This window comes from Streptomyces sp. NPDC058000 (genome assembly GCF_042886435.1).
GTDB lineage: Bacteria > Actinomycetota > Actinomycetes > Streptomycetales > Streptomycetaceae > Streptomyces.
Map to the genome: position 1 here is coordinate 1 of NZ_JBHVQS010000001.1, position 45174 is coordinate 45174.

Genomic DNA, 45174 nt, shown 5'->3' on the forward strand with positions numbered 1-45174 from the left:
GGGGGGGTGTTGGGTTGGTGGTCCTGTTCTAAAGCCGCAGCAGTCCTGCACACCGACCCCTCCGACCCGACACCGCACCCAACAGCCCCGCGCAGCGGACAACAGCCCGCCGCCAGGCGAAACGGCGCCGCACCCGGCAACGTACGAAGGGCCCGCGCCGCCAGGCGCAACGGCGGGAAAGCCAAAAACGTGGGAAGCCAAGCGCGTCAGCGCCGAGCGTGGCGCCCCCGCCCCTGCGCCCGCGCAGGGGTTTCCGCCGCGTCCACCGCGGCACCGGCCGGCTCCTTCTTCGCCTTGCCCCGTGCCCGCAGGAACTCGATGACGACCGGCACCACGGAGATCAGCACGATCGCCACAAGGATCACCTCGATGTTCTTGTGCACGAACTCGATGTTGCCCAGCGCGGCGCCCAGCAGCGTCACGCCGGCCCCCCACAACGTTCCCCCGATGACGTTGAAGGTGATGAAGGAGCGGTACTGCATCCCACTCACGCCCGCGATGATCGGCGTGAAGGTCCGGACGATCGGTACGAACCGGGCCAGGATCAGCGACTTCGGACCGTGCTTCTCGAAGAAGGCGTGCGCCTTCTCCACGTTCTCCTGCTTGAACAGCCGGGAGTCGGGCCGGCTGAAGAGCGACGGGCCGACCTTGCGGCCGAAGAGATAGCCGGCCTGGTCGCCCAGCACCGCTGCCAGCACCACCAGCGTGCACACCAGCCACAGCGGCTTGTCGATCTTGTTCGTCGTCACCATCAGACCGGTGGTGAACAGCAGCGAGTCCCCGGGCAGGAAGAAGCCGATCAGCAGCCCCGACTCCGCGAAGACAATGAGCAGGACGCCGATCAGGCCGAAAGTCGTGATCAAGTAGTCCGAGTTCAGCCACTGGGGGCCGAGCGCGAGAGTATTCACGGGGTGAAGGCTCCTGGGTCGAGGGCGCCCGGCTCGCGCGGTGCGACGAGCGGAAGCGGGGGTGCAGGCGCAGTGTGCGGCCCAAAGCTATCAACGGAATATGACGCCCAGCGGTTCCAGGCGTAGCCCCGGCCCCCGGCCCCGGGCCGCCCCGGCCACCGGCGTCGAGCGCCCGCCACCAGCCCCGCCACCGCCGCCCCAGCCCCCTCTCCACCCGACCGCCCCCGACCGCTGGCCGCCCCCGCCGGCCCGGGTGATCCTGGCCGGAAGGACAGGAGGTGCGGACCATGGGCATCGAGGAGTACGGCGGCGGACAGCAGGCGCAGGCCGACGTCCTGGTCGTGACGACCAACGACGTACCGGGGTTTCACGTGAAACACGTCATCGGCGAGGTCTTCGGCCTCACCGTGCGCTCCCGGCACCTGGGCAGCCAGATCGGCGCCGGCCTGAAGTCGATGATCGGCGGCGAGCTGCGCGGCCTGACCAAGACCCTCGTCCAGACCCGCAACCAGGCCATGGAACGTCTGGTGGATCAGGCCCGCTCCCGCGGCGCGAACGCGGTCCTGATGTTCCGCTTCGATGTCACCGAGGCCGCCGACGTCGGCACCGAGGTCTGCGCCTACGGCACGGCCGTGGTGGTGGAACCCCAGGGCTGACCGACGACAGCGCCGCCTACGTCGCTTCACCGGCACCCCGGCGCCCCTCACACGTTCCGCACCGCGTTCGCCAGCATCGCGTCCCGCAGGTACTCCGCGAGCCCCGGCCGGATCGCCTCATAGGTGGCGGTGAACCGCTCGTCCGCGACGTACATCTCGCCGAGCCCGGTGTGGATCTCGTAGGTGCAGTCGTAGTACGCCTGGCCGATGAACCGCCGGTGCTCTTCGGCGACGTCCATCGCCGCCTCGGAGTCCGCCGGCACCCCCTGCCCGAGCAGCTCCGCCATCCTGCGGTGGATGGCGTCGAACTCCGCCGTCAGCCGCTTCCAGTCGTCCTTGGTGTACGCGGCCGTCCGGCGCTGCGACTCCTTGTAGGCGTCGGTGCCGCCCCAGCGCTCCGCCGCCTCGTCGGCGTACTGGTCGGGGTCGAAGTCGCCGAAGACCTCGAACTTCTCCTCCGGTGTGAGCCGTACGTTCATCCTGCGTGCCTCCATGGCGTGTTCGACGGCGGCGGCCATCTTCTGGAGCGTCCCGATCCGCGCGGTCAACAGTGCGTGCTGACGCCGCAGGTGCGCCTGCGGGTCCGCGTCCGGGTCGTCCAGGAGGGCCGCCACCTCGTCGAGCGGAAAGCCCAGTTCCCGGTAGAACAGGATCTGCTGGAGCCGGTCCAGGTCGTCGTCGCCGTAGCGCCGGTGCCCCGCGTGACTGCGTTCGCCGGGCACCAGCAGTCCGATCTCGTCGTAGTGGTGCAAGGTGCGCACCGTGACTCCGGCGAAACCGGCGACCTGGCCTACCGAATAGCTCACTTCCGCTCCCTCGTCGGTCATCGGTACGTGCTTCACGCTGGCTCCTCACGCCACGTGAGGTGCAAGTCCGGATTCTGAAAGCCCGATGAGGCCGGGGGTCGGCGGGTGAGATCCTCCGCGCATGCTGGGAATAACGGATCTGTCCACGTATCTGGCGGGCCTCGCCCTGATTGTTCTGCTGCCGGGGCCGAATTCGCTCTACGTCGTCTCGGTGGCCGCCCGACGCGGCCGCCGGGTGGCGTACCGGGCCGCGGCGGGCGTGCTGTGCGGCGACACCGTGCTGATGACGCTGTCGGCGGGCGGGGTGGCCTCGCTGCTGAAGGCCAGCCCGGTGCTGTTCGGCATCGTGAAGTTCGCCGGCGCGGGCTATCTGACGTGGCTGGCGGTCGGGATGCTGCGCGGCGCCTGGTCCCTGTGGCGCGGCGGCCGCGCGTCGCGCCAGGCCGTGCGGGACGGGTCGGCGGAGCAGCCGGCCGGAACGGCCCCCACGGAGCCCGGCGCGGCACCGAAGGCCACCGTCGAGCGGCCGTTCCGCCGGGCGCTGGTGGTCAGCCTGCTCAATCCGAAGGCGATCCTGTTCTTCATCTCCTTCTTCGTGCAGTTCGTGGACCCCTCGTACGCGCACCCGGTGCTGTCGTTCTTGACCCTCGGCGCCTGGGCGCAGCTCTTCAGCTTCAGCTACCTCTCGCTGCTGATCTTCAGCGGCACGTACCTGGCGGCGACCTTCCGCCGCCGCAAGCGGCTGGCCGCCGGACTCTCCGCGGGCGCCGGCGCCGCCTTCCTCGGTTTCGCCGCGAAGCTGTCACTGGCCAGCACGAGCTGACCACTACGGGGCGGTGCCCGCGCGGTGCCGCCCCTCAGCCGGGCCGGGTCCACAGGGGCCCGGCCCGGTCGCGCTTCCACTGGGCGAACCCTGGAGGCCACGCACCCCGTATGCCCCTATTGTCGGGTTCCAGGAGGTGCGTCCATGCCCGTGCACGACGTCAACGTCGCCGTCATCTACTACTCGTCGACCGGCACCATCGCCGAGCTGGCCCGGCTGATCGCCGACGCCGCCGAGCGCGCGGGCGCCGACGTACGGCTGCGCCGGGTCGCCGAACTCGCCCCGCAGTCCGCCATCGACGCCAACCCGGCCTGGGCGGCCAACGTCACCGCCACCGCCGACATCCTGGAGGCGACCCACGACGACATGCTCTGGGCGGACGCGGTGCTCTTCGGCACCCCCACCCGCTTCGGCAACGTGACGTCCCAGCTCAAGCAGTTCATGGACACCCTGGGCGGCCTCTGGCAACAGGGCCGACTGGCCGACAAGGTCTACAGCGGCTTCACCGCCTCCGCCACCAAGCACGGCGGTCAGGAGTCCACCCTCCTGGCGCTGTACAACACCGTCCACCACTTCGGCGGCATCCTCATCGCCCCCGGCTACACCGACCCGGCGAAGTTCACCGACGGCAATCCCTACGGCACCTCGCACGTCGGCGGCCCGGACACCCCGGTCGACGCCGACGCCCGCACCGCCGCCCGCATCCAGGCGGAGCGCGTGGTGCGGTTCACCAAAGCCATCAAAGCCGGTCTGGCCGCCACGAGTTGACGAAAGGCCGCAGTAGATGACCCTCCACAAAGGCGGCTCCGAACGGGTCCGCGAACGCCGGCGGCACCCGGTGAACCCCTTCTACGGCGAGGCCGACCCGGTAGCCGGGATGGAAACCGCTCCCCCGCGATACACCCTCCCCGAAGGCCCGATCTCCCCGCACAACGCCTACCAGTTCGTCCACGACGAGCTGATGCTGGACGGCAATGCCCGGCTCAACCTCGCCACCTTCGTCACGACCTGGATGGAGCCGCAGGCCGACGTCCTGATGTCGGAGTGCCGGGACAAGAACATGATCGACAAGGACGAGTACCCGCGCACCGCCGAACTGGAGCGGCGCTGCGTGGCGATGCTCGCCAACCTCTGGCACGCCCCCGACCCGGCCGCCGCCATGGGCTGTTCCACCACCGGCTCCAGCGAAGCCTGCATGCTCGCCGGCATGGCCCTCAAGCGCCGCTGGGCCAAGCGCAACCAGGACCGCTATCCCGCCGCCGTCCGGCCCAACCTCGTCATGGGCGCCAACGTCCAGGTCTGCTGGGAGAAGTTCTGCAACTTCTGGGAGGTCCAGGCCCGCCAGGTCCCCATGGAGGGCGACCGCTTCCACCTCGACGCGGACTCCGCCGCCGCGCTCTGCGACGAGAACACCATCGGCGTCGTCGCCGTCCTGGGCTCGACCTTCGACGGCTCCTACGAGCCGGTGGCGGAGATCTGCGCGGCGCTCGACGCACTCCAGGAACGCACCGGCCTGGACGTCCCGGTCCACGTGGACGGCGCCTCCGGCGGCATGATCGCGCCGTTCCTCGACCCCGACGTGGTGTGGGACTTCCGCCTCCCCCGGGTCGCCTCCATCAACACCTCCGGCCACAAGTACGGCCTGGTCTACCCCGGCGTCGGCTGGGCGCTCTGGCGCGACCAGGACGCGCTCCCGGAGGAGTTGGTCTTCCGCGTCAACTACCTGGGCGGCGACATGCCGACCTTCGCCCTCAACTTCTCCCGCCCCGGCGCCCAGGTCGCCGCCCAGTACTACACCTTCCTGCGACTGGGCCGGGAGGGCTTCCGCGCCGTCCAACAGGCCACCCGCGACGTGGCCTGCTCGATGGCCGAACAGATCGGCGCGCTGGGCGACTTCCGGCTGCTCACCCAGGGCGACCAACTGCCGGTCTTCGCCTTCACCACCGCCGACCACGTCACGTCCTTCGACGTCTTCGACGTGTCCCGACGCATGAAGGAACGCGGCTGGCTGCTTCCCGCCTACACCTTCCCGCCCAACCGCCAGGACCTCTCCGTCCTGCGCGTGGTCTGCCGCAACGGCTTCTCGCTGGACCTCGCCGACAACTTCGTGGCCGACCTGGAACAGCTGCTCACGGAACTCCGCCGGCAATCCGCCCCGTTGGACCGCCCGCAGAACGTCGCCACCGCCTTCCACCACTGACGGCCGCGGGGCCCGGGCGCCCCGTCGTCAGCCGGCGCCCGACCCCGCCTCGTCGCCGGCCCCGCCCCGCGTCGCGTACGGGTTCGGCTGCCCGTCCGCGAGCACCCCCACGAACGGCTCGCCCTCGCCGGCGAAGACGTACGCCCCGCCCTCGATCCGCTCGATCAGTCCGCGGGTCCACTCCGCGCCACTGTCCGCCGCGTGTACCCACATGTGCATGATCTCGCCGATATGACCGAACTGTTCGGGCCCGCCCTCGGGCATGTAGTACGAGGTGACCGAGGTCCGCCACTCCGTGATCGCCCGCACCCGCTCCTTGAGCAGCGCCACCGCCTCGTCCCGCGGCAGATCGACGATGAAGCCGATACCGGCGCTCAGCACGTCGGTCTTGGGGTCGCGCTCCGCCAGCGCCGCCCGCAGCAGCCGGAAGTACTCCTCCTCGCCCGCCGGGGTCAGCTCGTACTCGGTGCGCGGCGGACCGCCGGCGGTGCTCGGCGCGATGTCATGGGCGTGCAGCAGTCCCTGCTTCGCCATCTGTTTGAGCGCGTGGTAGATCGACCCCGGCTTGGCGTTGGACCACTCGTGCGCGCCCCAGTACTCCAGGTCGTTGCGGACCTGATAGCCGTGCGCCCGGCCGTGCTGCCGCACGGCCCCCAGCACCAGCAGCCGGATCGCCGACATCGCCACCCCAATCCCGGAACGCATCCCGCACGCGCCCTGCCGCCAGCCTAGGGCCTGTCGGCTACCCCTCCCGGGCCGTCCGCTCCTCGTCCACCAGCGTGGAGGCCGTCTTGCCGTCCAGGGATTCCCGGACGATGTCGGCATGGCCCGCATGCTGAGCAGCCTCCTCGATCAGGTGCAGCATCAGCCAGCGCATCGACCGCCGGGCGTCCTTCGGGGCCCACGGAGCCGGGGGCAGCGGGAAGGTGTCGTCGAGGCTCGGCACGGAGCGGATGAAGCTCTCCGTCTCGGCCGCGACCTTGTCCCAGAACTCCAGCATCCCCGCGACGGTCTCGCCGTCCTGCAACTGGAAGCCCAGGTGCCAGGTGCTCTGATCGAGCACAACGGCGTGCTCCCGCTGCTGCGCGATGTCCAGCCAGCGCTGCTCGACCTGCGCGACGTGCTTGACCAGCCCGCCCAGTGACAGCTCACTGGCGCTCGGCCGCCTCTTCGCCTGCTCGTCGGTCAGCCCCAGGACCGCCCGCCGCAGCCCGCCGCGCTGCGCCTCCAGGAAGGCCAGCAGCGCCCCGCGCTCGTCACCGGCGGCCTCGGCCGTAACAAGAATGGGCATGGATTCCGCCTTTCGTCACGCCAGCGGCAGGGCGCCGCGGGCTGGCCGGCACCGACCCTTCCGGCCGTTGCCCGACCTCACCAACACTACGGAGCAGGTAGGACAGTTCATGTCCTAGATCCCCCGCGGACCGACGAACCGGCGGACCGTTCACGTAACGCGCCGGATTCCCGCCCCGCCTCAGAGCGGGAACGGCGACCGCCCGTGCTGGATGGACACCCACTTCTGCGTCGTGAACGCCTCGACCGTGGACTCGCCGTTCAGCCGCCCGATACCGGAGAACTTCTCCCCGCCGAACGCCACCTGCGGCTCGTCGTGCACCGTCCCGTCGTTGACGTGGACCATCCCGGTCTCGATCCGCTGGGCGATCCGTGCCCCGCGCTCCACATTGGCCGTGTGCACCGCACCGCTGAGCCCGTACGGGGTGTCGTTGGCGATCCGCACCGCCTCGTCCTCGCCCTCGAACGGCACCAGCAGCGCCACCGGCCCGAACAGCTCCTGGCCGTGCAGGGCCGAGTCCGCGGGCAGCCCGGCCAGCACGCTCGGCTCGACGAGGTTGCCCTCCGTACGGCCCCGCAGCAGCGCCGTGGCCCCTTCGGCTATCGCCCGGTCGACCAGCGAGGTCAGCGCCTCCGCCTGGAAGGTGTTGATCAGCGGACCGATCTGGGTGCGCGGATCACGCGGGTCACCGGTCCGCAGCGCCGCCACCTTCGCCACGAACTTCTCGGTGAACTCGGCCTCCACCGCGCGGTCCAGCAGCACCCGGTTGGCCGCCATACAGACCTGCCCCTGATAGACGAACCGGCTGAAGACCGCGGCGTCCACCGCGTAGTCCACGTCGGCGTCGTCCATCACGATCAGCGCGCTGTTGCCGCTGAGTTCGAGGACCACCCGCTTGAAGTGCCCGGCGCTGACCGCCGCGACGTGCCGGCCGACCTTGTCCGAGCCGGCGAACGAGATCACCCGAGGCACCGGGTGCTCGATCAGCGCGTCCCCGATCTCCGCGATGTCGGTGATCAGCACGTTGAGCAGGCCGTCCGGCAGCCCGGCTTCCTGGAACAGCTTGGCGATCAGCCCACCGCCGGAGATCGGGGCGTTCTGGTTGGGCTTGACGACCACGGCATTGCCCAGCGCCAGCGCCGGCGCCACGGACTTCATGGAGATCAGGAACGGGAAGTTGAACGGGCTGATCACGCCGATGACCCCGACCGGCCGGGTGTAGACGCGGTTCTCCTTGCCGTCCACCGGCGAGGGCAGTATCCGGCCCTGCGGCCGCAGGGCCAGCTGGATCGCCTCGCGGACGAACTCCTTGGCGAGCCGGACCTCGTACTCGGCCTTGATGCGGGTGCCGCCCAGTTCGAGGACGAGCGCCTCGACGATCTCGTCCTCGCGCTCCTCGATCAGCCGCAGCAGTCGCTCGGTGACCCGCCGCCGTTCGTAGGGGTTCCGCAGTGCCCAGTCCCGCTGCGCCCGCTCGGCGGCGCGGTAGGCCGCATCGACCTGGTCCACGCCGGCGACCGTGATCGACGCCAGCTTTTCCTGGTCGTAGGGGTTGAAATCGATGATGTCCCACGAGCCGCTGCCGGCCCGCCATTCACCGTCGATGAACTGGTAGGCCAGGTCTGCGAAGAAGGACATGGCATCCCTACTCTGTGCGGCACTGCTTCTGCGGGGGGGGGCTGATCCAGCGTCATCCTACTGCCGGGTCAAGCGAGTTGGAGTAGACCACGCAGAAGATCCCTGGTCGCGGAGGGATCCGGGCTGTCCTCCTGCAACCGCTCCATCGCCCGCTCGTACTGCGCGACCTCCTCCGGCTTGTCCACATAGAGGGCGCTGGTGAGCTGCTCCAGATAGACGACGTCGGAGAGATCGGACTCCGGGAAGCGCAGCATGGTGAACGCACCGCTCTCCCCCGCATGCCAGCCGAAGTTGAACGGCACCACCTGGAGCCGCACATTGGGCCGCTCCGAGATGTCGATCAGATGCTTCAACTGCCCCCGCATCACCGCCCGTCCGCCGTACTGGCGGCGCAGCGCCGCCTCGTCCAGGACGCAGTGCAACTGTGGCGCGCGTTCCGAGATGAGCAGCTTCTGCCGCTCCTGGCGCAGCGCGACCCGGCGTTGGACGTCGGCGGCCGACGCACCCGACATACCGCCGGACACCACGGCGTGCGCGTACTCCTCGGTCTGCAACAGCCCGTGGACGAACTGGACTTCGTAGACACGGAGGAGCGATGCGGCTCCTTCCAGGCCCACATACGTCTGGAACCATCCGGGAAGCACATCGCTGTAACTGTGCCACCAGCCCGCGACGTTCGCCTCCTTGGCCAGTGAAAGCAGCGCCTCGCGCTCCTGCTCGTCGCTCACGCCGTAGAGCGTGAGGAGATCTGCGACATCGCGTGCCTTGAAGCTCACCCTGCCCAACTCCATGCGGCTGATCTTCGATTCGGACGCACGGATCGAGTAGCCGGCCGCTTCACGGGTTATCCCGCGCGACTCACGCAGCCGGCGGAGCTGGGATCCGAGCAGGATCCGCCGCACCACCGACCCGCCCGACTCACTTGCGGACACCTCTCTGACCCTCCTGTGACCCCACCCCGTCCAACAGTGGGCCGCAGTCTGCCACGTTCAGGCTTCGTTGAGTGCTCATGTGGTTACTGATATGTGCGGCCCCCGCAAGCCCTCCACAAGAAATCATAGGAAGAATACGGCGCTTATGCGTCCAGCCCTACGCAATCGCGTCAGCTGCACGTGCATCTGCCCTTGCATCTGCCCTACGCATTGGGAACCATGGGCGTCGCACGCATGCACGCTCGTGAAAGATCCGCCAGATCCCCGGCTGACCGGCCTGGGTCATGACGTCCGCGAACGCCAGGAGTGCCTCGCATGGGGACCAAGGTTTCGACCATGCTCGATTTCGAGCCGTTATGGCAGGGCTTCCCTCCCATCGACCCCTTGGCCGTCTCCGGATCCGTGTCCTGCCCGCTCCCGCCCCGTTACGAATCGGTCGGCGGCGCCCGCAAGTTCACCCGCGAAACGCTCATCGGCTGGGACCTGGAAGATCTCTTCGACGGCGTCGCCCTGGTGGTCTCCGAGCTCGTCACCAACGCCCTGCGGCACGCGGTCCTCGCCGCCCCGGAGCACCCCGGATTCGGCGCGGACTTCACCGACACCTGTCTGCCCGCCCGGCTCCATCTGATGCGGTGGTCCTCCCGGCTGGTGTGCGCGGTACGGGACCCCAGCGACGCCTCACCGGAGGCCGGCGAGGCGGACTCCGCCGACGAGTCGGGCCGCGGGCTCTATCTGGTGGACTCCTTCAGCGACAGCTGGGGCTGGCACCGGCTGTCCGGAAGCCGGCACGGCAAGATCGTGTGGGCCCTCTTCCGGCTGCCGTGACGGCCGCCGCACGGCCCGCACCGCCCATCCGACCGCCCTCATGCATCGGGCGCCCGCTCTTTCGCGGGCGCCCGTTTTCCGTGTCCGCGCCGTAGGGACCGGCGCCGGAACCGCCGTGCGCTCAGTCGCGGACCAGGTGGTCGAACTCCCCGTCCTTGACGCCCAGCAGCATCGCCTCGACCTCGGCCGGCGTGTAGACCAGCGCCGGGCCGTCCGGGAAACGGGAATTGCGCACCGCTATGTCACCCCCGGGCAGCTTCGCGAATTCCACGCAGGAGCCCTGGGAGTTGCTGTGTTGGCTCTTCTGCCATGCCACATCGCGGAGATCCGTTGCGGCCATGCCGTTGTATGCGTGGGGCACAGGGCTCTCCCGGTGGTGAACGCGGTGGAAAACGGTGTCAACTGCCCGGGATCATAGCTGCGTTCACATGCAGTTGCATGCGCAGATGCACGTGCACGACAGGGGGTGCCGAGCCGGTCACATTTTGTTGAGCACCTTCCCCGAACCTTCCGTCACAATCGACCGCCGGCCGCCCCCCTGATGCGGTGCGCCTGCACCTGGTACGGGTCATCGGGATCCAAGCCCTCGTGGACGAGGAAGAGACGCGTGCCGCGGCCTTCGGGTTCCAAGGTCCAGGTGAGGGTCCGGTCGGCGCGGTCGCCCTGCCCCTCGTCGGCGTCCCGCCAGCGCCGCCGCAGCGTCCTTCCCCAAGCTCTTAAGGAGCAGGGGAGACCCCACCGACTCGTAGGCGACGCCCTCGGCGACGACCGTGCCGGAGAAGTTGGTGTTCGGTCGGGGCAGCGTCCGCATCTCGATGGGGGTCCCTCCCTGCTCTTTAAGAGCTTGGGGGAGGTGGCCGACCTCCAGCCGAAAATCGCCGGGCAGCATCCACCGTGCGAGCAACTCCGGCTCGGCCAGCGCCCGCCAGACCTTCGGTGGGGCCCCTGCTCCTTAAGAGCTTGGCCGAGGATGTGGCAGGAAGTGGTCGAGGCGGATCGTCGTCGCGCAGCAGGCGGAGCACCCCGGCGCCGGCTGCCGGGGGCGCCGCCCCCGCGGGCCTTGCGTCACCGCGAGGAGTACGGCAACAGCGCCATCTCCCGGGCGTTCTTGATCGCGCGGGACAGCTGTCGCTGCTGCTGGGCGGTGACCCTGGTTACCCGACGGCTCCGAATCTTGCCGCGGTCCGAGAGGAACTTCCGCAGCAGATCGGTGTCCTTGTAATCGATGTACGTGATCCCGGCCGCGTCCAGCGGGTTGGGGCGGGGGGCGGCCGTACGCCGCGAGTCGTTCCGACGGGGCATGGCAAAGCTTCCTTCTACGGGCGGAGGGACTGGTTCCGGGCGGGAAAACGACCGGTTCCCGAGTGGCTCGGTACGGGCCGGCGACCTACCGCCCCAACGGGCGGCCCGGCGTCACGACATCACGACACAGGGTCGAGCAGAACGTCGAAGGCCGGCGGCAGGGCCTTCCAGACCGCCGGACCGCCCGCGTACTCGGCATCGCTGAGCAGGCAGGACTCCAACAGGGCGCGGAGCCCGTCGCGGTCCAGTCCGGGCGAGGTGAAGGTCAGGTACTGGCCCCGGTCGCCGTGCTCGGGGTGCCAGTCCAGCGCGGCGGCCGCCCGGCGCACCGGCGGCACCAGCTCCCAGGCGGCGTCCGGCAGCGCGGCCAGCCACGGCCCGGCGTTCTCCACGCACAGCGCACCACCCGCGGCGTCCCAGTGCAGCAAGGTGTCCGGCCGGTCGGCCAGCCAGAACCGCCCCCGGCTGCGCACCGCCGCACAGGTCAGGTCCTCCAGGGCCGCGTAGAGCCGCTCCGGATGGAAGGGCCGGGCGCCGCGCCAGACGCACGTGGTCACACCGGCCGCCTCGGCCTCCTGCGGCAGCAGCGCACAGGCCGGGTGCTGCCGGCTCGCGGCGGCCTCCACGTCGAAGCCGGCCAGCGCGGCGGCGGCCAGCTCCTCGGAGTCCACGGCCACCTGGCGCGCCATCGGGTGCAGCTGCGCCAGCAGCGCGTGATCGGCGTCGTCCGCGGCCTCCTCCCCCGTGGCCAGCGCCAGCACCGGCGCGTACTCCAACTGCCGGGCCCAGGTGTCGGCGACCGTCCGCTGGTCGGAGGCGGCGGCCGCCAGCCCGGCCTCGGCCAGGTCGTCACCGCAGCCGAGGTAGGGCAGCAGCAGCGCCGGATCGACCGCCGTGATCACGCCGGTCAGCGCCAGGTTCGCGCTGCCGCACGAGGTGACCACCTCGGCCATCGCCTTCGGCTCGACCGAGTCCCACAGCTCGACGATCGCCAGCCGGCAGGTCCGGCCGGCGGCCAGCCGCTCCAGCTCGGGCACCAGGTCCTCGCGCAGCGCACAGCAGGCGCAGTCGTTGACCAGCGGCGCCTCCCCGGTGTCCAGCGTGCCGCCGGCGTCGCGGACGGTGCGCCGCACGGTGCCGTCGGCCGCGGAGGCGAGGTCGTGGTGGAGGGCGACGCTGCCGGGGACGGTCCGCAGCAGCCGCTCTACGGCGGCCCGCCGGGCGTCCGCGTGCAGCCCGCCCACCAGCACGACGCTCAGCTGCTCCATCAGCGGGCCCCGCGCTTGCCGTACCGGCGCTCGAACCGCTCGACCCGGCCGGCGGTGTCCAGCACCCGGGCGGCGCCCGTGTAGAAGGGGTGGCTCGCCGAGGAGATCTCGACGTCGATGACGGGATAGCTGTTCCCGTCCTCCCACTCGATCGTCTTGTCGCTCGTCGCCGTCGAGCGGGTCAGGAAGGCGAAGTCCCCGGCCCGGTCGCGGAAGACGACGGGCTCGTAGGCGGGGTGGATTCCGGACTTCATCAGGCTCAGCGCTCCTCTCGGAAGGTGACGTGCCGCCCGACGACCGGGTCGTACTTGCGCAGTTCCAGGCGGTCGGGGTCGTTGCGGCGGTTCTTGCGGGTGACGTACGTGAACCCGGTGCCGGCGGTGGACCGGAGTTTGACGACCGGGCGTATTTCGTTGCGGGCCATGCCAGGTAGTATACGCAAATGGTTTCCATTTTCAATAAGCCCTCAGAGGGCCCGACCACCGAAGGGACCGCACCATGTCCGCCCACTGCCAGCTGACCGGCCGCAAGCCGGGCTTCGGCAAGACCATCTCCCACTCGCACCGCCGCACCTCACGGCGCTTCGACCCCAACGTCCAGCGCAAGCGCTACTGGCTGGAGAGCGAGGGCCGCCACATCCGGCTCACCCTCAGCGCCAAGGCGATCAAGACCATCGACGCGATCGGCATCGAGGCCGCCGTCGCCCGCATCCGCGCCCAGGGGGAGAAGGTCTGATGGCCAAGAAGAGCAAGATCGCGGGGAACGAGCGACGCCGCGCCACGGTCGCCCGCTACGCCGCCCGCCGAGCCGTCCTCAAGGCCGTCATCCGCGACCCGCGCGCCTCCGACGAGGAGCGCACCACCGCCCAGCGGGAGCTGTCCCGCCAGCCGCGGGACGCCAGCGCCACCCGCGTCCGCAACCGCGACAGCGTCGACGGCCGTCCGCGCGGCTACCTCCGCGCCTTCGGCCTCTCCCGGATCAACCTCCGCGACCAGGCGCACAAGGGCTACCTACCGGGGGTCACCAAGTCCAGCTGGTGACCCCCGCCCCGGCTGCCTGCCCCCGGGCGCGACCCCTGGGCCGGGCAGCCGGGCCGTTCGGGTAATACTGGTCAGACCCCCGCTGGCACCCTGACGAAAGCGAGAGCGCCCATGCTGCGCAACGCCCTGGAGCCCTGGCACCTGATCCTGATCCTGGCCGTCCTCGTGCTGGTCTTCGGGTCCAAGAAGCTCCCCGACATGGCACGCGGCCTCGGCCGTTCGATGCGCATCCTCAAGTCGGAGGTCAAGGCCCTCAAGGACGAGCACCCCACCGAGGCCGCCGGCGCGGAGCAGCCCGCCGGCCACTGACCCGGCCCGCCCGCACCGCGCTCAGTGGTCGCCGCCCTCGTCGATCAGCCGCCGCACCTCGCGGTCGATCAACCCCAGCCGGGCCTCCGCGACCAACGGCACCGCCCTGCGCTGCCGGCGCGCCTCGGACGGATCGATCTCCACGGTGACCAGCGCCGTCTCCCACTTGGGCGCCTGGGCCACCACCGCGCCCCGCGGGTCCACCACCCGCGAGCCGCCCCAGAACGACGCCCCGTGCTCGTTGCCGACCCGGTTGACGAAGACCACCCAGCACTGCAACATCCGCGCCGTATAGGACAGCAGCGTGTCCCAATACAGCCCGGTGTCCATCGCCTCCGGGTCCAGGCTCGCCGCACTGTTGGTCGGCACGAACAACACCTCGGCCCCGTCCTGCACCGCCAGCCACGGCAACACCGGCTGCCAGGCGTCGTTGCACACCAACGTCGCCCCCCGCCCCCCGCTCGCCGACTTCGGCAGGTCGTACGCCCGCATCGACTGCCCCGGACTGACGTGCTTGCGCTCCTCCCACGCCAGGTAGTTCGGCAGGTAGAGCTTGCGGTGCGCATGGGTCAGCGCCCCGTCCGCGTAGTACGCGGACGTGTTGTACGCCCGCAGGCTGGTGTGCTCGTGGAAGCCGACCAGCACATCCGGCCCCAGACTGCTCAGCTCCCGCACCCGTGGATCGCCCGCCTCAATGGACTCGTCCCGCTTGAGCGCCCCCAAGTGATAGCCGTGCAGGCTGAGTTCGGGAAACACGACGAGCTCCGCCCCCTGGACCGCCGCCTGCTCGATCTGCTCCCGGGCGACCCGGAGGTTCTCCGCCACGTCCCCCAACACACAGTCCGTCTGCGCCAGCGCGATCAGCATGCCCCACTCCCCCTCGATTAATTACCTCTAATAGCTTTTACGTGCTTTCTACCGATTCTTCCCCGAACATCCGGTTAAGACGCATCCCACCAACGAGCGAAAGAACGATCCTTCCCGTGCCGGGCACCTCCATCACGCGTTGATCCGCACGATCCGTCGTACCCCCGGGCGACTTCCAGCCGCAGCTCCGCCCGGCACCAGCGGTACGACGGCCGCGGTCGGGACGTCCGGCGCCCTCGGCGTCGCCCCGGCCGAGCGGCCCCGGCCGAGCGGCCCCGGCCGAGCGGCCCGCCGCACCCGCTCGGCCGGCCGCCGAGCCCCTGGATGCCGCTCGCCTCACCCCCGACGCTTACGGGCCCGGTGCAGCAGCACCGCCCCACCGAGCACCAGCCCGCCGCCGGCACCGGCGACCAGCCCCAGCCGCTGCGCCCCGGTGGACGCCAGCAGCGCCTCCCCCGCAGACTTCCCGGCCCGAGCCACCGCACCCATCCGAGGATCATGATCGGTACGCACCCGCACGCCCCGCCGGGCTTCCCCCTCGGGCGCCCCGGCCTGCTGCTGGCTCTGGTGCTTCTCCGGCCCCGTCGCGCGCCGCACCGGGGCGGCCCGGTGGCCCTCCGGCGGGCGCCCGACCAGCGGCGGCCGCGGGGACGCGGAACCGTTCCCGCACCCGTTCCCCATGGCAGGGCTCAACAGCCCCACCCCGTCGACCGCGTTGCCACACGCAGCGATCGGAGCGCGCACCTCCACCTTGACCGAGTTCCCGGACAGCACCCCGGGAGAATCCGCTGCACCCCCCTGCGCACCGGCGTCCGCGAACACCGAACCGGCGCCCACCCCGAGCACACCCGATGCCACCGCAACGAGCACGTATGCCTTCAGGCTCTGTCGCATGTCCCCTCACTCCACAGTCCTCGCGCACGGACGCCCCGCCCGCGCCCCCGTGGTGCTCGCACGACCGGGCGGCCGACGGCGCATACGCCCGCCGGCCGCCCGGTGTCGCAAGCAGTGAATCGGCCGAGGCCGTTTGCCGTCAGCGGTTCTTGACCCCGTTGCCCGAGAGGATCGGAATGTCGTCCACGATGTGCGACAGCGCCTCGTCGCCCTTGGCCTGCGTCGAGTTCTTGGCGCACTGCTGGTTCTGCGGCGAGGACAGGACATTGATGTCCTGCACCGTGATCGGAATTCCGCCGAGCAGCGAGCCGATGTTCGCCTTGGTGGGCAGGCCGACGCACAGGTCGTTCAGGCTGCCCTGCAGGAGCCCGAGCTGGGTGCTGCGCTTGCCGTGCGTCTTGGAGTTTCCGTATACGGATTTGGCGCCGTTACCGTTGACGGTGCTCGTGCCGTTATGGTCACCGACCGCCAGAGCCTCCTGAGCCGCCGCGGCCGAAATTCCGAAGAGCGACGCCGAGATCGCCGCGGCCGCCATCATCTGCTTCATCGCGCTAAACCCTTCAGGAGAAGGAACTCCCGGCACGGGAGCCCTGTTCCGACAACAGACCGCGGCCGCCCGAGTTCCGCACCGTCACCCGAATAGATGGTGATCAGCCTCCCGAAAATACCTCCGATGCGCTACAGGGGCCCGGAAAATCACAAGGAAATCTCCCGGACCCCGTACTCATTTCCGCCCGGCATGCCAATGCCCTGGCGGCCCCATCCGTCTCGCAAGGGCATTGGCATGCATCCCTCCACACGCTCTCATAACGAGCACGCCAAACCCTCGGCAGTCACGAGCGAATAACAATCCAAAAACCAGTGGCGCAACAAAACAAAAACCCGGACCACCCAGACTCAGAAATCTGGGCGGCCGGGCATCAGCGACCCGATCAGCGGTTGCGCACGCCGTTCGCGGAGAGGACCGGGATGTCGTCCAGGATGTGCGACAGCGCCTCGTCACCCTTGGCCTGCGTGGAGTTCTCGGTGCACTGCTGGTTCTGCGGCGAGGACAGGACGTTGATGTCCTGCACCGAGACCGGAACCACGCCGGCCAGCGAACCGATGTTCGCCTTGGCGGGCAGCCCCACGCAGGGCTTGTTGAGCGAGCCCTGGATCAGTCCGATCTGCGGGCTCATGTAGCCGTACGTGGTCGAGTTCCCGAAGAACTGCTTCGCACCATTGCCGTTGACCGACGACGTACCGTGCTGGTTACCCGTGGCCATCGCCTGGGGGGCGACGGCTGCGGCTACCCCAACAATGGAAGCAGCCGCAGTTGCGGTTGCCAGAGCCTTCTTGATCATCGTTGGTCCTTCGCGCTTCAGAATGCCCTTGGGCCGGGAAATCTGACCAACTCACAAGAGGGCATCTAGTGGCGCCCATTCACTCAAATGAGCTGATTATCCTGAGCTCCTCTTGCCGATCAGGAATCCCGTCCGAAATTGAGCAACCGCGATTCACCATCCGGACCAGGATCGCCCTCGGATATCGCTCGAAGCACACACAGTCGATCCGGCGGCTGACGCTCAGCACAGCCGCACCGGATTCCCCGGGCGATCCCCTAGGACAGCCAAACCCCGGTCCACCGACCCGTTACTTGCCGAGCGGCAGACCGCCGAGCAGCGGAACGTCCTTGGTGGCCCCCGTGGCGCCACCGAGAATCTGCTTCGGGTGCTCGGCGGTCTTCTCCGCGCCCCGGACGGTGTCGACCAGCGGCTTGACCTGGCGACCGTCCACCCGCTTATTGCTCAGCGCGTCCGTCAGCCCGCCGTTGAGACTCATGTGCGGCGAGGCCATGTTCGGCGAACCGGCATCGGCAGCGAAAGCGGGCACGGCCGCGCCCAGCGCCATGACGGAACCGGCAACAGCTACGGCAGACTTCGCGTACTTCACTTCCCATTGTCCCTTCTGGTGCGGTGTTCGATGGAGTCGCGACATCAGTGCCGCGCGAGCAAGCACTTCGCTGCCCGGATCACCGCTTTCCCTCTGGCTAACGAGGCACGCCACCCGGAGAAACTGTGAAGTTCCAATTCCCCAGGCCCGCCACCTGAAAAATCGGGCCGCCCAGGACATGACCGCAAAGGGGCGAAAGGCCGCTGTCCCCGACACACAACGTTGGCAAGCCGAGGACGGCCACAACGAAACGGCTGAATTTCTTCGATCAGCGGTTGATACAGCGGTTCCCGAACTCCGGGTTGAGAATCCCGATGATGTCGATCATATCGCCGCACACGTTGATCTGGACGCGAATCGGCATCTGGACGACATTGCCGGAGATGACACCCGGGGAACGCTTGGCAACGCCCGCGGCGTGCGCGTCGACGAAAGCCGGCGCAGCGGCGCCCACTCCCATGAGCGTACCGGCGGCGACTGCTGCGGCCTTTGCGTACTTCACTTCGGAACGGGCGAGGTGTGCACCAAATGCGAATTCCTACCGGCAGGGGATTGACCTTTTCCGCCCGGATGGTTCGCGACACGGCGCCGCAGGCCCGGGGGCGGGCGGGATACGAGGGCCGGCGGTGCGGGGTGACCGACTCAGTGGTTGCCGCGGCCGTTGGCCGAGAGGATCGGGATGTCGTCGATGATGTGCGACAGCGCCTCGTCGCCCTTGGCCTGGGTGGAGTTCTCGGTGCACTGCTGGTTCTGCGGCGAGGACAGGACGTCGACGTCCTGAACCGTGACCGGGAAGCCCCCGAACAGCGAACCGACGTTCCCCTTGAACGGCAGACCGACGCAGAGCTTGTTCAGCGAGCCCTGGACGAACTCCAGTTGCGGGCTCATCTTCCCGTGCGTGGTGTAGTTGCCGAACACGTCCACGGAACGGTTGCCGTTGACCGTGGAGGTGCCGTGGCGATCGCCGACCGCCACCGCCTGCGGGGCGACCGCAGCCGCGACGCCGACCATGGAAGCGGCAACTGCCGTCGTGACCAGGACCTTCTTGATCACTGTTTACCCTTCTGGAAGCGGAGTGCCCGTATCCGGAGCGCACTGGTCAACTCGCTTCGTGGGGTACGGTTTCGCGGATTCACCCGAATGCCACGCAATCCATAGGTATATATCACCGCCTCCGGATGTCAACACCAGCCCCCCACTGGGCCCGTGACGGCTTCGTCTCTCGAATCCCTTACCTCCATGGGGAATTCAACATACAAAAGGCCCGCCCTGAAGCAGGGCGGGCCTCATTCACCTGACGGTGATCAGTCGTCGTTGATGCAGCGGTTGCCGAACGCCGGGTTGAGCGCCGCGACGATGTCGACGGTGTTGCCGCACACGTTGATCGGAATGTCGATCGGCACCTGGATGACGTTGCCGGAGATCACGCCGGGCGAACCCACGGCGCCACCCGAGGCATGGGCACCGCCGTGCCCATGGGCGCTGGCCATGCCAGCGCCTCCTACGACGGCAATGCCCGCGGCGGCGGACAGGACAACGGCCTTGGAGACAAACTTCACGGTGAACCTCTTCACTGAGCAGCATTCAGGTTTCTGTGCGCGCCGCCTGGAGCGACAAGCAGTTCAACGCAACAAACCGGGCAAAAGTAGCGGGCCAAACGGGTGACGGTTAGCCGCAAGTGCCGTACGGGGCACGTGTGGTGTCGGCAGGGGGGCGCCCGGCCGCGGTGGCCGATTGCCCGGTCCACCACGCTTCGTCCCGTCATCGTCACACGCCAACGGTCACGCACCGGTGATTGTCAGTGGCGTGGTGTGGTGTGCGATGGCTTCATGAAGGTGTTCCAAGGACGGGTGCCGGCCTGAAATGTGCTGACGCGCCGGGAGTTGATGGCGGCCGTGTTGGCGCCGGCCGGGCTCGGCGGGGCGTACTGCCGCGCCGAGGACGCCGAGGCGCTGGCCGTGGCGAGGCGCTGGTCGGGGGCATTGTCAGACCCTGGTGCAAGACTCGGGGCATGAGATGGGCGGTAGCAGAGACGGGCGACGGGGGTGCTCGTCTCTGCCCGCTCACTCAGGACGGCCGGCCCGCCGGGCCGGTGGTGCGGGAGTCCTCGCCCACCGAGGCGGTGCGGTCACGCCCTGAGGTCGAGCGGTGGGTGTGGCGTTCCACGGCCGAGATCTACCGTCGGCTATCGGCGGCTGGGGTGCGCGTCGAGCGCTGCTACGACGTGGAGGCCGCCGAGGCGCTGCTGATCGGCCACGAGGAGGGGCAGTCGGGCCAGCCCCGCTCGCTGGCCGCTGCCTGGGCACGGCTGCGCGGCCTGCCGGTGCCGCCGGACGCACCCCTGCGCGCCGCCGAGACCCAACCGTCCCTGTTCGAGCCGGGACCGGTGCCGCTGCCACCCGACACCGACGAGTTCACCGCGCTGCTGGAGGTCTACGCCGGCCAGGTGGCCCGCACGGCACGGGCCGAGCACCCGGACCGGATGCGCCTGCTGCTGGCGTCCGAGTCGGCGGGCATGCTGGTCGCCACGGAGTTGTCCCGGACCGGCATTCCCTGGCGCGCGGACGTGCACCGCGAGCTGCTGGACGGCCTGCTGGGCGAGCGTTTTCCGGGCGGGCTGGAGCCGCGGCGCATGGCGGAGTTGGCCGATGAGGTGTCGCGGGCCTTCGGGGAAGGCGTACGGGTCCGCCCCGATCTGCCCAACGACATCATCAGAGCCTTCGCCCGCGCCGGGATCGCCCTCACCTCGACGCGCAAGTGGGAGCTGCAACAGATCGATCACCCCGCGGTGGCGCCGCTGCTGGCGTACAAATCGCTCTACCGCCTGTACACCGCGCACGGCTGGTCCTGGCTCCAGCAGTGGGTGCACGACGGCCGGTTCCACCCCGAGTACCTGCCGGGCGGCACGGTCTCCGGCCGCTGGACCACCAATGGCGGCGGCGCCCTGCAGATCCCCAAGGTGATCCGGCAGGCGGTCCGCGCCGACCCGGGGTGGCGCCTGGTGGTCGCCGACGCCGACCAGATGGAGCCGCGGGTGCTGGCCGCGGTCTCCCGCGACGGCGGCCTGATGGAGGTGGCCGGAACGGGTGAGGACCTCTACGCGGATCTGGCGGCCCGTGCCTTCGGCGGCGACCGTGACCGGGCCAAACTCGCCCTGCTGGGCGCCATTTACGGCCAGACCTCGGGCGACGCCCTCAAACACATGGCCGATCTGCGCCGCCGCTATCCGGCCGCGGTGGCGTACGTCGACGACGCGGCCCGGGCCGGAGAGGAAGGCCGCCTGGTGCGCACCTGGATGGGTCGCACCTGCCCGCCCGCCTCGATGGCGCCGCCAGACGAGGCGGGGCTGCCCCAGGAGGAGGAGCGGCCCGGCGGCTACGGCAGCACCTCGGCGGCCCGCGCCCGCAGCCGTTTCACCCGCAACTTCGTGGTGCAGGGGAGCGCCGCCGACTGGGCCCTGCTGGTGCTGGCCGCGCTGCGTCATGCGATGGCCCGTGCCGAGCTCCGCGCCGAGCTGGTCTTCTTCCAGCACGACGAGGTGATCGTGCACTGCCCGGCGGAAGAGGCCGGAACGGTCGCCGAGGCCATCGCTACGGCGGCCGCCACCGCGGGCCGGATCGCGTTCGGCCCGACACCGGTACGTTTCCCGTTCACCACGGCGGTGGTGGAGTGCTACGGGGACGCGAAATGAGCCCGGTGGGCGGGTGTGCGCGCTCCACCGGTTCCTCGCTCCTCCCTCTCACCCCGCGGATTTCCTGTTCCATAGCTGATCTTCCGTGCTGCGGCGTCCCGAACTCGTCCCGCGCATAGGGGCATTGCCGCCGTTCTCCGACCCGCATGAGGGCATCGAGGCCACCCGTGAACGGTTCCGCGCACTGCTCGCCGCGCGGCCCGCCGACCGCTCGGGCGTGCGCAGCAAGCGCTACGACGTCCCGAGGCCCGACGGCAGTGCGCTGAGCATCGAGGTCTGCCACCCGGAGACCGGCGAGGGCCCCGCGCCCACCGGGCCGCTGCCCACCGTCCTGCACTTCCACGGCGGCGGCTACGCCCTCGTCCGCTCCCTCCCCGGGCAGGACCGGACCGCGCTCCCGCTCTGCCGTGAACTGCCCGCCGTCACCATCGTTGTGGAGTACCGGCTCGCGCCCGAGCACCGCCACCCGGCCGGCGTGGACGATTGCTACCTGACCCTGGAACGGACCGCGGCCCACGCCGCGGAACGGGGTATCGATCCCGAACACAACCCACCCGCACCCACACAGCAACGCAGCGCCGGCGCAGCGAGCCGTTGCGCCGTCAGTCGCCCGTTGCCGCTCCCCCAAGGTGCCGCCCGGCACCCGCCGGAAGCAGGCCGCGCGTGAGGCGGGTCATCGCAGCCACCAGGACCGCGCGGGGGGTCTCGGGGCGGTCCAGCCACCACAGGGCGAGGCCGTAGAGCGAGCTGCGGATCGCCTCGCCCAGGGGTTCCAGTTCGTCCTCCGGGATGGCGGGCGCCACCTCGCTCAGCAGGGCGATGTCCGTCTCCCGCTGTCTGCGCTGGAGTTCGCGGTGGAACGTCTGCACCTCCGGGTCGCCGGTGGTGTCCCGGAACATCATCCGCCAGGTGTACGGATGGGTCTGTACATGGCCGAACCAGGCGTCGTACATCGCCTCCAGGCGGGTGTTCAGGTCGCCCTCGCCGTGCAGGAGTTCACGGATGGGGGCGGCGGCCAGCTCGTCACGGTGCCGTTCCAGCAGGGCGAGGTGCAGCTCCTGCTTGGAGTCGAAGTGGCGGTAGAGCATCGGCTTGCTCAGTCCTGCCTCGGCGGCGATCTCCCCGATCGTCGTACCCGCGAAGCCGCGCTCCGCGAACAGCCGGGCGGCCGCGTCCTCGATGCGCGTCCTGGCCTCCGCACGGGTGGCGCGGCTCCGGTCGATCTCGTTCATGGGGCGTCCTCGTGGTTTTCGTGGTCCTAGTGGTCCTACCGGTCCCCGCGGTCCCAGTGGTTCCCGCGGCCCTTGCCGTCCCTCGTGCAGTGTCGCTGCCGGCGGCGAGTACGGGCGCGGCTGCGGCTGCGGCTGTAGGTGCGCGGCCCCAGCCGAGTGCGGGAATCTGGCGCATTTTCGCCGTGACGTTCGGCTCGCAATTGTCTCTTCAGTGAAGGATACTCAGTGGTGTACCACGCGGTATACGCATTAGTAACTTCAGTGATCGCCGCGCGGGCAAGACGGACGGGGGTTCGACATGATTGTTTCCGTGCACCTCGCCGACCTCGGCATCGGCGCCACGCGCGCCGTCCTCGGCCGGTCCCCGCAGCCGGGCAAGATCCCCGGCCTGCGGTTCGCCACCACCACCCTCACCGGCGCCATCGCCGCCGGCCCACCCAAGCTGCGCCCCGCCCGGGCCGCGCTGCTCGCGTCGTGGGACGACGACGCCGCCCTTGACCGCTTCCTCGCCGAGGACCCACTGGCCAGACGGCTGGCCGGCGGCTGGCAGGTGCGGCTCCGGCCGGTGCAGGTCCTGGGCGCGTGGAGTCCGCTGCCGGTCGAGACCGACCCCGGCGCCACGCTGTCCGACGAGGACGGCCCGGTCGCCGTGCTCACCCTCGGCTCGCTGCGGCTGCGCCGCGCGGTCCCGTTCCTGCGCGCCAATTCCCGCGCCGCGGGGCGGGCCGCAGCCGATCCGTCGATGCTCACCGCCGTCGCCCTGGCCAGACCACCCCGCTTCGTCGCCACGTTCTCGATATGGCAAAGCGTCTCGGCGATGAGCCGCTACGCGTACGGCACGGCGCACCCGCAGCACAAGGAGGTGGTCCAGGAGCACCGCGCCCAGCCGTTCCACCACGAGGCGGCGTTCGTCCGCTGCCGCCCCTACGGCACCCGGGGCACGCTCGACGGGAGCGAACCGATAACCACGGCCGCCACGGACCCGGCACGCCCTAAACTCGCCGGGTAGGGGGCCGTCAGCAGGTGAACGGCCGAGATCCGAGCCATCCGAGCCGCGAAGGGACCAGCGTTGACCGACACCGAAGGGGCCGCCGACGCCCCGGTCGCGAGTGAGGCGCCGGTCACCAAGCTGAGCCCCAAGGACCGCCGCAAGCGGATCACCGACCGGGTGCTGGCCGAGGGTCAGGTGAGCATCGAGGAACTGGTCCAGGAGCTCGGCGTCAGCCAGATGACGGTCCACCGCGACCTGGACACCCTGGAGCACCAGGGCTGGCTGCGGAAGGTCCGCGGCGGGGCCACCGCCACCCCCAGCGCGCTCTTCGAATCCACGGCGCGTTGGCGCGGCAATGAGCAGGTGGCGGCGAAGGAGGCGATCTGCGCCGCCGCGCTGGCCATGGCCGAGCCGGGACAGGCCGTGATCATCGACGACTCCAGCACGGCGCTGCCGCTGGCGCGCTCGCTCTCCTCGCGCGGCGCGTTCACCGTCATCACCAACTCCCTCCAGGTCATCAACGAGCTGGCGGACGAGCCCGACATCCGGGTGATCGCCCTGGGCGGCGAGTACCACGCGGCGTTCAATGCCTTCCTCGGCATGTCCACCGCCGATATCGCCCGCAGCTTCCGCGCGGACATCGCCTTCCTGTCCACCTCCGCGGTCGACAACGGCCACTGCTACCACCAGGCGCAGGAAAACGTCCTGGTCAAGCGCGCCCTGATGGCCGCCGCCCGGCGCAAGGTGCTGCTCGTGGACCACTCCAAGTTCGGCCGCCAGGCGCTGTACGAACTCGCGCCGCTGGCCGACTTCGATCTCGTCATCTCCGATGAACACCTTCCCCAGGAGGAGCGGGACGCGCTTCAATCCCTGGGAGTGCATTACGAGTTGGCGACGGAGGGGAGCAGCCGGGGATGAGCGACGGCAACGGCAACAGCAACGGTGTGGAGCGCATCAACCCGCCCCACCTCGCGCCGCCGACCGGATTCAGCCATGCCGTGTGCGTCACCGCTCCCGGCACCCTGGTGTTCCTCGCCGGGCAGACCGCCCTCGACAGCACAGGCCGGATCGTCGGGGACGGCATCGTCGAGCAGTTCGAGCGGGCGCTCGGCAACCTCCTGGAGGTGGCGGCCGCGGCCGGCGCCGCCCCTTCCGACCTGACCAAGCTCACCGTCTTCGCGGTCGATATCGCCGACTACCGCCACCACGCCAAGGAACTCGGCCGGGTGTGGAAGCGCCTGGTCGGCAGCGACTTCCCGACCATGGCCGTGATCGGCGCCACCCGACTGTGGGACGAGGCGGCCCTGGTGGAGATCGAGGGCATCGCGGTGGTGCGGTAAGCCCGCCACGGTCGCGCGGGTGCGCTGAGCGCGGGCACCGGCTCACTCTCCGTACGTCGCCACCAGCGCCTCGGCGTCCGCCGCGGAGAGCGTGATCCCGAACTCGGTGTCCAGCAGGCCCGGAATCTCCTCCGGCGCGACCTCCCGCACCTCCCGCGACCAGTCCGGCCGGGTCAGTGCCAGCTCCCGGCCGACCAGGGTGCGACGCAACTCGGACCCCGGCTTCTGCACCACGATCTTGCCGGTGAACGGCGACCGCGGGTGGGTCGATATGTAGTAGTTGAAGACGGTGTAGTCGACCGGGAAGCGCCGCTCGGCCCCGAAGGCGTACAGGTCGAACCAGCCGTCCTCATGGCGCGACCGCAGCACCCACGCCTCGGTCTCCTTCTCGTAGACCAGGCCGAAGGTCCAAGCACCCTGCCGGTCCTCGACGCCGTCCCGCAGCGGGAGGGGTGCGAGCAGCGCCTCGCCGCCGAAGCCGACGTCGGTGATCCACTCCGCGCCGTCCAACTCCACCTTCAGCAGGGCGTGGGTGACCGGGCGCACCTTGTCCTCACCCATCCGGATCCGGGCGCCGAGCCCGGAGACCCGGAAGCCGAGGCGTTCCAGGGCGGCCGCGTAGAGGAGGTTCTGCTCGTAGCAGTAGCCGCCGCGCCGCTGCCGGACCATCTTCGCCTGCAGCGCCTCCAGGTCGAGCAGGATCGGGCGGCCCAGCACGATCTCCACGTTCTCGAAGCCGATGGCGGCGCTGTGCGCGGCGTGCAGCGTCCGCAGCGTCTCCAAGGTCGGCCGGCGATCACCCTCGTAGCCGATGCGCGCCAAGTAGGCGTCCAGGTCGAGCTGTTCGCCGCCCCACGTGGATCCGGTCATGGTGGCTGTCCCCCTTCGTCGTGGCGCCCTCCCTACGGGGAGCCGCAACGGAGCTTATGAGACACCGGCACCGGAACGGATCGGCTATCGGGACGACGCCTCGCGGCGGCCGGACCTAGGCCCCCGACCGAGGAGGCACAAAGCCGGGAGGCCGGGAGGCCAAGGAGCCAGGAGGCCAAGGAGCCGGGAGGCCAAGGAGCCGGGAGGCCAAGGAGCCAACGGCCGGCGATGTGGCCGACGGGCCCCAGCCTCAGCAGCCCTCGGCCCGTCACCCCTCACCTACGCTGACGCGCCATCCCCACCGGATCGGGCTTGAACGCCCAGGTCATCTTGGGCTCCATGGCGAACCGGAAGATCCGCTGCACCGGCGGCGTGCACAGCAGCGTGATGATGGTGCCCGCGATCAGGGTCAGCAGCACCTGCCCCCACGGCGTGTGCAGCCACGCGTTGTCGTACCAGTGCCAGAAGCGCGACCCCTTGGCGAGGAACCCGTGCAGCAGGTAGCCGTAGAGGGTGCCCGCGCCCAGCGTCGTGTACCACGTCCGGCGGCCCGGCACCCAGGCGAAGAAACAGGCCACCAGCACCAGCGAGCAGCCGAACATCGCCAGCGTCATCACCACCCCGCTCCACCAGGGGGCACCCAGTTCCTGCGCGCTGTCGCGGTGGTAGAACCACGCGGCGTTCATCCGCGGCGCGGCCCAGTAGGCGAAGACCAGCGCGCCGGCGACGACCGGCAGGGCGGCGATCCGCACCGACCGGCGGCGCACGAGCTGGAAGTGCTCCGGCCGCAGGGTGAGTCCCACGATGAAGAACGGCAGGAACTGCAGCACTCGTTGGAGGTTCAGATCGTCACCGATCTCCGGCGAGACGGCCGCCAGGACCGCGATGGTCAGCGCGAGCGGCAGCGGCCAGCGCACGATCTTCCACAGCGGGGTGGTCAGTCGCCAGATGAAGAGCGCGACCAGGAACCACGTCAGGTACCACGGTTGCAGGAGGGTGATCGGGTACCCCGGATCGTCGTCCGCCCAACGCTTGAAGAAGGTGTAGGCGACCTCGAAGAGGACGTACGGGACGGCGACGCCGGTGATCAGCCGCTGTAGCCGGTCCTTGCGCATGTCGAAACTGCGCGAGAAATAGCCGGAGATGATGATGAACGCCGGCATGTGGAAGGCGTAGACGGTGATGTAGAGCGCCGCCGCCGACCGGCTGCCGGAGCGCAGCGGCTCCCAGGCGTGCCCCATCGCCACCAGCACGATGGCCAGGTACTTCGCGTTGTCGAAGAACGCGTCGCGGCCTTTGGCCGGGGCCCCGTCGGTCGCCGTCCGGCCGGTCCCGGCCGCGGTCCGGCCCGCGCGCCCCTTGGCGTGCCGCCCGCCCCCGCTTGCCACCCCGCCCGCGTCGTTCGCCGACGGCGCGTCCGGGGCGATGGTCGCTGTCGTCACGCCCACCCCGTTCGCCCCGCCGGCCGCACCCGCCACCTGCGGTGCGTCCTTCGGCATCTGCCGCGGCGCGGGCAGCGGAACCCGCCGCTCGCCGTGCGCCGGAAACTCGTTCGTCAACGGCTCTCCCAGAACGTGCCGTTAGGAGGAGCCGGATGTGGCAAAGCGACGGGCTCCACAACGGAACCCAAAAGCCAAATCCAGCGTCTTAGTTCATTTACAGGGAGTGTGGCGTCGAACATCCCTGGCACCTTAGCCGCGCCGACGGAATCCCGTAAATCCCGCTCGGCCGGGGCCGCCCGCCGGGCCACTGCCCTTCGCCGCACCTTCACCCGACTCGGGCGAAACCCCGCAAAATACGGGCGGGAGATTACACCCGCAGCCCCCGGACGAGCAGTCGCAACTCCGACACACACGAAAAAACCCACCCGCCGGCGAACAATCCCCCGCGCCCCCGAACAATCCCCCTACCCACCCCACACCAACGGGTCCGCATCCCACCCTCCGCACACACCCACGAAAGGGGTGACCAGTCGATCGGTCAGTCGATAACGCCTTCCACGCCGTGCCCCCGGACCGCCCGCACACTCGCCGTCGCCCCCACGTCCCATGCGTAGATCTCCAACCGCCGGCCGTGCGGCCCACGCAGTCGGTGCACGGCCCGGACCCACCGCGAACCGACGTCGGACATACGGGGATTGATCTGATCGGCGAAGCGCGCATAACGCCGCAGTTTGTTCACCGGGGGCCGCCCCAGAATTCCCGTACGCACCTGTGGCATCAGCTGGTGCACCCGCTTTACACACCGCACGCAGAAGCTCTGGATCACCAGCCGATTACTGATATGCGCACGATCCAGCCAGCCCAACGCCCGTAGTTCGCGGAGGGTTTGCACCTCGATTCCCGGATATTGCTCGGGCGCCTTGAGCTCCAACAGCAGCCCCTGCCGATTACGGTCCAACCTGCGCAGATAGTCGGCGAGCGTGGGCACCCGCTCACCCGTGAACCGTTTCCCGAACCAACTCCCGGCATCCAGCCGCGCGATCTCCGCCGCGGTGAAATCCCGCACCCGCCACGGCGCCCGACGCGGAAACGCCTTCGCGGCGTTGGTGGTCCGGTTGAGGGTGGTGTCGTGCATCACGATCAGCCGGCCGTCCTTGGTCCGCTGCACGTCGTTCTCGACCCACACCAGCCCCCGGCGGTGCGCCGCGTCGACCGCCGCGAGGGTGTTCTCCGGCGCGTACCGGGACGCACCCCGGTGGGCAATCACGAACGGCGCGCTCTGCCCCGCCTGGAGGCTCACGACCGTCCCACCCCGGGTGGCCAGTCGCTGATGCCCGTCCGGCCCGGACGCCAGCGCCGACGACGCCACGGTCACCGTGACGACGAACGCAACCGCCCCGGACCCGATCCGCAACCTCCGGATCCGCACCGATCTCCGAAGCATGCGGGGCCTCCCGGTCACTCGGCAGCAGACGCTGCCATCTGCGTCAGACAAGCCCCCTAGGGCCTCCGCAGCTGCCCTGCCTCCCGACCCTGCCCCCATCCCGGCACCGCCGCCACGCGAACACCCCCACCCACACCCCGCCGAAAACCCGTTCCCGCACCCTTTCCGCAGGTCAGAGCCGTCCCCCAACCCCTCACCCGCGAACCCTCCATCCGTGCCCCACCCCGAGGCCACCCCCCACCCCACCCACAACAAAAAACCCAGGCCAGAGAATCTCTGACCTGGGTTCCAACTGAGCCGCCTTCGGGATTCGAACCCGAGACCTACGCATTACGAGTCAGCATATGATCGTACTGATCATGGTCGACCTTGCCCGGATCTCGGAAAAGTGGCAGGTCAGAGTGGGTACGGGCTCTGGGTCCTGCCAGGTCTTGCAAGATCGTGCGTGATCCTTCCGTTCCCATGAGGTTCCCATCTGTTCCCGTGCTCGGACCCCCGAACCGCTCCAAACGGCAGCGTTGCCGGTGAGCGTGGTGAGCGGATCCTGGGAGCCTCGCACCTGCATCGAGATGAACGCGAGCTCACTTCCCCTACACCCGAGACGGATCGGCTCGTCTGCTACCAGGCATCCGCGGCACGAAGTGGCACGTGGAGCGGCGCCGAACGCACCACCACCATCGCCACCCTCGCACCGACTCCACCACCGCTGAGAAGCGGGCTTCTCAGCGGGATCTCGACGAGAATAAGGCTGTGCTAACGTGTGCGCTTGAAAGTGATGTTGCAGTCCAGGTGACGGCAGCTACGGCGCCTTGTGCCCGTAAGCACTAGCGCAGATATGGCTGTGCCCCGGGCTGTGTGCAAAGCAGTGACAGTACTCCGGGGCGCACGCTTTCGAGGCTAACACGGAATCTTTCATTCAGGGGGCGTCGATGGTGACCGACGATGAGGTCAAGCGGATCGTGGACGCGATCTCGGCGGAGAGGTTCCAGCCCTTCCTCGACGAGTGCGGAGGCGACCCTCTGGTTGCCCTCCGGCTCTACTTCTGGGACGGAGAGGCGTCCCGCGCATTCCTCGGCACCCTGCGCGACTTCGAGGTTGCGATGCGTAACTCATTCCACGCCAAGCTGGCTGGTCGTTACGGCCGTGCCGACTGGTGGGACTCCCCTCGCGTGCAGCTGACCAGCAAGGGCATTGAGCAGGTGCGCAGCGCCAAGCAGGCTCTTCAGCGTGAGCTTGGACCCGGCTTCGACCCCGGGGACATGGTTGCCAAGCTGACGCTGGGCTTCTGGGTGGGGCTGATCGGCCGCGGTGTGAACTATGAGATGCAGTTCTGGAACCCTGCCCTGCGCCACGCATTCCGCGGTTACCACGGCCGGCGCGGTGCCCTCCAGCAGCAGCTGGACCACGTACGCCGCTTTCGCAACCGTATTGGCCACCATGAGCGCATTTGTCACCGTCACTTGGACAAGGACTTCGACACGCTGCTCGGGCTGATGGAGCACGTGTCTCCCGAGAAGGCCGCTCTGCACCGGAAGTTCAGCCAAATCCCCGAGGTGCTCGCCCGTAAGCCGAGGGTACTGGCCGGCGCCGAGCCGATCAGGCTTTGAGGCCGTGATGTCCCGGCAGCGGTCCCGACCCACGTACATGTCATGGCGCAAGCCCGAAGCGTCGGAGTGCGTACAGAAAAGTACGGCGCCCGGCAAGGAGAGCCACACGTACGCGCCCGTCTCACTCGGCGAGATCAAGGAACTCGCCGGCGTCGGACGCCCCACGGTCAGCAACTGGCGTCGCCGCCACTCCCGGGCGGTCCTGGGCGACTCCGGTGAGTCTCGTCATCCGTTCCCCGACCCGATCCCGGGCGCAGGTAGTGAGAGCAAGCCCCTCTTCGACGCGTCCGAGATCGCCGACTGGCTCGACCTGCGGCCTCTTCCCGACGCTGAGCCAGACGACGACGGCAGACTGCCCACGTACGGCGATCGTTTCAGAAGGGCACTACGCCTTCGTGGTCTGGTCGCGCTCAAGCACAGCCTTGGTTCCGCGGCGACACTCATTTCCCAGGCACTCGCCGTGATCGCCATGTCCGCTGAGGGCAAGGACTGGATTCCCGAATACCTGCCCGAGGGACTGCTCGACGATCACCAGGCCGCGGGGCCGGATGTCGTGCGCGCTGCGCTTGAGCTCATGGACGAGATCGGCGCGCCGGGCTGGGCCGCGGACGCGCTGCTCGGCCTGGATGATGAGGGGCTGGAGATCGCTAAGCGACTCGAATCCGACCTCGTCATGGATGTCACGCCTCGGGGGATCGTGGAGCTGGTTGCCGCACTGATCGGTCCCAACGAAGGCGGGCCCGGACAGCGTTCGACCATCAGCCTGTGTGCAGGACTCGGCGAGCTGCTGCTTGGCATGGGAGGCGGACCGTACGAAGGTCTCCGGGGCCACGGCGAGTTGGTGGCCGTCGAACCCGATCCGAGCCTCCGCAAGCTGCTCCACTATCGACTCCTGAGCTATGAGGCGGGTTCCATCGACGTGTGCGCGTCTCCGGCCGACCTCGACACCCTGGATACCTGGGATCAGCTGCCAGACGAGGGACCGCATGGCTTCTCGGACGCCGACATCGTGCTGGCCGATCCGCCCTACGTACCCGGCGAGCGGGAGCGCGACGTGGCTGGTCCGCTGTGGTGGGCCGAAGAGGCCGTCCGGCGGCTTAAGCCCAGTGGCCGCGCGTTCGTCGTCGTACCTGCATGGACGCTGTCGCGTACGCGCGGCACCGGTCCGACGTCTGTAGCGACACCGACGATCAGCGCACGGGACGCGCTACTGGAGCGCGGCTGCGTGGAGGCGATCATCCAACTCCCCCGTCGTATCCATCCGTTCCGCACCGGGGCCGAGTACGTCCTGCTTGTGCTGCGTCCGCCATCCGATCCCCGTCCGGTGCTCCTTGTCGACGCCGACCGGATCGCCCAGCGGACCGGCGGCAAGGGCAGGAAGGAGTGGATCGACCAGGTCGTCCGGCTGGCTCGTGCCGTTCTCGATGCGGATACGGGCACCGAACTGTCGCCCGAAGCCGTTTCCGACCCCCAGGATGCGCGCCACATTCCGGTACGGGCGGACGGCGCGGGCGAGGAACAGTTGCTGGACGCCCGCTCGATCCTTCCCGCCCACCGGCTGGCAGCTCCCGAGGTGCACGTCGACCATTTCGACGAGACGCTCACCGCGCGCCGAGCCGTGGCCGCAGCCATGCCCCAGCTCCGGGACTGGATCGGCACCATGGGCATCGTCAAGCGGCGTACGCCGGTACGGCACCGGAAACTCGACGAGCACCTCAGAGCGGGGCAGCTGAGACTGCTCAACGGGCACCGCATCAAGGAAACCGACATCACAAACACGGGCTTGCCGGTCATCGGCCGCGAGGAGATGCTCGGCACACTGCCGGTCGGCGCACGACGCATCGCCCTGGAAGATCTTTCGGCGTACCCTTCGGCGAAGATCACCGAGCAGGGCGACATCCTTCTGCTCGCCGAGCACGGAGTGCGTTGCCACGTGGACGCGACTGGCGGCTGCGTGCTCCTTTCCCCCGTCCAGGGCCTGCGCATCGCGGCCTATCGCAGCCACCTGCGGGACGTCGCCGAAGGTGAGCAGGTCCGACCGGACACCCTTTGGATGCGTCCCCACTCCCTTGCCCGTCTCCTCCAGGCGCCACGTAACCAGCATCGCACCAGTGGGTCGCTGGTGCGGCGGGTGAGTGTGCGCGACATGGACCTGCCCCAACTGCCGCCCGACGAGGTCGCCGAGTTGGAGGAGATCCTGGCCGAGACGGAACGGCTGCGGGCTGATGCGCGCAGGCAGCTGGAAGCCCTGGACTCCCTCGCCGAGCGGGTCTCCGCGGGAGTCGCCGACGGTGACCTGGCGTTGCGGCGGCGATGAATGGCGACGCCTGTAGAACAGTTCAACACCCGGTACAAGTTCACGCCCGTAGTACGTCGAAAGAAGTGAGAACCCCCGTGCCGCCACGGAAGAAGAAAGAAGCCAAGCCGGAGGACATGAAGGCGATCCTCTGGAAGTCCGCGGACAAACTGCGCGGGACGCTGGACGCCGCCGAGTACAAGCACTTCGTCCTCGGCCTCGTCTTCCTCAAGTACGTCTCCGTGGCCATGGCCGAGAAACGGGCACAGCTGGAGGCGGAGCTGAGGGACGGCAGCATGCTCGCCGAACTCGGCCTCGAAGGCCGAGCGTCGGAGGAACTCATCCTCAAGACCGTCGAGGACCGCCGGCAGTACACGGGCGCCGGACTCTTCTACGTACCCCCAACCGCCCGCTGGGAAGTGGTGATGGAACGGGCCAAGGGCACCCTGGACGGCCCTTCCCTCGGTGAGGTCATCAACTCCGCGATGGACACCGTCGAGAAGGCCAACCCCACCCTCAAGGACACCCTGCCCGACAACTACAACAGCCAGCGCGTCAACGAGACCACACTCGCCGGCCTGGTGCAGCTCCTCGACCGGCTGGAGTTCCAGTCCCAGGTCGGCGAGGACGGCAGGCGCACCGGGGCCAGGGACCTGATGGGCGAGGTGTACGAGTACTTCCTCGCGCAGTTCGCGATCGCTGAGGGGCGAAAGGGCGGGGAGTTCTTCACCCCGGAGTCCATCGTACGGCTGCTCGTCGAGATGCTGGAGCCGCAGGAAGGGGAACGAGTCCTCGACCCGGCGTGCGGCTCGGGCGGCATGTTCGTACAGACCGAGAAGTTCATCGACACCCACGGCGGCGACCGCTTCAACGTCTCCGTCTACGGGCAGGAACGCAACCTCACGACCTGGCGCCTGGCGAAGATGAACCTCGCCATCCACGGCATCGAGGCGAACCTCGGGGAGGAGCCCGCCGACTCCTTCCATGAGGATCAGCACCCTGAGCTGAAGGCGGATGTGGTGCTCGCCAATCCCCCGTTCAACATCTCCGACTGGGGCGGTGAACTGCTCGGCATCGACAACCGCTGGGCCTACGGCGTCCCACCGGTCGGCAACGCCAACTTCGCGTGGATCCAGCTCATGGTCAGCAAGCTGCGCCCCGGCGGCCGGGCCGGCATTGTCCTGGCCAACGGCTCGATGAGCGGCAAGTCCGGTGGCGAGGGCGGCATCCGGCGCCGGATGGTCGAGGACGACCTGGTGGCCTGCATGGTGGCGTTGCCGGGCCAGCTATTCCGGTCCACGCAGATCCCGGCGTGCCTGTGGTTCCTCGCGGAGGGCAAGGGGCAACGGCATGCGGAGTGGGTGCGGGGGCGGAAGGGCGAGGTGCTCTTCATCGATGCGAGCGGGCTCGGCGAAATGGTCGGGCGCACGCTGCGGGAGCTCTCGGTGGCGGACATCGAGCGGGTTGCTGCGACGTTCCGGGCCTGGCGGGGGGTTGAGGAGGCGGGGACGTACGAGGACGTGCCGGGGTTCTGCCGGAGCGCCTCGCTGGAGGAGGTCCGGGAGAACGACTTCATGCTGACGCCAGCACGGTATGTGGGGGTCGCGAAGGCGGCGGAGGAGTCGGACGGGGAGTCGGTAGAGGCGAAGGTAGAGCGGCTGACGAAGAAGTTGTTCGGCCTGTTTGAGGAAGCTGGGCGGCTGGAAGCTATGGTGCGGGAACAGGTGGGAAGGCTATGACGTCGAGAGCTACCTGGCATGTGCTTCCCCTGGGCTCCATCGTGGAGCTCCAACGAGGTTTTGACCTACCTACTGGTAAGCGGTCCCATGGATCAGTACCCGTCGTGGGCGCTTCGGGGGTTATCGGTCGACACAGCGAAGCCGCCATCAAGGGCCCCGGAGTCACGTTGGGTCGCGCAGGAGCCATGGGGGTTGCCACATATGTGGCTAATGACTTCTGGCCTCTGAACACAACCCTCTTCGTCACCGACTTTCGGGGAAACGATAGGAAGTTCATCTACTACTTGCTCCACCACATGGACTTCTCCGGGTACAACTCGGGGGGCGTCCAACCCATGTTGAACCGGAACTACATCCGTGAAATTCCCGTTCCTATTCCGGTGCGATCCGAACAACAAGCCATCGCCGAAGTCCTGGGCGCACTCGACGACAAGATCGCCGTCAACGAGCGCATCGCCGAGACGTCCTTGGCGCTTGCCAAGGCGCGCGCTGAAGCAGTGCCCCCCGCAGAGTCCGTGCGTCTCGGCGACATCGCCGAGGTCTTCGACGGGCCGCATGCCACACCCCGGAAGACCCGCGAAGGACCGTGGTTCCTCAGCATCAGCAGCCTCAAGGGGGGGGCCTTCGACCTGGCCGAGTCGGCGCACCTCGCAGAGGAGGACTTCCCTCGCTGGACTCGGCGTGTCCAACCGAGCGAAGGTGACGTCCTGTTCTCGTATGAGACCCGGCTGGGAGAAGCCGCGCTCATGCCCCCCGGTGTGCGGGCAAGCCTGGGCCGCCGGATGGGTCTCCTACGGCCCAAGCCCGGGACCGTAGGCCGCGCGCTGTTGCTTCACGCCTACCTCAGTCCGTCCTTCCAGGCCGAAATCCGGCGGCGCACCGTACACGGTGCAACCGTCGACCGGATCCCACTCAAGGAAATGCCAGCCTGGCCTATCACGCTTCCCTCCGACGATATTCGCCCCCAACTATCAACCGCTCTTGAAGCACTGCATACATCCATTAACCAGGTAGCCGTCGAGAACCGCACCCTAGCCGCCCTCAGAGACACCCTGCTCCCCCAACTAGTCACCGGAAAGATCCGCATCAAGGACGCCGAACGCGTCGTGGAGGATGCCACCTCATGACCACCGAAAGTGCTGCCACTTCCCCTGAGCTCGAGAGCCGTCCTTCCAGCGGCCCCTCCGAGCGAGACTGGGAGCTGCTTGCCCTCGATCACCTCGCCGAGTTCGGCTGGCAGCACTTTCCCGGCAAGGACCTCAACCCGAACAGCGGCCACCGCAACGACTGGGGTGACCTGGTCCTCTACCCCCGCCTGCGTACCGCCATCGCCACCCGACACCCCCAGCTGCCCGCTCACGCCGTGGAGGAGGCGATCGAGGAACTGCTGCGGCAGGCACCCGGCAGCGACGTGCGCAAGAACTGGCAGTTCTACAAGAAGCTCACCGGTGACCTGAAGGTTGAGTACAAGGACCCGCTCACCGACAAGGCGCACAGCGTCACCGTCCGCCCGATTGACTTCGCCGACCCGCACGGCAACGACCTCGTCGCCGCCTCGCAAGTCCGGATATGCGCAGCCAGCGAGCGGACGTTCATCTTCGACATCGTGCTGTACGTCAACGGAATCCCGCTCGGCGTCATCGAGTTGAAGAAGGCGAGCGGGCGTGACGACTCCCGCGCGGCCTACGCCCAGATCCAGAACTACCGGCGCGAGCTCAAGAACGACGGCACCTTCCGCACCCTGTGCGTGGCCGTCGCCACCGACGGGGTGACCGCCCGTCTCGGCACGCCCTTCACGCCCTGGGAACACATGGCGCCCTGGCACGCCGAGGACGGTGAGCTGCTGAAGCGGGAGGAAGAGCGGGAGGACGGCCGCGCGCTGGAGCGGTTGATCGCCGGGGCGCTGGAGCCCGATCACTTCCTGGACCTGGTCGGAAACTTCCTCTCCTACTCCGCCGAGGGCACCGGCGGCAACGTGGACACGGTGAAGCTCGCCAAGGCCCACCAGTACATCGCTGTGAACACGGCACTCGCGGCTACCGAGTCCGCCGTCGCCACGGACGGCAGGGCGGGCGTCGTCTGGCACACACAGGGCGCGGGCAAGAGCGAGGAGATGCTCTTCTACACCGGCAAGGTGACCCGCATCCCCGAGCTGTCCAATCCGACGGTCGTCCTCATCACCGACCGCATCGACCTCGACGATCAGCTCTTCAACACTTTCGCCACCAGCCACAGCCTGCACCGAGCGATCGGCGGGAAGCCCGACCAGGCGAGCACCAGCACCAAGTTGAAGGAGCTGCTCACCCGACGCGAGGGTGGCGGGGGCGTCATCTTCACCACGCTGCAGAAGTTCCGCATCAGCAAGGCCGAGAAGGAGGCCGGTGCCAGGCATCCACTGCTCTCGGACCGCCGGGACGTCATCGTGGTCGTCGACGAGGCCCACCGCAGCCACTACGACTTTGAGGACGGCTTCGCCCGCCACCTGCGCGACGCCCTGCCCAACGCCACCTTCCTCGCCTTCACCGGCACCCCGATCGACAACCGAACCGGCAACACCCTCGCCGTCTTCGGGCCGACGATCCACTCGTACGACCACACCCTGGCCGTCAAGGACGGCGCCACCGTCCGTGTCTTCTACGAACCGATCCTCCACGAGGTCACGCTTCCCAAGGACGCCGACCTGGACGAGATGGACGCCCAGGCCGAGGGGCTCGTCGAGGGCCTGAGCGAGGCCGAACAGGCCCGTGCTCGCGCCCAGTTCGCCACCTTCGAGAGCGTGATCGGCGCGTCGGAGCGGATAGGGAAACTCGCCGACACCGTTCTGTCCCACTGGGACAGCCGCAGCCGGGAGATGACCAAGCTGACCGGCAAACCCGGCAAGGGAATGATCGTCTGCTCCTCGCGGCGCATCGCCGCCCGCCTGTTCAACGCGCTCGCCGTTCGACGGCCGGAGTGGGCGGGGGAGCCCGACAAGAAGACCGGACTGCTGCCCGACGACTCCGGCCGTATCCGCGTGGTCTTTACCGGAAACCCCGGCAAAGACCACGCCGAGGTCGCGCCATACGTCCGTACTCCGGAGAAGATCAAGGCCCTCCAGGCGCGCATCACGGACCCCGACGACGAGCTCGAACTCGTCATCGTCCAATCGCTGTGGCTGACCGGCTTCGACGCGCCGCCGCTGCACACCCTCTACCTCGACCGCCGGATGCGCGGGGCCGCCCTGATGCAGGCCATCGCCCGGGTCAACCGCACCTGGGGCGAGAAGCCGTCCGGCTTGGTCGTGGACTTCCTGGGGGTGACCCAGCACCTCACTGACGCCCTCGCCGAGTACACCTCCGACGACGACCAGGACGAGGGGACCATCGGTGCGGACATCTCGGAAGCAGTCAAAATGGTCCGTGAGATGCGCGAGCGAATCCTCAAGGTGCTGGACAACTGCCCGTGGCGCGAAACGCTCGACTCGGACGGCTACCAGGAGGCTCTGTATACCGTCCTGGAGTTCCTGAAGGAGGGCGAGCCTGATCTCCAGCCTGGCAAACCCACCCGCCGGCAGCTCTTCATGCACTTCGGCAAACTGCTGTCCCAGGCGTTCTCGCTCTGCCCGACCCACCCAGGCGTCCAGGATCTCCTCCCGGACATCCAGTTCTTCGCCACCGTGCGCACTTCGCGCGAGAAGCTCGACGTTGACGGTCTCAAGGACCAGGGCTTGGCCACCGCCGCCGATCAGCGCCGCCTCATCGAGCAACTCAACGCCAAGGCCGTCGTCGCGGACGGCGTCGTCAACATCTACGACGCCGCCGGCCTGACCAAGCCCGATCTGTCCCACCTGGACGAGGAGTTCGTGGCCTCGCTCAAGGCGAGCCGCCACCCCAACCTCGCCCTCGAAGCCCTGCGCCGCTCGCTGACGAAGGAGATCCGCGACGCCCACCCCGGCAACATCACGCGGCAGCGCGCCTTCACAAAGCGGATGCAGGAGACGATGAACCGGTACCACAACGGGCTGATCAGTGCGGCCGAGACGATGGACATCCTCGTCGAGTTCGCCCGCGAGGTCTCCGCCGACCGGGCCCGAGCAACGGAACTCGGCCTGAGCGAGGATGAGTTGGCCTTCTACGATGCCGTCGCCGCCAACCCCTCCGCGCTGGAGATGGGGCAGGGCGTCCTCAGCCATATCGCACGCAAACTGTGCGAGCTCGTCCGCAAGGACGTCACCGTCGACTGGCGGGTCAAGAGTCAGGCTCGCGACCGTATCCGAGCCAGGGTCCAGTTCCTGCTGGACTACTTCGGCTACCCGCCGGACAAGGCACCAGACGCGATCAACCGCGTGCTCAAGCAGACCGAGGTCATGGCGGAGGAGTGGGCCTGAGACAGCTGGCCGTCAGGAAAGGAAAGCGACCTTCCTGACCGCCGTGACGAACGACGGCCACGCGGGCGTCGGGAAGATCGTCGCGAAGCCGTGCGGGTTCCTGGAGTCGCGGACGGGGCCAATGACGGCCTGGGCGACGCCCACCTCAGCCCCTGAAACCCACTCCTCCCGCATGTCAGTGCCCCATGAGAGGCTGGCCGCGCTCGGCGAATGCGGACGAGGCAGATGAGGGGGAGGGGAGGACAGGTGTACGTAACCGCAATCGGCTTTGAGAACGTCAGAGGCTTTACCGGCGAGCGCGCCGTGAACCACCTCCCGCTGCCCGCGCTGCCGGACGGCGGGAGCTGGACCGTGATCGCCGGACGCAACGGCTCCGGCAAGTCCACGTTCCTGCGCGCTCTGGCCCTGTGCCTCGGCGGGCCTCACGTGGCACGCAACCTCGTGCAGGACTTCAGTGGCTGGATCACGAGCGGCGAACGGTCCGCGTGGGCGCTGGCGTACATCCGGCCCGCCCCCTCCGTCGACCGGCTCACCGGGCGCGGCGAGGCACCGAACGGTCCGGTCGCCCTGGGGCTGGGCTGGACGGATCCCGAAGAGCCTGAGGACGGGCCGCGGCACTACGGAATTCCGGCACAACCGCAGCTGAAGTCGTACGGCATCGAGGAAGTCACATCTCGAATCGCCGCACGCGGCCCTTGGGCGTCCGGCACGCCTCAGGGCTGGTTCTGCGCCGCCTACGGCCCGTTCCGGCGCCTGACGGGCGGCATCGACGAGGCACGTCGGCTGATGCTCGCGTCGGGGCCCACTGGCCGCATGGCCTCCCTCTTCCACGAGGACGCCTCGCTGTCCGAAGGAGTCGCCTGGCTCAAGGAACTGCGGCATCGCAGTCTGGAAGAGCAGCGGGACGCGGGCGAACTGCTGGAGACCGTCCTGGATCTACTCTCGGACGGACTCCTGCCGGACGGCTACCGCGCCCTGCGCGTGAACGCCGACGGCCTGTGGGTGGCTCCCGGCGGAGACACCGAACGCGCTTATCCGCTCCGGGAGATGAGCGACGGGTTCCGCACCATCACCTCCCTTGTCCTCGACATCGTCCGGCAGGTGCAGAGCGCGTACGGGACGCTGGACGCAGGCCGGGACGACGAGGGGCACCCTGTGGTCCGTATGCCGGGGGTCGTGATCGTCGACGAGATCGACGCCCACCTTCACGTGACCTGGCAGCGGCGGATCGGCGACTGGCTGCGTACGCACTTCCCCCGGATCCAGTTCATCGTCACCAGCCACAGCCCCTACATCTGCCAGGCCGCGGACCCCGGCGGTCTGATCCGGCTACCGGGCCCCGAGGAGCGATGCGCGCCCGAGGTCGTGGACGATGCGCTGTATCAGCGCATCGCGTACGGCAGTGGCGAGGACGCGGCACTCTCCGAACTTTTCGGTCTGGAGTCCCCGTATTCCTATCGTGCGGAGGACGAGCGGCGAAGGCTCGTCCCTCTGGAGCGGAAGGTCTTCGCCGGCCTGGCCACCGAGGCCGAGGCCCGCGAGTACCGTGAGCGGGCCGAGCGGCTGAGCAGTTCACGGGCGGCGCGTGTGGACGAGGTGGCCGCCCGACTGGGGGACGGTCGGTGATCCCACTTGAACGCCCGCTCGCCACCGAGCGGCTGCGGAAGTTATGTGACTTCCGGACAGAGAAGATCCGTGCGGGCGGAGCGACCGGTGAGATGGCCGCCGCGGAATGGCAGCGCGCCGCAACGGCGAAGAAGGTGATCCGCGAGCTGCTGGAAGAGATGGCTCCCGGTGTGCTGCGCTGCATGTACTGCCTGGACAGCATGGGCACGGATATTGATCATTTCGCACCCAAGTCTCGTGTCCCCCTACGCACGTTCTGCTGGCACAACCACCTCCTGGCCTGCTCGCGCTGCAACAGCAACCTCAAGCGCGATGCCTATCCGTGCGACGACTTCGGCCAGTGCCTGCTCATCGACCCCAGCATCGACGACCCCGCCGACCATCTGCAGCTGGACCCGATCACCGGCAAGTACCGCGCGTGCACACCCAGCGGAGAGCCCTCAGCCAAGGGAGAGGTGTCCATCCGGGTGTTCGGCCTCAACCGGTACGAGCTCAGGCAGGGCCGGCGGAGCGCTTACATCAAGTGCCGGGAGTTGCTCGTCTCCTGGCACCGGGAGTTCCTCAACGGCGACCACTACCGCGCGGAGGAGATCGCTCTCGCCCTCTGCCACGAACCCTTCGCCGATGTGTTGCGGTTCCTGGAACGGGCTGGTTTGCTCCCCTACGCGGCGGCGGCACTCGGCGATGAGCTGGCCACTGCTCTGGCGGAATGGCTGGCCTCTGTCGGCCCGGTCTTCCCGAACCCCGCAGCACCCCGCTTGTAGTCGCTCAGGGAAGGGGCCATCGTTCGAATCCCCCATCCGTAGGTTGCTCCTGAACGTCGCCATCAATCAGGTCGCCCAGCCTGACTCACCCAGACCTGCAGCTCTTCTGGGGGATCACGGGATCCGGAGCGAACGCACGATCGGACACCTCGGGCCGAGCCCGGACTTACGGACGACGCGCTCACGCGATCTTGGCATTGACGTGGCGCCGCCGGCGCTCAGAGCGCGTCTCTGGGCTTCCTTGCCCACCCGGCACGACGTACGTGCGGTCGCTCCAACACGACTGCACAGTGGCCACGGCTCGCTCGGTCCCCCCAAGTGAACCTTCCCAAAAGGGCAGACACGGAAGAATTGCCCGAATTCGCCGTTCCCAGGGCGTTCCCATCTGGACAGAGAAAAGGCCCTCCGCGATCTTCGCAGAGGGCCTTCATGGCCCTGACCTGGGCCTTTATGGAGCCGCCTTCGGGATTCGAACCCGAGACCTACGCATTACGAGTGCGTTGCTCTGGCCAACTGAGCTAAGGCGGCGTGGTGCGCGGCCCAGTCTACACAGGAGCGGGGGGTGCTCTGTACTCGGTTCAGGGGCTGGTCAGGGGGAGTGGGCCGGGTCACGTGCAGCGCTTGTTCTTGGCGGGTGGGGTGCCTTCGAGGAGGTAGGTGTTGATGGCGGTGTCGATGCAGTCGCTGCCGCGGCCGTAGGCCGTGTGACCGTCGCCGACGTAGGTCAGGAGGGTGGCGCTGGAGAGCTGGGCGGCCAGGCCCTTGGCCCAGATGTACGGGGTGGCCGGGTCGCGGGTGGTGCCGACGACGACGATCGGGGCGGCGCCCTTGGCCTCGATGCGGTGGACCGTGCCGGAGGGCTTGACCGGCCAGTACGCGCAGTTCAGGGCGGACCAGGCGAAGTTCTCGCCGAAGACCGGGGACGCCTTGCGGAAGGCGGGCAGGGCGGCGCGGACCTGGTCGGGGCCGGTGAAGGCGCCGGGGAGGTCGAGGCAGTTGACGGCCGGGTTGGCGTACATCTGGTTGGCGTAGTGGCCCGAGGCGTCACGCTCGTAGTAGCTGTCGGACAGGGCGAGCAGCTCGTGGCCGTTGCCGGCCTCGGCCTGGGTGATGGCCCCGCGCAGCAGCGGCCAGGCCCCCTGGTCGTACATCGCTGCGATCACGCCCGTGGTGGCGAGGGACTCGGTGAGCTTGCGGTCCTGGCCGGTGTCCGCCGGGTGGGCGTCCAGCTTCTTGAAGAGCGCGGAGAGCCGCCGGCCGGCGTCCTGGGCGTTCTTGGTGCCGAGCGGGCAGTCCTTCTTCTTCACGCAGTCCTCGGCGAACGCCGTGAAGGCGGTGTTGAAGCCGGCGGTCTGGTCGATGTTGGTGGCGCGGGAGTCCAGCGACGGGTTCATCGCGCCGTCGAGGACCAGGCGCCCGGAGCGGGTCGGGAAGAGACCGGCGTAGGTCGCGCCGAGGAAGGTGCCGTAGGAGGCGCCCACGTACGTCAGCTTCTTGTCGCCCAGGACGGCGCGCAGGATGTCCATGTCGCGGGCCGACTCGATGGTGGAGACGTGCGGCAGCAGCTTGCCGGAGTGGGCCTCGCAGCCCTTGGCGAAGTCGCGGTAGGCGGTGACGAGTTGATTGACCTCGGCGGGGGTGTCGGGGGTGGTGTCGGTCTGGGTGAAGCGGTCCATCTGGCGGTCGGTGAGGCATTCGACCGGTTCGCTGCGGGCCACGCCGCGCGGGTCCATGGCGACCATGTCGTACCGCGCCCGGACCGCGGCCGGCTGCGGCGCGTACTGCTGGAGGTAGTCGATCGCCGAACCACCGGGGCCGCCCGGATTGACCAGGAGGGAACCGAGCCGCTGACCGGGGCCGGTGGCCGTCCTGCGGGCCACCGCGAGCTTCAGGTCGGTGGCCGGGCTGGGCTTGGCGTAGTCCAGGGGTGCCTTCATCGTCGCGCACTGGAAGCCCGCCACGCCGCAGTCGTGCCAACTCAGCTTCTGGTCGTAGTACGGACGGAGGTTGGCCGGGATCGCCGTCGGGAGCGGGGCGAGCGGGGTGGCGGCGGACGCCGGACGGTCCGCGCCGGACTCCGTCGAATGGCCCGGGGACCCGGCGCCACCGGGGGACGACGACGGCCCTGACGAGCAGCCGGAGATCAGCAGGGCGAGGGCCGCGGCGACAGCGGCCCCGGCGGTGGTGGTGGAGCGGAACAGGCGGCTGGGCGGCATGACGGTCCCTTGGTGTCGTTCCCGGTGGTGGCCTGCGTGGCGTTCCTGGCGGCGGTGGCTCCTCGGCGTTGCGGTGGGTTCCTCGGCGGCGGTGCGGCTCCTGGTTTCCCGATTCCAGGCCACCTACGGAGCGTATCCATAGATGAACGATGTGTGCGTGATGATCGAGCGGCCGGTGGCGGGCGGTGCGGCGGTCAGCCCGCCCGGAGCGCGACCGTCATGGCCTCGACGGCGAGCAGGGGGGCGACGTTGCGCTCCAGGGCCTCCCGGCAGGCGATCACGGCCTCTATGCGGCGCAGGGTGCGCTCGGGGGTGGAGGTGCCGGCGATGCGCCGGACGCTGTCGCCGACCTCGTCGTTGGCGAGGGGGACGGAGGCGCCCATCTGGACGGCGAGGACGTCGCGGTAGAAGCCGGTGAGGTCGACCAGGGCGAGGTCGAGGCTGTCGCGCTGGGTGCGGGTCGAGCGTCGCTTCTGCCTGTCCTGGAGTTCCTTCATGGCGCCGGCGGTGCCCCTGGGCATCCGCCCGCCGGTGCCGGCCGCGGCGCCGAGGGCGGTGCGCAGTTCCTCGGTCTCCTTGGCGTCGACCTCCTCGGCGACCTGCTTGGCGTCCTCCCCGGCGGCGTCGATCAGCTCCTGGGCGGCCTTGAGGCAGCCGCCGATGTCGTCGACGCGGAGGGGGAGCTTCAGCACAGCCGCCCGGCGGGCCCGGGCCCGCTCGTCGGTGGCGAGCCGGCGGGCCCGGTCGATGTGGCCCTGGGTGGCGCGGGCGGCGCGGTCGGCGGCCTCCGGGTCGATGCCGTCGCGCCGGACGAGGATCTCGGCGACGGCGCGGATCGGCGGCGTACGCAGCGAGAGGTGGCGGCAGCGCGAGCGGATCGTGGGGAGGACGTCCTCGATGGAGGGCGCGCACAGCAGCCAGACCGTACGGGGCGCGGGCTCCTCCACGGCCTTGAGGAGGACGTTGCCGGCGCCCTCGGTGAGGCGGTCGGCGTCCTCCAGGACGATCACCTGCCAGCGGCCGCCGGCCGGGGAGAGCGAGGCCCGGCGGACCAGCTCACGGGTCTCCTTGACGCCGATGGAGAGCAGGTCCGTGCGGACGATCTCGACGTCGGCGTGGGTACCGACCAGGGTGGTGTGGCAGCCGTCGCAGAACCCGCAGCCGGGCGCGCCGCCCGCGTGGGTGGGATGGGGGGAAGCCAGCGCAGCGCGGTCCGGGCTGACGCACTGGAGGGCGGCCGCGAACGCCCGGGCGGCGGTGGCCCGGCCGGCCCCGGGCGGGCCGGTGAACAGCCAGGCGTGCGTCATCTGGGAGGCGCCGCTCCGCTCCGGTGCGGCCTCGGCCGGCGCCCCCCGCGCGGCGCTCCCGGCGGTCACGATGGCGTCCGCGTCGCGTGCGGCCGCGGCGAGCTGCTCCGTCACCCGGTCCTGGCCGACCACGTCGTCCCATACCGCCATCGCTGCTGCCGTCCTGTCCGTTCCGCTTGTGGTGCGCGGAGGGCGCCCTGTGGCGCCCCTCGCGCGTGTGCTGCTCGTGTCGCCGCACCGCCGCACGGGCCGTGCCGCGGCGGGGCCGAGCGGGCACCGCCGCCGTAGGCCCGTCGCCGCGCCGTACGCCCGTGGACGCCCTTGGACGCCCGCCCTGGCGACCCGCGCGGTCCGACCGCCGTGCCCCACCCACCCGGACACGTCCGTCACGACCCGCGCCCTACCCATTGTGGTGCAACCCACTGACAACCCGCTGACAACCGGTTCCGCGCCCGAACACCTCCCGCGCCCGGAACGGGGAACGGCCGTGGGGGCCGCCATGGCCCGGCGGCCGCCGGCGGTGGGGGGGGGGGTGCCGGGCCCCGCCGCGGG

At 69.2% G+C, this 45174-nt stretch carries 46 protein-coding genes and 1 tRNA gene; 20 read left to right on the forward strand and 27 right to left on the reverse strand.

All coding sequences use genetic code 11. The features are described 5' to 3' along the window. Positions 1-206: 206 nt before the first annotated feature. Positions 207-908 (reverse strand): DedA family protein, encoded by a 702-nt coding sequence (locus tag ACFVT2_RS00005; RefSeq protein ID WP_390010304.1) that lies wholly within the window; start codon positions 906-908, stop codon positions 207-209. 287 nt (positions 909-1195) lie between these two features. Here ACFVT2_RS00005 and ACFVT2_RS00010 point away from each other — a divergent pair, with 287 nt between their 5' ends. Further along, complete coding sequence (locus ACFVT2_RS00010) at positions 1196-1564, forward strand: YbjQ family protein (protein WP_390010306.1); 369 nt, start codon at positions 1196-1198, stop codon at positions 1562-1564. A gap of 47 nt (positions 1565-1611) precedes the next feature. Here ACFVT2_RS00010 and ACFVT2_RS00015 read toward each other — a convergent pair whose 3' ends face one another. Then, positions 1612-2370: a MerR family transcriptional regulator gene (locus ACFVT2_RS00015; protein ID WP_390011185.1), complete on the reverse strand. Its 759-nt coding sequence runs from the start codon at positions 2368-2370 to the stop codon at positions 1612-1614. A gap of 121 nt (positions 2371-2491) precedes the next feature. On the opposite strand from ACFVT2_RS00015, the gene leuE reads away from it, so the two are divergent. The 3 genes from leuE (at position 2492) to ACFVT2_RS00030 (ending at position 5393) form a co-directional block, all read left to right on the forward strand. Beyond that, positions 2492-3193 carry a leucine efflux protein LeuE gene (gene leuE / locus ACFVT2_RS00020; protein WP_390010308.1) on the forward strand — a complete coding sequence of 234 codons (702 nt, stop codon included), beginning with the start codon at positions 2492-2494 and terminating at the stop codon, positions 3191-3193. 144 nt (positions 3194-3337) lie between these two features. After that, positions 3338-3961: an NAD(P)H:quinone oxidoreductase gene (gene wrbA, locus ACFVT2_RS00025; RefSeq protein WP_390010310.1), complete on the forward strand. Its 624-nt coding sequence runs from the start codon at positions 3338-3340 to the stop codon at positions 3959-3961. Positions 3962-3977: 16 nt separating this feature from the next. Further along, positions 3978-5393: a glutamate decarboxylase gene (locus ACFVT2_RS00030; protein WP_390010312.1), complete on the forward strand. Its 1416-nt coding sequence runs from the start codon at positions 3978-3980 to the stop codon at positions 5391-5393. Between the two features lie 27 nt (positions 5394-5420). On the opposite strand, the gene ACFVT2_RS00035 is transcribed toward ACFVT2_RS00030, so the two are convergent. The 4 genes from ACFVT2_RS00035 to ACFVT2_RS00050 form a co-directional block, all read right to left on the reverse strand. Further along, on the reverse strand, positions 5421-6074 hold the full coding sequence (locus tag ACFVT2_RS00035; RefSeq protein WP_390011187.1) for a PadR family transcriptional regulator: 654 nt from the start codon (positions 6072-6074) through the stop codon (positions 5421-5423). Between the two features lie 61 nt (positions 6075-6135). After that, the gene (locus ACFVT2_RS00040; RefSeq protein ID WP_390010314.1) at positions 6136-6684 is read right to left on the reverse strand and encodes a DinB family protein; all 549 of its coding nucleotides are present in this window, start codon (positions 6682-6684) and stop codon (positions 6136-6138) included. Between the two features lie 180 nt (positions 6685-6864). After that, the gene (locus ACFVT2_RS00045; protein WP_390010316.1) at positions 6865-8322 is read right to left on the reverse strand and encodes an aldehyde dehydrogenase family protein; all 1458 of its coding nucleotides are present in this window, start codon (positions 8320-8322) and stop codon (positions 6865-6867) included. Positions 8323-8390: 68 nt separating this feature from the next. Then, positions 8391-9254: a helix-turn-helix domain-containing protein gene (locus tag ACFVT2_RS00050; RefSeq protein WP_390010318.1), complete on the reverse strand. Its 864-nt coding sequence runs from the start codon at positions 9252-9254 to the stop codon at positions 8391-8393. A gap of 315 nt (positions 9255-9569) precedes the next feature. On the opposite strand from ACFVT2_RS00050, the gene ACFVT2_RS00055 reads away from it, so the two are divergent. Beyond that, on the forward strand, positions 9570-10079 hold the full coding sequence (locus ACFVT2_RS00055; protein WP_390010319.1) for an ATP-binding protein: 510 nt from the start codon (positions 9570-9572) through the stop codon (positions 10077-10079). 121 nt (positions 10080-10200) lie between these two features. Here the strand turns inward: ACFVT2_RS00055 and ACFVT2_RS00060 are convergent, their stop codons facing one another. From ACFVT2_RS00060 to rpmG, 5 genes are all read right to left on the reverse strand, one after another. Further along, positions 10201-10440 carry a DUF397 domain-containing protein gene (locus ACFVT2_RS00060; RefSeq protein ID WP_390010321.1) on the reverse strand — a complete coding sequence of 80 codons (240 nt, stop codon included), beginning with the start codon at positions 10438-10440 and terminating at the stop codon, positions 10201-10203. A gap of 704 nt (positions 10441-11144) precedes the next feature. Further along, positions 11145-11381 carry a 30S ribosomal protein S18 gene (gene rpsR / locus ACFVT2_RS00065; protein WP_390010323.1) on the reverse strand — a complete coding sequence of 79 codons (237 nt, stop codon included), beginning with the start codon at positions 11379-11381 and terminating at the stop codon, positions 11145-11147. A 119-nt stretch (positions 11382-11500) separates the two neighbouring features. Continuing rightward, positions 11501-12649, reverse strand: a complete 1149-nt coding sequence (locus tag ACFVT2_RS00070) for a CobW family GTP-binding protein (RefSeq protein ID WP_390010324.1) — start codon at positions 12647-12649, stop codon at positions 11501-11503. Continuing rightward, a complete protein-coding gene (locus ACFVT2_RS00075; RefSeq protein ID WP_390010326.1) occupies positions 12649-12903 on the reverse strand; it encodes a type B 50S ribosomal protein L31 in 255 nt (84 codons plus the stop codon). The genes ACFVT2_RS00070 and ACFVT2_RS00075 overlap by 1 nt, the downstream gene beginning before the upstream one ends. Before the next feature lie 5 nt (positions 12904-12908). Further along, complete coding sequence (rpmG, locus tag ACFVT2_RS00080; RefSeq protein WP_100604806.1) at positions 12909-13073, reverse strand: 50S ribosomal protein L33; 165 nt, start codon at positions 13071-13073, stop codon at positions 12909-12911. Between the two features lie 74 nt (positions 13074-13147). Between rpmG and rpmB the strand changes: the two genes are divergently transcribed. The 3 genes from rpmB (at position 13148) to tatA (ending at position 13998) form a co-directional block, all read left to right on the forward strand. Beyond that, on the forward strand, positions 13148-13384 hold the full coding sequence (rpmB, locus tag ACFVT2_RS00085) for a 50S ribosomal protein L28 (protein ID WP_390010328.1): 237 nt from the start codon (positions 13148-13150) through the stop codon (positions 13382-13384). Further along, a complete protein-coding gene (gene rpsN / locus ACFVT2_RS00090) occupies positions 13384-13689 on the forward strand; it encodes a 30S ribosomal protein S14 (protein WP_390010330.1) in 306 nt (101 codons plus the stop codon). Before rpmB ends, rpsN begins: the two co-directional genes overlap by 1 nt. Positions 13690-13800: 111 nt before the next feature. Beyond that, entirely contained in the window at positions 13801-13998 is a 198-nt protein-coding gene (gene tatA / locus ACFVT2_RS00095; RefSeq protein ID WP_390010332.1) for a Sec-independent protein translocase subunit TatA, read from the forward strand. Between the two features lie 21 nt (positions 13999-14019). On the opposite strand, the gene ACFVT2_RS00100 is transcribed toward tatA, so the two are convergent. From ACFVT2_RS00100 to ACFVT2_RS00135, 8 genes are all read right to left on the reverse strand, one after another. Further along, complete coding sequence (locus ACFVT2_RS00100; RefSeq protein WP_390010334.1) at positions 14020-14865, reverse strand: nitrilase-related carbon-nitrogen hydrolase; 846 nt, start codon at positions 14863-14865, stop codon at positions 14020-14022. Between the two features lie 336 nt (positions 14866-15201). After that, positions 15202-15759 carry a chaplin family protein gene (locus ACFVT2_RS00105; RefSeq protein WP_390010336.1) on the reverse strand — a complete coding sequence of 186 codons (558 nt, stop codon included), beginning with the start codon at positions 15757-15759 and terminating at the stop codon, positions 15202-15204. A gap of 139 nt (positions 15760-15898) precedes the next feature. Further along, positions 15899-16306 (reverse strand): rodlin, encoded by a 408-nt coding sequence (locus tag ACFVT2_RS00110; RefSeq protein WP_390010338.1) that lies wholly within the window; start codon positions 16304-16306, stop codon positions 15899-15901. Positions 16307-16691: 385 nt separating this feature from the next. Beyond that, a complete protein-coding gene (locus ACFVT2_RS00115) occupies positions 16692-17102 on the reverse strand; it encodes a rodlin (RefSeq protein WP_390010340.1) in 411 nt (136 codons plus the stop codon). A 289-nt stretch (positions 17103-17391) separates the two neighbouring features. Next, on the reverse strand, positions 17392-17691 hold the full coding sequence (locus ACFVT2_RS00120) for a hypothetical protein (RefSeq protein WP_390010342.1): 300 nt from the start codon (positions 17689-17691) through the stop codon (positions 17392-17394). A gap of 268 nt (positions 17692-17959) precedes the next feature. After that, positions 17960-18193 (reverse strand): chaplin, encoded by a 234-nt coding sequence (locus tag ACFVT2_RS00125; RefSeq protein WP_390010344.1) that lies wholly within the window; start codon positions 18191-18193, stop codon positions 17960-17962. A gap of 140 nt (positions 18194-18333) precedes the next feature. After that, positions 18334-18744 carry a rodlin gene (locus ACFVT2_RS00130; protein ID WP_390010346.1) on the reverse strand — a complete coding sequence of 137 codons (411 nt, stop codon included), beginning with the start codon at positions 18742-18744 and terminating at the stop codon, positions 18334-18336. Positions 18745-18995: 251 nt separating this feature from the next. Beyond that, the gene (locus ACFVT2_RS00135; protein ID WP_390010348.1) at positions 18996-19250 is read right to left on the reverse strand and encodes a chaplin; all 255 of its coding nucleotides are present in this window, start codon (positions 19248-19250) and stop codon (positions 18996-18998) included. A gap of 452 nt (positions 19251-19702) precedes the next feature. On the opposite strand from ACFVT2_RS00135, the gene ACFVT2_RS00140 reads away from it, so the two are divergent. Both ACFVT2_RS00140 and ACFVT2_RS00145 read left to right on the forward strand, forming a co-directional pair. Then, positions 19703-21382, forward strand: a complete 1680-nt coding sequence (locus ACFVT2_RS00140; protein ID WP_390010350.1) for a bifunctional 3'-5' exonuclease/DNA polymerase — start codon at positions 19703-19705, stop codon at positions 21380-21382. 85 nt (positions 21383-21467) lie between these two features. Then, positions 21468-22049: an alpha/beta hydrolase gene (locus ACFVT2_RS00145; protein WP_390010352.1), complete on the forward strand. Its 582-nt coding sequence runs from the start codon at positions 21468-21470 to the stop codon at positions 22047-22049. Here ACFVT2_RS00145 and ACFVT2_RS00150 read toward each other — a convergent pair. Then, on the reverse strand, positions 21985-22614 hold the full coding sequence (locus ACFVT2_RS00150) for a TetR/AcrR family transcriptional regulator (RefSeq protein ID WP_390010354.1): 630 nt from the start codon (positions 22612-22614) through the stop codon (positions 21985-21987). The two genes, ACFVT2_RS00145 and ACFVT2_RS00150, sit on opposite strands and share 65 nt — an antisense overlap. Positions 22615-22912: 298 nt before the next feature. Here ACFVT2_RS00150 and ACFVT2_RS00155 point away from each other — a divergent pair, with 298 nt between their 5' ends. The 3 genes from ACFVT2_RS00155 to ACFVT2_RS00165 are packed head-to-tail and all read left to right on the forward strand — an operon-like array spanning position 22913 to position 24945. After that, complete coding sequence (locus ACFVT2_RS00155; protein WP_390010356.1) at positions 22913-23623, forward strand: spheroidene monooxygenase; 711 nt, start codon at positions 22913-22915, stop codon at positions 23621-23623. Positions 23624-23683: 60 nt separating this feature from the next. Then, a complete protein-coding gene (locus ACFVT2_RS00160) occupies positions 23684-24523 on the forward strand; it encodes a DeoR/GlpR family DNA-binding transcription regulator (protein ID WP_390010358.1) in 840 nt (279 codons plus the stop codon). Further along, on the forward strand, positions 24520-24945 hold the full coding sequence (locus tag ACFVT2_RS00165; protein ID WP_390010360.1) for a RidA family protein: 426 nt from the start codon (positions 24520-24522) through the stop codon (positions 24943-24945). Before ACFVT2_RS00160 ends, ACFVT2_RS00165 begins: the two co-directional genes overlap by 4 nt. 42 nt (positions 24946-24987) lie before the next feature. Here the strand turns inward: ACFVT2_RS00165 and ACFVT2_RS00170 are convergent, their stop codons facing one another. From ACFVT2_RS00170 to ACFVT2_RS00180, 3 genes are all read right to left on the reverse strand, one after another. After that, entirely contained in the window at positions 24988-25815 is an 828-nt protein-coding gene (locus ACFVT2_RS00170; RefSeq protein WP_390010362.1) for an arylamine N-acetyltransferase, read from the reverse strand. Between the two features lie 275 nt (positions 25816-26090). Further along, complete coding sequence (locus ACFVT2_RS00175; protein ID WP_390010364.1) at positions 26091-27374, reverse strand: acyltransferase family protein; 1284 nt, start codon at positions 27372-27374, stop codon at positions 26091-26093. A 421-nt stretch (positions 27375-27795) separates the two neighbouring features. Further along, positions 27796-28701 carry a glycerophosphodiester phosphodiesterase gene (locus tag ACFVT2_RS00180; protein ID WP_390010366.1) on the reverse strand — a complete coding sequence of 302 codons (906 nt, stop codon included), beginning with the start codon at positions 28699-28701 and terminating at the stop codon, positions 27796-27798. Between the two features lie 929 nt (positions 28702-29630). On the opposite strand from ACFVT2_RS00180, the gene ACFVT2_RS00185 reads away from it, so the two are divergent. The 5 genes from ACFVT2_RS00185 (at position 29631) to ACFVT2_RS00205 (ending at position 38709) form a co-directional block, all read left to right on the forward strand. Then, positions 29631-30308, forward strand: coding sequence for a hypothetical protein (locus tag ACFVT2_RS00185; RefSeq protein ID WP_390010368.1), 678 nt, complete (start codon positions 29631-29633; stop codon positions 30306-30308). 37 nt (positions 30309-30345) lie between these two features. Then, positions 30346-32625 (forward strand): hypothetical protein, encoded by a 2280-nt coding sequence (locus ACFVT2_RS00190; RefSeq protein WP_390010370.1) that lies wholly within the window; start codon positions 30346-30348, stop codon positions 32623-32625. 77 nt (positions 32626-32702) lie between these two features. Further along, positions 32703-34343, forward strand: coding sequence for a type I restriction-modification system subunit M (locus tag ACFVT2_RS00195; RefSeq protein ID WP_390010372.1), 1641 nt, complete (start codon positions 32703-32705; stop codon positions 34341-34343). Then, positions 34340-35470 carry a restriction endonuclease subunit S gene (locus tag ACFVT2_RS00200; RefSeq protein WP_390010374.1) on the forward strand — a complete coding sequence of 377 codons (1131 nt, stop codon included), beginning with the start codon at positions 34340-34342 and terminating at the stop codon, positions 35468-35470. The genes ACFVT2_RS00195 and ACFVT2_RS00200 overlap by 4 nt, the downstream gene beginning before the upstream one ends. Further along, positions 35467-38709 carry a type I restriction endonuclease subunit R gene (locus tag ACFVT2_RS00205; protein ID WP_390010376.1) on the forward strand — a complete coding sequence of 1081 codons (3243 nt, stop codon included), beginning with the start codon at positions 35467-35469 and terminating at the stop codon, positions 38707-38709. Before ACFVT2_RS00200 ends, ACFVT2_RS00205 begins: the two co-directional genes overlap by 4 nt. 12 nt (positions 38710-38721) lie before the next feature. Here ACFVT2_RS00205 and ACFVT2_RS00210 read toward each other — a convergent pair whose 3' ends face one another. Next, complete coding sequence (locus tag ACFVT2_RS00210) at positions 38722-38883, reverse strand: DUF397 domain-containing protein (protein WP_390010378.1); 162 nt, start codon at positions 38881-38883, stop codon at positions 38722-38724. Positions 38884-38955: 72 nt separating this feature from the next. On the opposite strand from ACFVT2_RS00210, the gene ACFVT2_RS00215 reads away from it, so the two are divergent. Then, complete coding sequence (locus ACFVT2_RS00215) at positions 38956-40335, forward strand: AAA family ATPase (protein ID WP_390010380.1); 1380 nt, start codon at positions 38956-38958, stop codon at positions 40333-40335. A 92-nt stretch (positions 40336-40427) separates the two neighbouring features. Continuing rightward, the gene (locus tag ACFVT2_RS00220; RefSeq protein WP_390010382.1) at positions 40428-41099 is read left to right on the forward strand and encodes a hypothetical protein; all 672 of its coding nucleotides are present in this window, start codon (positions 40428-40430) and stop codon (positions 41097-41099) included. 451 nt (positions 41100-41550) lie between these two features. On the opposite strand, the gene ACFVT2_RS00225 is transcribed toward ACFVT2_RS00220, so the two are convergent. From ACFVT2_RS00225 to ACFVT2_RS00235, 3 genes are all read right to left on the reverse strand, one after another. Continuing rightward, positions 41551-41627 (reverse strand) — tRNA-Thr (locus ACFVT2_RS00225). A gap of 80 nt (positions 41628-41707) precedes the next feature. After that, positions 41708-43315, reverse strand: coding sequence for an alpha/beta hydrolase (locus ACFVT2_RS00230; protein ID WP_390010384.1), 1608 nt, complete (start codon positions 43313-43315; stop codon positions 41708-41710). 194 nt (positions 43316-43509) lie between these two features. Then, entirely contained in the window at positions 43510-44772 is a 1263-nt protein-coding gene (locus ACFVT2_RS00235) for a DNA polymerase III subunit delta' (RefSeq protein ID WP_390010386.1), read from the reverse strand. Between the last annotated feature and the right edge of the window lie 402 nt (positions 44773-45174).

What these genes read in the sequence shown, in the direction of transcription:
- ACFVT2_RS00045 (WP_390010316.1), bottom strand. Translation starts at nt 8,322, where the DNA reads ATGTCCTTCTTCGCAGACCTGGCCTACCAGTTCATCGACGGTGAATGG.
- ACFVT2_RS00235 (WP_390010386.1), bottom strand. Translation starts at nt 44,772, where the DNA reads ATGGCGGTATGGGACGACGTGGTCGGCCAGGACCGGGTGACGGAGCAG.
- ACFVT2_RS00075 (WP_390010326.1), bottom strand. Translation starts at nt 12,903, where the DNA reads ATGAAGTCCGGAATCCACCCCGCCTACGAGCCCGTCGTCTTCCGCGAC.
- rpsN (WP_390010330.1), top strand. Translation starts at nt 13,384, where the DNA reads ATGGCCAAGAAGAGCAAGATCGCGGGGAACGAGCGACGCCGCGCCACG.
- rpsR (WP_390010323.1), bottom strand. Translation starts at nt 11,381, where the DNA reads ATGCCCCGTCGGAACGACTCGCGGCGTACGGCCGCCCCCCGCCCCAAC.
- ACFVT2_RS00170 (WP_390010362.1), bottom strand. Translation starts at nt 25,815, where the DNA reads ATGACCGGATCCACGTGGGGCGGCGAACAGCTCGACCTGGACGCCTAC.
- tatA (WP_390010332.1), top strand. Translation starts at nt 13,801, where the DNA reads ATGCTGCGCAACGCCCTGGAGCCCTGGCACCTGATCCTGATCCTGGCC.
- ACFVT2_RS00070 (WP_390010324.1), bottom strand. Translation starts at nt 12,649, where the DNA reads ATGGAGCAGCTGAGCGTCGTGCTGGTGGGCGGGCTGCACGCGGACGCC.
- ACFVT2_RS00010 (WP_390010306.1), top strand. Translation starts at nt 1,196, where the DNA reads ATGGGCATCGAGGAGTACGGCGGCGGACAGCAGGCGCAGGCCGACGTC.
- ACFVT2_RS00180 (WP_390010366.1), bottom strand. Translation starts at nt 28,701, where the DNA reads ATGCTTCGGAGATCGGTGCGGATCCGGAGGTTGCGGATCGGGTCCGGG.
- ACFVT2_RS00200 (WP_390010374.1), top strand. Translation starts at nt 34,340, where the DNA reads ATGACGTCGAGAGCTACCTGGCATGTGCTTCCCCTGGGCTCCATCGTG.
- ACFVT2_RS00035 (WP_390011187.1), bottom strand. Translation starts at nt 6,074, where the DNA reads ATGTCGGCGATCCGGCTGCTGGTGCTGGGGGCCGTGCGGCAGCACGGC.
- rpmB (WP_390010328.1), top strand. Translation starts at nt 13,148, where the DNA reads ATGTCCGCCCACTGCCAGCTGACCGGCCGCAAGCCGGGCTTCGGCAAG.
- rpmG (WP_100604806.1), bottom strand. Translation starts at nt 13,073, where the DNA reads ATGGCCCGCAACGAAATACGCCCGGTCGTCAAACTCCGGTCCACCGCC.
- ACFVT2_RS00210 (WP_390010378.1), bottom strand. Translation starts at nt 38,883, where the DNA reads ATGCGGGAGGAGTGGGTTTCAGGGGCTGAGGTGGGCGTCGCCCAGGCC.
- ACFVT2_RS00040 (WP_390010314.1), bottom strand. Translation starts at nt 6,684, where the DNA reads ATGCCCATTCTTGTTACGGCCGAGGCCGCCGGTGACGAGCGCGGGGCG.
- ACFVT2_RS00105 (WP_390010336.1), bottom strand. Translation starts at nt 15,759, where the DNA reads ATGCGACAGAGCCTGAAGGCATACGTGCTCGTTGCGGTGGCATCGGGT.
- ACFVT2_RS00150 (WP_390010354.1), bottom strand. Translation starts at nt 22,614, where the DNA reads ATGAACGAGATCGACCGGAGCCGCGCCACCCGTGCGGAGGCCAGGACG.
- ACFVT2_RS00100 (WP_390010334.1), bottom strand. Translation starts at nt 14,865, where the DNA reads ATGCTGATCGCGCTGGCGCAGACGGACTGTGTGTTGGGGGACGTGGCG.
- ACFVT2_RS00055 (WP_390010319.1), top strand. Translation starts at nt 9,570, where the DNA reads ATGGGGACCAAGGTTTCGACCATGCTCGATTTCGAGCCGTTATGGCAG.
- ACFVT2_RS00140 (WP_390010350.1), top strand. Translation starts at nt 19,703, where the DNA reads ATGAGATGGGCGGTAGCAGAGACGGGCGACGGGGGTGCTCGTCTCTGC.
- ACFVT2_RS00155 (WP_390010356.1), top strand. Translation starts at nt 22,913, where the DNA reads ATGATTGTTTCCGTGCACCTCGCCGACCTCGGCATCGGCGCCACGCGC.
- ACFVT2_RS00115 (WP_390010340.1), bottom strand. Translation starts at nt 17,102, where the DNA reads ATGATCAAGAAGGCTCTGGCAACCGCAACTGCGGCTGCTTCCATTGTT.
- ACFVT2_RS00030 (WP_390010312.1), top strand. Translation starts at nt 3,978, where the DNA reads ATGACCCTCCACAAAGGCGGCTCCGAACGGGTCCGCGAACGCCGGCGG.
- ACFVT2_RS00205 (WP_390010376.1), top strand. Translation starts at nt 35,467, where the DNA reads ATGACCACCGAAAGTGCTGCCACTTCCCCTGAGCTCGAGAGCCGTCCT.
- ACFVT2_RS00230 (WP_390010384.1), bottom strand. Translation starts at nt 43,315, where the DNA reads ATGCCGCCCAGCCGCCTGTTCCGCTCCACCACCACCGCCGGGGCCGCT.
- ACFVT2_RS00110 (WP_390010338.1), bottom strand. Translation starts at nt 16,306, where the DNA reads ATGAAGCAGATGATGGCGGCCGCGGCGATCTCGGCGTCGCTCTTCGGA.
- leuE (WP_390010308.1), top strand. Translation starts at nt 2,492, where the DNA reads ATGCTGGGAATAACGGATCTGTCCACGTATCTGGCGGGCCTCGCCCTG.
- ACFVT2_RS00185 (WP_390010368.1), top strand. Translation starts at nt 29,631, where the DNA reads ATGGTGACCGACGATGAGGTCAAGCGGATCGTGGACGCGATCTCGGCG.
- ACFVT2_RS00165 (WP_390010360.1), top strand. Translation starts at nt 24,520, where the DNA reads ATGAGCGACGGCAACGGCAACAGCAACGGTGTGGAGCGCATCAACCCG.
- wrbA (WP_390010310.1), top strand. Translation starts at nt 3,338, where the DNA reads ATGCCCGTGCACGACGTCAACGTCGCCGTCATCTACTACTCGTCGACC.
- ACFVT2_RS00190 (WP_390010370.1), top strand. Translation starts at nt 30,346, where the DNA reads ATGTCATGGCGCAAGCCCGAAGCGTCGGAGTGCGTACAGAAAAGTACG.
- ACFVT2_RS00220 (WP_390010382.1), top strand. Translation starts at nt 40,428, where the DNA reads ATGGCCGCCGCGGAATGGCAGCGCGCCGCAACGGCGAAGAAGGTGATC.